This window comes from Mesorhizobium sp. P2_E9, assembly GCF_056403815.1.
On record NZ_JBFUET010000002.1, the window covers coordinates 114,043 to 171,713 of the forward strand.

The following is a 57,671-nucleotide window of genomic DNA, read 5'->3' on the forward strand; positions in this document are numbered from 1 at the left end:
CACCGCTGATCGAATGCAGCGTGATGAAGGTGTCGCCGAACTCATCGTTGAAATAGGGGCCGAGCAGGCCTTGCGGCAGGTCACCTGAGATGTCGCCGACCTTCTTGCGCACCTGATAGAAGGCGTCCGTCACCTCGGCGGCATTGGTGTCGCCCTTGATCTGCACGGTGATGATGGCGCTGCCGGCGCGGGTGAAGGAGCGCACGAAGTCGAGATGCGGCGTTTCCTGCAGCTTGCGCTCGATCTTGTTGACGACCTGGTCTTCCATCTCCTTGATCGAGGAGCCCGGCCAGATCGCCTGCACGACCATGACCCGGAAGGTGAAGTCGGGGTCTTCCTTCTGGCCCATGCGCATCAGGCCGAGCGCACCGGCGATGATGATCAGCCCGAACAGGAAGCGCGCGATGGAGGGGTGGCCGATCGCCCAGCGCGACAGATTGAAAGGCCGCTTTTCTTCAGTGGAGGTCGTCATCGGTGCTGATCCACTTTGCTTGGTTGCCGGCGCCTGGTGCTTCGAAGAAGCGCGGCGCGCGAAACGAAATCATCTGCGTTCGATCTGGCTTCCGGGCGGCGAGGCCTTCCAAGTGGAGAGACACTCATCGCGGTGGGACGCGAAGATCGATGCGGGGGGACATCGGCCTTGACGTCTCGACCTTCGGGCGCACGCCGCCCGGAAACCTGCGGCCGCGGGAACGCGCGGCCAACCTGTCTGTCGTCAGCGCAGCTGGCTGGCGTCCTGGCCCTCGGCGGAGGCGGATTGCTGCGCCACGCCGCCGGCAAGCTTAACCTTCAGATTCTCGGTCATGAACTGCGTGCCGGCGGCGACCACGATGTCACCGGGCTTCAATCCTTCAGTGACACGCACGCCATCGGCGGCGAACTCGGCGACCTTGACCGGGCGGGCATGAACGGTGTCGGCGCCACGATCGACGGTCCAGACGATCGACTGGCTGTCTTTCTCGGCCAACGCGCTCAGCGGGATCGATACGAGCTGCTTTTCATTGGCCGCCGAAGCTTCGATATTGGCGGTCATGCCGAGCAGCACGCGCGGATCGTTGGGCAGGCTGACGCGGACGGCGAAAGTGCGCGACTGCGTATCCGCGCTGCCGGCGACTTCGCGGACCTTGCCGTCTAGCGCCAGCGTGTTGTCGGACCAGAATCCTGCCTTGACTGACTTGCCCGGCTTGAATTCGGCGATTTCCATTTCCGGCACCGCGATCAGCACTTCCTTTTCACCGTCGACCGCGACGGTGACCACCGGCGTGCCGGAGCCAACCACCTGGCCGACATCGGCATTGACCGCCGTGACGATGCCGTCCTTGTCGGCCTTGAGGTCGGTATAGCCAACCTGGTTCTTGGCCTGGTCAAGTGACGAACGGGCGGAGTCGCGTGTGGCAACCGCCTGGTCATAGGTCAACGTCGCCTGTTCGAGCTGCGATTTTGGTGAAAAATTCTTGGCGAAAAGCTGCTCGGCGCGCTTGCGGGCAAGCTCTGTCGTCTCGACCTGACGCTCGGCGGCATCGAGTGTAGCCTGCGCGCTCTTGACCGAGAGGTCGTAGTCGGTGGGATCGATGCGGGCGAGCACATCGCCCGGCGCCACATGCTGCCCGATGTCGACCAGGCGCTCGGTGATCTTGCCGTTGACCCGGAACGCCAGGGCGCTTTCGGTACGGGCCCGCACCGAACCGGAATAGGAAAGCATGCGGGTGTCATGCGCCTGGGCGATCTCGACGACCTTGACCGGGCGGATGATATCCTTGACTTCGGCTTTTTCCTGGCTGCAGCCGGCGAGAGCGAGCGCCGCGACGAACAAGCCCGCGACCGGCAACCGGCTGATGATGGAATGGGACAAAGACACCTTGGCACTCCCGAACTGGAGATGAACTGTCGACCGGCGCCCGGCGGGCGGCGGCTATTTCTTCAGGGCCTTGATCGCATAGTCGATCAGGTCGTCGGGCATCGCCCGGTTGGTCTTGGCGAGGCACTGCGCCACCATCTGCGGATGGCACAGGATGACGGTGGCGGCGCCGAAGCAGCGTGAAGCGATCACCGGATCCTGCTCGACGAACTCGCCGGTCTCGATGCCGTCGCGGATCACCTCAGCGAACAGATCGTGAATGCTGTCGACATGCTTGTCGATGACGCCCCAGTCGCGTTCGAGCGCGACGATGACCATCTCATGGACCTTCTGCTCGTCGAGCATGGTCTCCAGCGTCATCTTGTATTGCGCATGAATGTAGCGACGAAGCCGCTCCTCGGCGCCGATCGGCAGGTGCATGATCTCGTAGGCCATCTTGTAGCTGGCGCCGAGCATGCGGCCGCAGACCGCCTGGTGGATTTCGACCTTGGAGGCGAAGAAACGGTAAATGTTGGCCGGCGACATGCCGAGTTCGCGGGCAATGTCGGCGACATTGGTCTTGCCGTAGCCATAGTGCCGGAACAGCCGCTCGGCACAGTCGAGAATGCGTGTCACATTCTCCTGCCTGGCGGCATCGACGACTATGTTGGCGGCTTCGGACATGGCTCTTTCATTTGACAAGTGACGAATTTCAATTTTCGTCAGTCGTAAATTGAAGAAAGCAGGATGTCAACGCGAAATCGGCGTACGCGTACAAGATAGTGACAGATGGTGACATCCAACAGACGTCACCAAGCGGCCGAAGGATGTGGGCAACTCAGAATTTTTTTTGCAAGGGGCCGTCGTCGCTTCAAGCGAGTTTGGCCATTTCCCGCAGCCGGAACTTCTGGATCTTTCCGGTCGAGGTCTTCGGTATCTCCGCGAAAATCACCGCTTTCGGCACTTTGAAGCGGGCAAGCAGCGCGCGGCAGTGCTCGATGATCTCGGCCTCGGTCGCGACCTTGCCGGGCTTCAACTCGACATAGGCGACCGGCACCTCGCCCCATTTGTCATCCGCGCGGGCAACCACACCGCATGACGCCACAGCCGGGTGCTTGTAGAGCGCATCCTCGACCTCGATCGACGAAATGTTCTCGCCGCCGGATATGATGATGTCCTTGGAGCGGTCCTTGAGCTGGATATAGCCATCGGGATGCATGACGCCGAGATCGCCGGAATGGAACCAGCCGCCAGCGAAGGCTTCGTCGCTGGCCTTGCGATTCTTGAGATAGCCCTTCATGACGATGTTGCCGCGGAACATGACCTCTCCTATGGTCTGGCCGTCGGCCGGTGTCGTCCGCATCGTCTCGGGGTCCATGATGGTAAGCCCTTCGAGCGCGGCATAGCGCACGCCCTGCCGCGCCTTCTTGGCGCTGCGCTCGCCCTTTGCGAGACCGTCCCATTCGCTGTGCCATTCGTTGACCACCGCCGGACCATAGGTCTCGGTCAGGCCGTAGAGATGGGTGACGGCAAAGCCGGCATCGGCCATGCCCGACAGCACGGCTTCGGGCGGTGGGGCGGCCGCGGTGTTGAAGGTCACGGTCTGGGCGAACGTTCGCTTGTCCTCGTCCTTCGCGTTGATCAGCACCGACATGACGACCGGAGCGCCGCAGAGATGGGTGACGCCATGATCGGCGATGGCGTCGTAGATCGGCTTCGGCCGCACCCAGCGCAGGCAGACATGGGTGCCGGCCTGGACGGCGAGCGTCCAGGGAAAACACCAGCCATTGCAGTGGAACATCGGCAGCGTCCAGAGATAGACGGCGTGCTTGGCCATGCCGGCATGGATGGTGTTGGTGTAGGCCATCAGGGCGGCACCGCGATGATGGTAGACGACGCCCTTCGGATTGCCTGTCGTGCCTGATGTGTAGTTGAGCGAGATGGCGTCCCATTCATCGTCGGGCATCGACCAGGCGAAATCCTCGTCACCGCCAGTGACAAAATCATCGTAGTCGAGCGCGCCGATGCGCTCGCCCTTCGGATAGGGCGCGTCGGTGGCGTAGTCGGGATCGTCATAGTCGATGACCAGCGGCTTGACCTTTGCCAGATCGAGCGCTTGCCGGACGACGCCTGAGAATTCGCGGTCGACGATCAGCACCTTGGCTTCGGCGTGGTCGAGCTGGAAGGCGATGACCGCGGCATCGAGGCGGGTGTTGAGCGAGTGCAGCACCGCCTTGGTCATCGGCACGCCGAAATGCGCCTCCAGCATCGGCGGCGTGTTGGACAGCATGACGGTGACCGTGTCGCCCTTGCCGATGCCGCGCTTTTGCAGCGCCGAGGCGAGCTTCAAGGAGCGGCGCCAGAAGTCACGATAGGAGATGCGCTGGCGGCCATGGATGATGGCGATGTGGTCAGGATAGGTTTTGGCCGCGCGCTCCAGATAGGTGAGCGGCGTCAGCGGCTGGTGGTTCGCCGCATTCCTGTCGAGATCCTGTTCGTAGGAATTGCCCATCCCGTCCTCCCCAAAGTCCTTTTCGAGCTTTCTAACCTTAGGGCTCTCATCAGGCCATCCCCCTGAATGGCCGAAAATGCTATGCTATCCAGGCTTTATAGAATGGCGATCCCATATGCGCCTGGCAGCTAGGCGATTGCGCTTAGCCATCCTAATTTGACTTTTGTCGAGAGCCGTGACTAATGTCAGCCGAGGAGACGGCATGGCGATCCGACCGGCAGAACAGCTCATTCACAAAGCCGCCTGGCTCTATTATGCGCATGGCCTGCGGCAGGACCAGGTTGCAAGCCAGCTTAACATTTCCCGTGCCTCGGTGGCCATGTATCTGCGCAAGGCGCGCGAGACCGGCATCGTCAACATCTCGACCTCGACCCAGTTGTTCACCGACGATGTGATGGCGCGCAAGCTCGAGGATGCGTTGGGCCTCGACGCGGTCTGGATCGCGCCGGAGAACGGCCATATCCCGGATCCGTCGACCGACATTGCCGTGCTGGCGGCGAGCGTCTTCCTCGAACTGGTCAAGAAGGGCGACCGCATCGGCGTCGCCTGGGGCCGCACCGTCTACACGATCGCCGACATCATGTCCTATGCCGACCTGCAGGATGTGACGGTGGTGCAGCTCTGCGGCAATCTCGGCGCGCCCTATTCCTACCGGCCCGACCAGTGCACGATGGAAATCGCGCGCCGGCTCAACGCCAAGGGCCTAAACTTCTACGCGCCGCTGGTGCTGTCGACGGAAGAGTTGGCGCGCGCGCTGCGCGCCGAGCCGGTGATCCGTGAGCAGTTGTCGGGAATCAGGGATTGCGATCTGGCGCTCTACTCGGTCGGCGCGGTCGATGCCGACAGCCATCTGGTCAAATGCGGCGCGCTGACATCAGAAGAGATGGCGGAGCTGCGCAGCCGGGGTGCCGCCGGCGTCATTGCCGGGCAGATCATCGACGCCGAAGGCAAGGTGCTCGACTGCAGCTACAACCGCCGGGTGATCTCCGCCGAGCTTGCCTCGCTGCGCGCCATCGCCAGGCGGCTGATGGTGGTGCAGGAGGACAGCAAGTTCGAACCGCTGCTGGCGGCGATCGCCGGCGGGCTTTGCACGCATCTGGTGGTCGGCGCACATATGGCGCAACGGCTGCTCGATCATGCCGGAGCGGCGCCACAAAAAGCATCCTGAAAAGCAACCTTACGCCGGCGCATTGTCATCAAGGCGTCGCGGCATTCCTGTTTCACCACCCAAGACAGCAACTGGACGAAGCGAACATGAAGAATTTGTGGAACGACGACGCGGCCGAGAAACTCGTTGCCGACTATGCGAAGAAGGGCGTCGGCCGCGACCTCGCGCTGCGCGTCTACACGACGCGGCTGCTGGGTGGCGTGCCGCAGCTGGTCCTGCATGGCGGCGGCAACACCTCCTGCAAGATCAAGGCGACCGACCTCGTCGGTGACGAATGGGACGTGCTGTGCGTCAAGGGCAGCGGCTGGGACATGGCCGTCATCGAGCCGCAAGGCCTGCCGGCGGTCAAGATGGGCGCCCTGCTCAAGGCGCGCGCGCTGGACAAGCTGGCCGACGAGGACATGGTGGCGCTGCAGCGGGCGAACCTCATCGACCCCTCCTCGCCCAATCCCTCGGTCGAGACATTGCTGCACGCCTTCCTGCCGCACAAATTCGTCGACCACACGCACTCGACCGCCATCCTGGCCATCGTCGACCAGGAAGACTCGAAGCCGCTGGTGAAAACGGTTTTCGGCGAGAAGATGGGCTACGTGCCCTACATCATGCCCGGCTTCGACCTCGCCAAGGCGGCGGCCGACGTTTTCGATGCCGACCCGACCGTGGAAGGCCTGATCCTCGACAAGCACGGCATCTTCACCTTCGGCGATGATGCCAAACAGGCCTATGACCGGATGATCCACTATGTGAACGTCGCCGAGGACTATGTGGCCAAGCATGCCAAGCCGCAGGCGGCAAAGGCGGCACTGCCGGCAAAGCTGGCGACACCGGCGTCCATCGCGCCGATGCTGCGCGGCGCCGTCGCGGTGGCACGCGGCGAAGGCCGCTTCGACCGCATGATCTCCGATTTCCGCACCTCCGACGCGATCGTCGATTTCATCAATTCGGCGGGGATTGCCGACTATGCCGGACGTGGCGTGTCGACGCCGGATCTGTCGATCCGCATCAAGACCGGCCCGATGGCGGTGCCAGCGCCCGATGCCGACAAGGCCGGCGACTACAAGGCCGTCATCAAGAGCCATGTCGACGCCTTCTCCAAGGAGTACCGCGCCTATTTCGAGACCAATGATGCGCTCGACGACGTCAAGCGCACCATGCTCGACCCGATGCCACGGCTGACGCTGGTGCCGGGGCTAGGCATGTTCGGCCATGGCCGCACGCTGAAGGATGCCAGGATCGCGTCGGATGTCGGCGAAATGTGGATCGAGGCGGTGCGCGGCGCCGAGGCGGTCGGCCGTTTTCATCCGCTGTCCAAGGCCGATTTGTTCCCGCTCGAATACTGGTCGCTGGAGCAGGCCAAGCTTGCCTCCAACAAGCCGAAGCCGCTGACCGGCCAGGTGGTGCTGATCACCGGCGGTGCCGGCGCGATCGGCGCGGCAACGGCAAAACTGTTCGCCGACAATGGCGCCCATGCTGTCGTCGTCGATCTCGATGCCGAAAAGGCTGCTGACGCCGCCAAGAAGGCTGGCAACAATTCGATCGGCGTCGGCGCCGACATCACCGACCCGGCCCAGGTACGCGCCGCTTTCGACAAAGCGGTCGCCGTGTTCGGCGGCGTCGACATTCTCGTCTCCAATGCGGGTGCCGCCTGGGAAGGCCGCATCGGCGAGCTCGACGATGCGCTGCTGCGCAAAAGTTTCGAGCTCAATTTCTTCGCCCACCAGTCGGTGGCGCAGAACGCCGTGCGCATCATGCTCGAACAGGGCACCGGCGGCGTACTCCTGTTCAACACCTCCAAGCAGGCGGTCAATCCGGGTCCGAAATTCGGCGCCTATGGCGTGCCGAAGGCGGCGACTTTGTTCCTGTCCAGGCAATATGCGCTCGACTACGGCGCCCACGGCATCCGCTCAAACGCCGTCAACGCCGACCGCATCCGCTCGGGCATTTTGACCGACGCCATGATCGCCAGCCGCTCCGGCGCGCGCGGCGTCTCCGAGAAGGAATACATGTCCGGCAATTTGCTCGGCCAGGAAGTAACGGCGCAGGACGTGGCGCAGGCCTTCCTGCATCATGCGCTGGCCGAACGCACCACCGCCGACGTGACGACGGTCGACGGCGGCAACATCGCGGCGGCGCTGCGGTAGGCATTCCGGTAGACAACAAAAAGGGCGGTTCATGGGCCGCCCTTTTCATATGTGTCGTGACGAACCTTACTTCGCGTTCGGGTTTGGCATCCATGCCGGCATCGCGACATCGGCATGGGCGAACTGCGGCAGCTTGGCCGACAGGTCTTCCATGTTCTTGATGTCCTTGTCGATCAGCTCCTTCTGGGTGATCAGCGTCGGCGGCACGATGACGTTGTGGCCGGGATCTTCACCGGCCAGCAGCTGCGCCAGCGCACGCACCGAGACCTGACCGACGACGGCCGGGTTGGTTGCGGCGGTTGCCGCCCAGGCGCTGTCGGGCTCGCGCATCGCCGCGATATCCGATGTCGAGATATCGGCCGAATAGATCTTGATGCCCTTGTTCAAGCCGGCCTCGTCGACAGCGATCTTCACGCCCTTGGCGAATTCGTCATAGGGGGCGAACATCACCTTGATATCGGGATGAGCCGACAGCACCGAACGCGCCTGGTTGGCGACGGAATTGGCGATCGGATTGTCGAGCGTGCCGAACATGGCGACTTCCTTGATGCCGGCATATTTTTTCTTCACGTCGACCCAGGTCTCGTTGCGGCGGTCGAGCGGCGCGATGCCGGCGACATAGACGTAGCCGGCGTTCCAGCTCTCACCATTGTCCTTGACCGCCTGCTCGAGCGCGAGACGGGCAAGGTCTTTGTCGGACTGTTCGATCTGCGGGATCTTGGGGTTTTCGACATTGACGTCGAAAGCGACCACCTTGATGCCGGCGTCGACCGCACGCTGGGCAGCGTCCTTCATCGATTCCGTCAGGCCGTGCTGGATGATGATGCCCTGCACGCCGAGCGCGATGGCCTGGTCGACCATGTCCGACTGAAGGGCGGCATCCTGGCGGCTGTCGAGCACGCGCAGGTCGATGCCGAGCGCCTTCGACTGCGCCTCGACGCCCGAGAGATAGGCCTGGAAGAAGTCGCCGGTCGAGAGATAGCGCACCAGCGCGATCTTGACGCCAGGCTTGTCGAACGGCGCCGGCTTGTCGGCGGCCAGCGCCGGGAACTGCATCAGCATGGTTGCGCCGGCCAATCCGAGCGCCGCCTTCCCCAGAAGTCTTCTTGTGATGTTCACCTTGTTTTCCTCCACTCTTGTTGAACCCAAAATCCTGTGGTCGAGACCTACCCCCTGCCCCTGCCCGAAAGGGCAAAGGTAAAGACAAGGGCGACGACCAGAACCACGCCCTTGACGAAATCCTGCGTGTAGTAAGGCGCGTTCATCATCGTCAGGCCTTGCAGCAAGATGCCGACGAACAGCGCGCCGACGGCCGTGCCGAAGGCGTTCGGCTTGGCGGCGCCCAGGACCGCGTAGCCGATCAGCGCCGCGGCAACCGCATCGAGCAACAGATTACTACCCGAGGCGATGTCGCCGCGTCCAAGCCTGGCGGCGAGCAAAATGCCGCCGATCGAGGCAAAAACTCCTGAAATAACATAGGCCCAGATCTTGTATGCCTTGACAGGCGCGCCGGCGAGTTCGGCGGCGCGCTCATTGCTGCCGACCGCGTACATCATCCGTCCGAAACGGGTGTATTCGAGGAAGAACCAGATCAGCACCGCGAGCACCAGCAGCACGACGACCGACACCGGAATGAGGTTCGGGATGAAGAAGTCGAAGCGGTGGCGGCCAAGCGCCAGGAAAGCGTCGGAGAATTTGCCATTGGCGACCGAGCCGTCGGGCATGGTCATGCCGGTGGCGATCGAGCGGCCCTCGGTCGGGATGCGCTGCAGGCCGACGAGCAGGAACATCATGCCGAGCGTCGCCAGGAGATCGGGCACGCGCATATAGACGATCAGCCAGCCATTGATCAGGCCGACAATGGCGCCGATGAGCAGGCAGACGACGACCGCGACGACCGCGTTCTGCTCCAGCACCACCATGACATAGGCAGCCGCCATCATGGCCGAGGTGGCGACCGAGCCGATCGACAGGTCGAACCCGCCAACGACCAGCGTGGCGGTGACGCCGAGCGCCAGCACGCCGGTGATGGCGACCGACTGGAAGATGAAAACGGCACTTTGCGGTGAGACGAAACCGTCGGCGGCGATCGCGAAATAGGCGACCAGCCCGAACAACAAGATGATGAAGCCGTAGCGGATGGCGTAGTCGCGCAACGTCATTCGGCGCACCCCGGCGCCGCTGCCCGCTTTACCCAACTCGAACCCATGCTCTCTCCATTCCAATTCTATCCGCCGCCACGCTCAGGCAGCGCTGTGCAGCGGTCCGCCGGCGACCTCGGCCAGCAGGCGATCGAGATCGACTTCGGCATTGCGGTGTTCGCCGACGATTGTGTGTTCCGACATCACCAGGATGCGGTCGGCCGTCTCCAGCGCCTCGTCGAGTTCGGTGACGAACAAAAGCGTGGCGCGGCCATGGGCGCTCGCCCTCAGCTTGGCAGCGATGTCGCGCCTGGCCGAGATGTCGACACCCTGAAACGGCTCGTCGAGGATGAACAGCACGGCATCCTGCGCCATCCAGCGGGCGACCATCACCTTTTGCTGGTTGCCGCCGGACAGTGCGGACATCTCGTCCTTCTCGGAGCGGCAGACGATGCTGAGTTCCTCGATCTGCCGGCGCGCGGTTGCGCGTTCGAGGCGGCGCTTGAGAACGCTCAGATTCGACATCCGCTTCAGGAACGGCAGGCTGACATTGCGCTCGATGTTGAAGCCGCCGACGATGCCGCTTGTCGCACGATCCTTGGCGACGAGGAACACGCCGGCGGCGATCGCATCCCCGGCCGAGCGCGGCGCATAGGGCTTGCCGTTCATCGTCATGGTGCCGGCGAGCGGCTTGCGCACACCGAACAGCGTTTCGGCAAGTGCCGTCTTGCCGACGCCGACGAGGCCAGTGATGGCGACGACCTCGCCATCGCCAAGCGTCAGTGAAATCGGCTTGGCGCTTTGCCCGATGCGCAGGCCTTCGACGGTCAGGACCGGTTTGAACGAGTCCCTGGCAACGATCTGGTCGAGATGGATCTTGCGGCCAAGCATGGCGTTGACCGCGCCTTCATAGTCGAGCGGCTTCTGATCGAAAACGCCCGAAATGATGCCGTCACGCATCGAGACGATGCGATCGGCAAGCCGCCTGATGTCCGACATGCGATGCGAGATGTAGAGGATCGCCACGCCTTGCTCGCGCAGCCGGTCGATCAGCGCAAACAGCCGATCGGCCTCGGCGCTGGAGAGCGAGGAGGTCGGCTCGTCGAGGATCAGCACCTTCGGCTGATGCGCCAGCGCACGCGCGATCGCCACCATCTGGCGGTCAGCCAGCGAAAGGTCGTTGACGCGGGCCTTGAGATCGATGGCCAGACCCATGCGGTCGGCGACCGCCTTGGCCTCGCGGCGCACACGGACCGGATTGAACAGGGTCGGTACGCCCCGGCCGCTCAGCCTGTCGAGGGTCAGATTGGTGGCGACATCGAGGTCGGCGACGACACCGTCATTGATGTTCTGGTGCACGGTGACGACGCCGGCGCGGATCGCCTCCGCCGGCGTGTTCGGCGCAAAGTCCTGCCCGGCGAGGCTCATCGTGCCGCCGCCGCGCTCGTAGACGCCGCTGATGATCTTGACGAGTGTGGATTTGCCGGCGCCATTGGCGCCCATCAGCACGGTGACTTCGCCGGAATGCAGCTCGAGCGAGATGCCGCCAAGCACCTCGTTACGGCCAAAGGATTTCCTCAGTCCCTCTACGCGGAACACGGCATTGCCGACCATGCGTTCCTCCCTGACCACGACGCTATGGTCAATATCGGCAATTGTCAACACGATTGACAATTGCCAAATCGCTTCCTAGCTTGGCCCGGCCGCCATGCCTCCGTTATGTTGGGAGTGCATATGCGAGGGGATGACGATGACTGGGAAATTGCCGTTCGAAGCACTGTCGGTCGAGACGCTTGCAGCGCGCCTCGGCGCCAACGAGGCGCTGTGCGCCAAGATCGGCAAGGACACGTCACACTGGAAAGTCCGCGAGGTCGGCGACGGTAATCTCAACCTGGTGTTCATCGTCGAGGGCGCCAGCGGTGCCGCCGTGGTCAAGCAGGCCCTGCCCTATGTCCGCCTGGTCGGCGACAGCTGGCCGCTGCCGCTGAAGCGCTCCTTCTTCGAGTACCACGCGTTGACAAGGCAAGAGGCGCGCGCACCCGGCTCGGTGCCGGCGATATATTATTTCGATGAAGGCCAGGCGCTGATCATCATGGAGTATCTGGCGCCGCCGCACATTATTCTCAGGCGCGCCCTGATCGACGGGCGCCAGCTTCCGAACATCGCCCGGGATATCGGCCTGTTCATGGCCCGCACGCTGTTTCGCGGTTCCGACCTGTCGATGGTGACCAGGGACCGCAAGGCCGATCTGGCGCTGTTCGCCGACAATGTCGACCTCTGCGACATCACCGAGAACCTGGTGTTCTCCGACCCGTATTTCGACGCCAAGATGAACCGGCATACGTCGCCGCAGCTCGACGGCCTCGTTGCCGAACTGCGCGCCGATCGCGACCTAAAGGTCGAGGCGCAGCGGCTGAAGCACATTTTCGCCGCCAATGCCGAAACGCTGCTGCATGGCGACCTGCATTCCGGCTCGATCATGGTCACCGACCAGGAGACCCGGATGATCGATCCGGAGTTCGCCTTCTACGGTCCGATGGCGTTTGATGTCGGCATGCTGCTCGCCAATTTCTGGATGTCGTTCTTCTCGCAACGCGGGCATGAGCAGAAGGGCAAGCGCGATGCCATGCGTTCCTATCTGCTCGGGGTCACCGCGGAGACTTGGACGGTGTTCCGCGCCGAGTTCTCGCATCTGTGGCGCGGCGAGCGCACCGGCATGCTCTATCAAAAGAGCCTGTTCGAGGATCAGGGCGACATGCTGGCCGCGGAACAGGCGCTCGACCATGTGCTGCACCAGATATGGACCGACCTGCTCGGCTTTGCCGGCATCGAGGTGCACAGGCGCATCCTCGGCCTCGCCCACAATGCCGATTTCGAGACCATCGCCGACGAGGACCTGCGCGCCTCCTGCGAGGCGAAGGCGCTCAAATTCGGCCGTCACATCGCCGTCAACCGGCGCCAGATACACAGCATCGACGAGGTCAACACTCTGGCCACGCTGATCGAACAGGAGAACAGCATTTGAACGTCGGCGACCGCCACTATCGCACCATCTGGTTGAGCGACGATGGACGTTCGGTTGACATTATCGACCAGCGCTGGCTGCCGCATGATTTCCGCGTCGAGACGATCGGCACGGTCACCGGCATCGCCACCGCGATCCGCGACATGTGGGTGCGCGGCGCGCCGCTGATCGGCGTCACCGCGGCCTATGGCGTCGCCATGCAGATGGCGAATGATCCGTCCGACGAAGCGCTCGATGCCGTGTGGGAGACGCTGCACGAGACACGCCCGACGGCGATCAATCTGCGTTGGGCGCTGGACGAAATGCGGCGCTTCCTCCGCCCGTTGCCGACAGAACAACGCGCCGCAGCCGCCTATCGGCGCGCCGGTGAGATCGCCGACGAGGATGTCGGACTGAACCGCGCCATCGGCGAGAATGGTCTCGCCATCATCAAGGCGATCGCCGCACGCAAGCAGCCGGGCGAGACGGTCAATATCCTGACTCATTGCAATGCCGGCTGGCTGGCCACCGTCGACTACGGCACCGCCACCGCACCGATCTATCTGGCAACGGAAGCCGGTATCCCGGTCCACGTCTATGTCGATGAGACGCGGCCACGCAACCAGGGTGCCCAGCTGACCGCCTGGGAGATGGCCGGCCACGGCGTGCCGCACACGCTGATCGTCGACAATGCCGGTGGCCATCTGATGCAACGCGGCGCCATCGACATGGTCATCGTCGGCACCGACCGCACCACCGCCGATGGCGATGTCTGTAACAAGATCGGCACCTATCTCAAGGCGCTCGCCGCCGCCGATAATGACGTGCCGTTCTATGTCGCGCTGCCGTCGCCGACCATCGACTGGACGGTGCATGACGGATTGAACGAGATCCCGATCGAGCAGCGTTCGGCCGACGAGGTCTCACTGGTCTGGGGCAAGACCGCTGCCGGCGAAATCGCCCAGGTGCGCATCTCGCCCGAGGCGACGCCGGCGGCGAACCCGGCCTTCGATGTGACCCCGGCGCGGCTGGTGACCGGCTTGATCACCGAACGCGGCATCGCCAAGGCCTCGCGTGAGGGCCTGAAGGCGATGTTCCCCGAACGCGGATAGGCCTTTATACGCCGGGCTCGCGAGCGCAGGGCCAATTCGGAGTTCAGAAAGCGCTGCTCTTTGCGGTCTCCAGCACGTTGACGAAATGCAATGAGCGCTGCAGCGCGCGACGAATGGTTGCGATATCGACAGGTGTGTTTCGCCGTTGGGGATCGCGGCGCTGCGGGCGCTCCAGTCGCAACGGCAGTTCGATGCTGACCGGCAGCGTCGGGGGAAGGACTGCCCAGTACGCTTCGTAATCGATCGAGCCGTCACCGACGGCGCAGAATCCCCATCCGGCATCGGTGCTGATGACGTCCTTCAGATGAGCATGACCAAGCGCATCGAGGGCTGTCGCAATATCCTGCGCCGGCTGTGTTGCCTCTTCGCTATAGGTGAAGACGTTTCCGGCGTCGTGGTTCAGGCAGACATGCCGCGATCCGATTTCACGGATGAAGCTCGCCCCCGATCGAGCGTTGCCAAGCAAATCGCCTTTGCCCTGCCCAGGGTTCTCGAGCGCGAGCACGATGCCGGCCTGTTCCAGTCTCGGCAGGACGGCATCGATCGTTCCGCGGATGTCAGCCCGATTTGTCATCGGGCCGGCATTGGTGATCAGGAACTTTGCGCCAAGCCCGGCTGCAAAAGTCAGTCGTCGCGATAATGCATCCAGCGCATCCGGGCCTGACAGGTCGAGATGACCCGATACGGCATTGATCCCAAGCCCGGCATTGTCTGCTGTCTGACGCAGCTTCGAAGCCTTACTGTCGGCAAACATGCTTTCATCGAAATCGACATAGCCGCGAATGAAGGCGGGTTCGACATAGCCGCCGCCAGCCGCCGCTATCTCCTCGATGGCCAATTCCATGGAATAGCCGTCGAAGAGGGCGGTCGATACCGATATGGTCCGTGGCGGCGACAACGGCGCTCAGGCTCCCTTGCCGTAGACGATCAGTTCGGAGGCTTCCTTCACCTTGGCCGGCGACAAGGCCTCACGCCAATCGTCGCGGACGACGACGCCCTTGGCAAATCGCATCAGCCGCAACGCGGCATCGGACGGCACTTTTGGAGAGAAGCCGAACCACATGGCGATCTCGACATTGAGGTGGCCAATCAGAAAGTCGAGGGCGGCCTTTCTGGGAATGCCGTATTTGCGCTCGCATTCCTCGACGGCCTCGACCATGGTGTCGACGAAGGGCATGGCAACCATCTCGGACAGGCCCGGCTCGAGGATCGCCAGCTGTTCGACCGTCACGCGGTGGCTATCGATGATCGGCGACCACATCGCCTTGCACACGTCTTCACCAAGCGCGTAATGCTCTTCCGGGCCCTGCATCAGGGCGCAGACGATCGACTGCCTAGCGATGCCGCCATGATAATCGCGGCGCGCCGCCCACTCCGTCTCCTCGCCGAACAAAGGCGGATGGCAGGGATGGCCGACAAAATAGGTCAGATCCGGGCGATCCTTGGGCAGGTCGCCGGCATAAGGTGCGGCGGCATCGAGAATGAGAAGCATTGTGCCTTCGGCGAGCATCGGCGAGATCTGCCGTGCGATCTGGCCAATGATGTTGTCCGGCAAGGCCATAACCACAACCTTGGCGCCGGGAACGCCCTCTTCCATGGAGACGGCGCTGATGCCGGCCTCGGACAGCCGCTTGCGGCCGGCCTCGCCGACTTCCACGGCGCGGACATCGTAACCCGCTTCGATCAGCTTGCGAGCCACGCGGAAGCCCATCTTCCCGCCAGCTCCCAGCAACGCCACGGATGTTGTCATTCGTTTCTCTCCCAATTGCCTTGACGGTGCGCGAGCGTTAGCACCAAAAAGATATCATGTCATCACATGAGTTTTGGTGTTCAAAAATTTTTGAGCGATCTGAATACTCAGCCGGCCTCGCCGCCGATCAGTTTCGAATAGAGCTCATTGGCGCGGCCGATATGCTCGGCCATGGCAAGGCTCGCGCCTTCCGGATCCCCGCTGGCGATCGCCTTGTAGATGCGTTCGTGCTCCTCGACCGTCAGGCGCTCAGCACCTTTCACCGCCACAAGGTCGCGCTTGAAGCGGGACAGCCATTCGAGCATTCCCTTCGCAACCGCCGCTATCATTGAATTGCCGCTCATTTCCGCGATGACCGCGTGGAATTCCATGTCGGCGGCCACAAATCGCGCCTGGTCGCCCCTGGCATCCCGCAGCTGACGCAGGGTCTCGGCAAGCCGCTCCAGGCTCTTGGCGGTAGCGCGCCGTGTGGCAATCCGCACCAGGCCGGTTTCCAGCAACAGCCTGACTTCCTTGAGCTCTTCGAGGCCACGGGAGTTTGTCGCCAGCATCATGACCATGGCCGCGGAAACCTGATCGACGATCACCTCGGGTGTCGGATTGATGACGCGCGCACGTTCTCCATGGGAAATCTTGATAAGCCCCATCTGCTGCAGCGTCAGCATGGCTTCACGGATCGACGGCCGCCCCACGCCGATCATCGTCATCAGTTCCTTTTCCGATGGCAATTGAGAGCCGGGGGGAAATTCGGATGTCGAGATCGCGGCCATCAGCCGGTCCAGCACTTCCACATACAGTTTCTTCTTCTGGACCGGTTCCATCCATCCCTCCGCCATTCACTCTCCGGCATATCGACCTCAAGTCGCAGGGACAGGCAAGGCCCCATGATCGATTGACATTACATATATGATGACATAATTTCTGCCTGCGGTCGATGCCGATAGGCGACGCGACCGGCAAACGGGTTTGCCGGCGCGAACCGGCCCGACTGGCCAAGACAGAAAGACGAAACGATCGGCCGCGTTTCGCTCTCGTCAATGCATCAAGTGAGTTCCGGTACCGGCTTGCCTATTTGGTATGCTGGTATAACATGTAGATGGTATGGTGTCCGTCGCGGGACGCCATAATGGGATGGCATGCAAGCCGACCATGCTGGTCGGTGTTTTTTGGGAGGAAGTATCATGAAGTTTGCAATCGTGGCGGCGCTTGCCAGCGCCGCGCTGGGGAGTGTGTTTGTGCTGCCGGCAGCGGCGTCATCGGATGCACCGGTGATCGCGCTGACCAACGCCTATTACGGCAACACCTGGCGACATCAGATGGTCGAAGCCTTCGAAGCCTCGGCCAAGGAAGCAAAGGCGGCTGGACAGATCGCCGACTACATCGTCATGAACGGCGATGGCTCGGTGGCGCAGCAGAACAGCCAGATCGCCGAGCTGATCCTCAAGAAGGTCGACGTGCTCGCCGTCGACGCCGCCTCGGAAACCGCGGTCAACGGCATTATCGAAAAAGCCTGCAAGGCCGGCATCATCGTCGTCTCCTTCGATTCGGTCGCGTCGGCGCCCTGCAACTACCAGCTCAATTTCGACTTCAAGGGTTACAAGGCGACCCAGGCCGAAGCCGTATTCAAGATGATCGGCGGCAAGGGCAACGTCATCCAGGTGCGCGGCGTCAAGGGCTCGGCCCCGGACAACGACATGTTCAATGCGCAGCAGTCGGTGCTGGCGAAATATCCCGACATCAAGGTTGTCGCCACCGTCTATGGCCAGGCGACCGCTTCGGTGGCGCAGGCCGCCATCGCCAATGTCCTGCCCTCTCTGCCGCATGTCGATGCCGTGCTCGGCCAGGGCGGCAGCGACGATGTCGGCATCGCCCAGGCCTTTGTCCAATATGGCGGCGACTATGCCGGCAAGATGCCGATCATCGAGGGCGGCGGCGGCACCGATTTCGTCAAATGGTGGGCCGAAGAAAACGCCAAGAATGGCTACCAGACGGTCTCGATGAACACGACGCCCGGCATTGGCGGCGCTGCTTTCTGGCTCGGCCTGTCTCTGCTCAAGGGCGCCAAGGCGCCCAAGATGATGATCATGCCTGTCGCAACCGTCGATGCCAGCAACCTCAAGGAATACGCGAAGCTGCCGGGCGGCCAGATCATCAGCCCCAGCTATTCGCTCGACTGGGTCAAGCAGAACCTGCTGAGCAAGTAACGCGACCAGCACAATGGATCGGACGCCGGATGGCGCCCGATCCCTGGCCGTGAAGAAACGGAGGACGAATGTCCCACCTTGCCGTTGCCGATCAGAGGGGTGCAGCCGCCACGGCGCCCGCAGTTCGGCAGGAAATCGTCTCGCTTTCACAGATCACCAAGAGTTTCGGGCCGACGCTGGCGAACGCCGAGATCGATCTCGCGGTTTCGGCCGGCGAGATCATCGGCCTCGTCGGCGGCAACGGCGCCGGCAAGTCGACGCTGATGCGCATTCTCTGCGGCACGATGTGGCCGACGCTGGGCTCGATCTCCTTCGCCGGCCAGGCGCTTGATTTCACCGACTACAACACGGCGGAAGCGCAGCGGCGCGGCATCCGCATGGTGCATCAGGAACTGTCGCTGTGCGCCAACCTCTCCGTGGCCGAAAACTTCTTTCTGGAGACGCCGCAAGACGCGGCAAGCAGGCCAGGCTGGCGGGCGCTTTACAGAAGCCGCGCGCGCTCGGCGTTGGACGCGGTCTTCCCCGGCATCGGCATCGATGTGGATGCCGATGTCGGCCATCTCTCCATCGCCGAACGGCAGATGGTCGAGATTGCGCGCGCCGCCGCGACACCCGGCGTCAGGCTCATCGTTCTCGACGAGCCGACCTCCTCGCTCGATCTCGATCGCTCCAGGCAGTTGCGGGCCTTCATCCGTGAGCGGGCAAAGGCAGGCCTCGCCTTCATCTTCATCAGCCACAAGCTGCAGGAAATCATCGACATCGCCGCGCAAGTGGTCGTGCTGCGCAACGGACGCTCTGCCTGGCGCGGCGACGTGGCGGACACGTCGATCGGCAAGCTGGTGCAGTTGATGGGCGGTGACGCCAATCCAGTCCACCAGCATGGCGCCACCGTCGCCAGCACCGGAGGCGCATTGGTGCGGCTGTCCGGGGCCCTGACATCCGAATTGGGCCGTGACATCGAGATCGCGCGCGGTGAGATCGTCGGACTGGCCGGGCTCGAGGGCAGCGGCCAGAAGGACCTGCTGCATGCCATCTTCAAGCCCGGAAAGGATGCCGCCGTCACCCGGACCGGTGAAGCCGGATTCATTGCCGGCGACCGGCAGAAGGAAGGCGTGTTCCCGCAATGGAGTGTGCTGGGCAACATCTCCATCGGCAGCCTCGCACGCCGCCCAGCACTGGGCCTGGTCTCGGAACGGGTCAACCGCGAGGCCGCTTCCGACGCCGCCGGCCGGCTGCGGCTCGACGAAAACCGCTTCGGGTCCAACATTCTGGAACTGAGCGGCGGCAACCAGCAGAAGGCGCTGGTTGCCCGCGCGCTCGTTGCCGATACGCCGATCATCCTGCTTGACGATCCGACGCGCGGCGTCGACATCGCCACCAAGCAGGATTTCTACCGGCTCTGCAACGACATCGCGCGCAGCGGACGGACACTTGTCTGGCACACGACCGAGGACGCCGAACTGCTGGCCTGCGACCGCGTGCTGGTCTTTGCCGGCGGGCGGATCGTCAAGGAACTGACCGGCGCGGCGATCACCGAAGCGGCGATCGTCGGGGCATCCTTCGTCCAGCAGGCGGACAAGCGCGCCGACGCAGCGCACGGCCAGGCCGGTGCTGCCGGGCTTGCCCGCAGACTGGTGAACGCGGCGCCTTTCATCGGCCTCGCCGCCGTGCTGGCAGTGATGATCTCGGCCAATCCGGCGGTCGCCTCGATCTTCGGGCTCGACCTGCTGCTGATGCCGGCACTGTCGCTGGTGCTGGTGACGGCGGCGCAGATGTTCATCGTCGGCGGCAGCGAAATCGATCTCGGCGTCGGCGCCTTTGCCGGCCTGGTCAGCGTGCTCAGCGCTACGCTGCTCTACGATCAGCCATGGCTCGGCGCGCTGGCGCTTTTGGCTGCGGTCGTTGCCTATGCCGGTCTTGGCGGGTTGATCCAGGCGCGCAAGATCCCGGCCATCGTCGTCACGCTCGGTGCCTCCTTCATCTGGGTGGGGTTGGGCTATGCGCTGCAGCCAACGCCGGGCGGCGCCAGTCCTGAATGGCTGACGGCGCTGTTCGGCTGGTCGCTCGACTTCCTGCCGACATCGATCATCCTCATCGCGGCGGTCGCCCTGGTGGTGTTGGTGATCGACAGGCTGCCGCTCGGCGTGGTGCTGCGCGGCTTCGGCAACAATCCGACGGCGATGGTCCGCTCGGGCTGGTCGCCGACACGCTACGCACTGGTGCGCTATCTCATCGCCGGGCTGTTCGCGGCGGCCGCCGGCCTGTCGCTGACGGCGATCAACACGGCGAGCGACATCAATTCCGGCAATTCGTTCACGCTGCTCAGCGTCGCCGCCGTGGTGATGGGCGGCTGCTCGCTGCTTGGCGGCATCGTCTCGCCGGTCGGCGCCATCGCCGGCGCGGTGACGCTGTCGCTGATCGGCGCGCTGCTCGGCACGCTCAATGTCAGCAGTGACTACAACGCCGCCACGCAAGGGCTGATCCTGATCGCGCTGCTGACGCTGCGTGGCCTGACGGCGGACCGCGGGAGCGAACAATGAACGCGCTATCCGCCTTCACTTTCTGGGCGCAGAAAAACCGCTGGATCTGGGCGGCGATCGGGGTGCTTCTGCTCTGGCTGGTGCTCTCCGTGGTCACCAACCGCTTCAGCCTGTCCAGCCTGTCGGGCATCATCCTGTCGGCCTCGTTCCTGACGGTCGTCGGCATCGGCCAGATGTTCGTCGTCACCACCGGGCGCGGCAACATCGACCTCTCCGTCGCCTCGGTGATCACGCTCAGCGCCTTCGTCGCGCTGCTGACCATCAAGGGCCAGGATGCCAACCTCGCCATCGGTGTCGCCGCCGCCGTCCTGCTCGGCCTCGCGGTCGGGCTGCTCAATTCGCTGCTCGTCGTCGGCCTCGGCATTCCAGCCATCATCGCGACGCTCGCCACAGGCTATGTGCTGGCGACCGCGACGCTGCTGTCGAACAAGGCAATTCCCGGCTTTGCCGTCAGCCCGGCACTGAAGAATCTGGCGACGGCCCGCATTTCGGGTGTTCCGATCATGGCCATCATCGCCATTCTCGGCGTGGCGATCGCCTCCTTCGTGCTGCGCTACACCGTGTTCGGGCAGCTGCTGTCGGCGGTCGGCCAGAACCGAACCGCTGCCCGGCTCGCCGCCATCAACAACGGCCGGGTGATCGCTGCGGCCTTCATCATCTCGTCGGTGCTGGCCTCGCTCGACGGCCTACTGCTCGGTGCTTATATCGGCGGCGCCTTCCTCGAAATGGGACAGCCCTATCTGCTGCAGTCGATCGCCGCCGTGGTGCTCGGCGGCACGCTGATCTTCGGCGGCTCGGCGACCGCGCTCGGCACCCTGTTCGCCAGCATCCTGCTTATCCTGATCGTCACCACCATGCAGATCATCGGGCTGCCCCCCGGCGCCCAGGACATCGTCCAGGGCATCGTTGTCATCTTCGTGCTGGCACTTGCCGGACGACAGGCATTGGCGCGCCGCGCCGCTGTCGATCCCACGGATGCCGCGGCGGCGAAGACAGAGCCAGGCGCTACCGCGCCCCTGCCGAAGTGACGAACACAGAACCAATGATTCCTCTTGCCAAATTCTGGTAGAGTGATCATACCAGTATATAAGATGACGATCGCGAGACGATCGCCTATGGATTAGGAGCAAGGTCAGATGACAACGATTGCGCTGTTCGGTGCGGGCGGGAAAATGGGCTATCGCCTGTCGACCAATTTTCGCGGATCGGACTACACGATCCGCCATGTCGAGATCAGCGAAGCGGGCAAGGAGCGGCTGAAAACCGGTCTGGGCTTCGATGCGGTCGGCGTCGATGAGGCGCTCAAGGGCGCCGAGGTGGTGATCCTGGCGGTGCCGGACACACATATCGGCAAGGTCGCCGCCAGCATCGAAAGCAAGCTTGCCTCAGGCACGATGGTGATCGTGCTCGATGCTGCCGCCCCATTCGCCGGTCATCTGCCTGATCGTCCCGACCTGACCTATTTCGTCACCCATCCCTGCCATCCGCCGATCTTCAATGACGAGACCGACATGGCCGCCAAGAAGGACTTTTTCGGCGGCGTCAAAGCCAAGCAGCATTTCGTCAGCGCGCTGATGCAGGGGCCGGAGGAAGACTACGCCAAGGGCGAGAAGATCGCCCAGATCATCTGGGCGCCGGTGATGCGCTCGCACCGCGTCACGGTCGAACACATGGCGCTGCTCGAGCCTGGCCTCTCGGAGACGGTGTGCGCTTCGCTGCTCGTCGTCATGAAGGAAGCCCTCGACGAGGTCGTGGCGCGCGGCGTCGACCGGCAGGCCGCACTCGATTTCCTGCTCGGCCACATGAACGTGCTCGGCGCCGTCATCTTCGGCGAGACCAAGGGCGTGTTCTCCGATGCCTGCAACAAGGCCATCGAATTCGGCAAACCGGTGCTGATGCGCGACGACTGGAAGCGCGTCTTCGAGCCGGAAGAAATCGCCGCCAGCATCCAGCGCATTACCTGACAGGGGTGGGCTCGGTTTTCCTTCTCCCCTTGTGGGAGAAGGAAAAAACGCCGACAGCTCAGATACAGATCACCTTAATTAGTGGTTGACTCATCATACCAGTTAGCTAAGCTACTCCTGCGCTCGGATTGAAGCCGGGACGAGCGGAGGATGGCGAGGAACGGGGAGCGAAAATCGATTCGGTTGGAAAGTCGGCAAACGGCTTTGCCTGACCGAGTGTCTGCTGCCCGCACTGCCTGATGAATTCAAATGCAGACAATGGCCTCGGTTGGTCGAGGCGATGTCTTTTCAACGGGAGGACTTCATGAAACTCACTCGCAGAATGACGCTTGCGGCTTTCGCCGGCGTACTGGCACTTGGCACGGCGGGGCCGGCCTTCGCGGCCGATCTGATCGCCATCATCACCCCCTCGCACGACAACCCGTTCTTCAAGGCGGAAGCTGTCGGCGCCGAGGCAAAGGCCAAGGAGCTCGGCTACGAGGCGCTGGTGCTGGTGCATGATGACGACGCCAACAAGCAGTCCGAACTGATCGACACCGCGATCGGCCGTGGCGCCAAGGCGATCATCCTTGACAATGCCGGCGCCGACGCCACCGTCGCCGCGGTGCAGAAGGCCAAGGACGCCGGCATCCCCTCCTTCCTGATCGACCGCGAGATCAACGCCACCGGCGTCGCCGTGGCGCAGATCGTCTCCAACAACTACCAGGGCGCCCAGCTCGGCGCGCAGGAGTTCGTCAAGCTGATGGGCGAAAAGGGCAATTATGTCGAGCTGGTCGGCAAGGAATCCGACACCAATGCCGGCATCCGCTCCAAGGGTTATCATGACGTCATCGACGACTATCCGGACCTGAAGAAGGTCGCGCAGCAGTCGGCCAACTGGAGCCAGACCGAAGCCTACTCCAAGATGGAATCGATCCTGCAGGCCAATCCCGACATCAAGGGCGTGATCTCCGGCAATGACACGATGGCGATGGGAGCCTATGCGGCGCTCGCCGCGGCGAACCGCAAGGATGTTATCGTCGTCGGCTTCGACGGCTCCAACGACGTGCGCGACTCCATCACCTCCGGCGGCATCAAGGCCACGGTGCTGCAGCCGGCCTATGCCCAGGCGCAGATGGCGGTGGAACAGGCCAACGACTTCATCAAGAACAAGAAGTCGCCGGAGAAGGAAAAGCAGCTGATGGATTGCGTTCTCGTCAATGGCGACAATGCCGCCAAGCTGGAAACCTTCGCGCTGAAGAACTGAGCCGGCGCAACGCAAACAGCAAGGGACGAACCCAGGGTTCGTCCCTCGCCTCCTTTTTCACCGGGATGCTTTGACCTTCATGCTGAACAAGCCGGTATGGCCCACCAAAGTAACCGGGCCGATTAAAGCGACTTGGCCGATCCTTGCGCTGGCCGCCGGCCTTAGCCTCAGCGCCTGCAAGATTCTGCCGACGCCCTCCGCGCAAGGCGGCGCCAATGCGTCCGGCTTCAACCCGGACAAGATGGTCGAGGAGATCTGGGTGGCGAAGGTCATCCCGTACCTGCAGCAGAAGGCCGGGCCGTTCGCCGAGGTCCATGCGCTGGCGAAGACCGACCAGGCGGCCGCTGGCGCCAAATACGGCAACCCCAAGAAGCAGGCGAATTCACCGTGGACCTTCGCGGTCCGCGTCGAGGGCAAGATCGTCGCCGCCAACACGCAGTCGCGCGCGGCAACGATGGATATCGACGTCGACGGCGACGGCAAGGCGGATGCGCGGGTGCAGATCGGGCCGGCGATGCGCGGAACCGCACTGCGCGACAGCCTCGACTTCGTCCAGTTCAACGATTTCACCAACCAAATCGATTTCGCCCAGTTCGGCAAGGCGTTCAATGCCTATGCCGACAAGACCGTGCTGTCGAAGCTGCCGCGCGAGGCGCTGGAGGGCCGCACCGCCAAGGTGCTCGGCGCCTATACGATCGAAGGCGGCCAGGACCTGCCGCTGGTGACGCCGGCGGAGGCCGAGATCGGGCCGAAACCATGAGCTCGGCAACCGGTCACGACATCATCCTGAAGCTGGAAGACGTCTCGAAAGTCTATGCTGGCACCGTCGCGGTCAAGCAGGCCAATTTCGAGGTGCGCAAGGGCGCGGTCAATGTGCTGGTCGGCGAAAACGGCGCCGGCAAATCGACGCTGATGAAGATCATCGCCGGCGTCGAGCAGCCGACGGCCGGCCGCATCCTGCTCGACGGCAAGGAGGTCTCCTTCTCCTCGTCGGGTGACGCGGTGAACCGCGGCATCGGCATGGTGTTCCAGGAGCTGAACCTGTTCGGCAACATGACGGTTGCCGAGAACATTTTCGCCACGCGCGAGATCACCAACCGGTTTCGCAAGATCGACCGCAAGGAGCAGGAGCGGCGGGCCGGCGAATTCCTCGATCGGCTCGAAGCCGGTATCCGGCCGGACATGCTGGTCGAGGATCTGCGCATCGGCCAGCAGCAGCTCGTCGAGATCGCCAAGGCCGTCTCGCTCGACGCGCGCATCCTGATCATGGATGAGCCAACTTCGGCACTGAGTGCGTCCGAAGTCGAGATCCTGTTCAAGGTGATCGCCGACCTCAAGGCGCGCGGCGTGGCGATCGTCTATATCTCGCACCGGTTGGAGGAGCTGATCCGCATCGGCGACTACATCACCGTGCTGCGCGACGGCCGCATCACCGGCCAGGAGGACGTGAAAAACGTCGACACGCAATGGATCGTGCGGCAGATGATCGGCTCGGACGCCAAGGATTTCGCCAAGGCCGACGGCCATGTGCCGGGCGAAGAGATCTTCCGCGCCGAGGACATCTGCCTGCCGCGCGCCACCGGCGGGCTGGCGGTCGACCACGTCTCGCTGTCGCTGCGCGCCGGCGAGATTTTGGGCATTTACGGCCTGATGGGCGCGGGGCGCAGCGAGCTGTTCGACTGCATCATGGGCCGCCACGGCCATGCCAGCGGCAAAATCTTCATCGAGGGAAACCATATCAGGGAACGCGACACGACGCGGCGGATCCGGCGCGGGTTGGCGCTGATCCCGGAGGACCGCCAGCGCGAGGGCCTGGTGTCGATCCTCTCCGTCGCCAGCAATCTGACGCTGGCAAGCCTGTCGCGTTTCGTCACCCTGTTCCACATCCGAGGCAGTGCCGAGCGGCAGGCCGTGGTGCAGATGGTGCGCGAGCTTTCGATCAAGGTCGCCGACCCGGCGCAGGAAGTCTCGTCGCTCTCCGGCGGCAACCAGCAGAAGGTGGTGATCGGCAAGGCGCTGCTCACCGGACCGAAGGTGCTGTTGATGGACGAGCCGAGCCGCGGCATCGATGTCGGTGCCAAGGCCGATGTCTTCCGCACCATGCGCAAGCTGTCGCGCGATGGGCTCGGCATCCTTTTCGCCACGTCCGACCTCGACGAGGTGATGGCCCTGTCCGACCGGATCGCGGTGATGAGCAATGGCAAACTGACCGGCATGTTCGACCGCGCCGAGGCGACCGAGGCCGCGATCGTCGCCGCATCGGCGCTCGGCCACGGACCTGCCCATCTTGCCCCCGCACATGGAAAGCAAAGCTGATGACTGACATTCCGGCCAGGGCGGCGCACTCTTCGGCCCCCAGCGGCTCCGCGCTGCTGACGCTGATGAAGCTCAGGACCTTCATCGCGCTGATCGCCGTGCTGGTGTTCTTCTCCATCGCGGCGCCGAACTTCCTGTCGGCGGCGAACCTGATCCTGATGGCCAAGCATGTTGCGCTCAACGCCTTCCTCGCCATGGGCATGACCTTCGTCATCATCACCGGCGGCATCGACCTTTCGGTCGGCTCGATCGTCGGCCTGTGCGGCATGGTGGCCGGCTATCTCGTGCTCAACGGCATCGACCTGCAGATCGGCTACACCATCTATTTCAACGTGGTGGAGATCGCCTTGATCACGCTGGTGGTCGGCATAGCAATCGGCGCTGCCAACGGATTGCTGATCACCAGGCTCAACGTCGCGCCGTTCATCGCCACGCTCGGCGTGCTCTACGTGGCACGCGGCCTGGCGCTGCTGTCTTCGGACGGGCGCACCTTCCCCAACCTGGTCGGCAAGCCGGAACTCGGCACCACCGGCTTCGGCTTCCTCGGCGCCGGCCGGCTACTAGGCTTGCCGGTCTCGATCTGGATCCTGATCGTTGTGGCGCTGGGTGCCGCCTATCTTGCCCGGTACACGCCGCTCGGCCGCCATATCTTCGCCGTTGGCGGCAACGAGCGCGCGGCACGCATCTCGGGCGTGCGCGTCAACATGGTCAAGATGTTCGTCTACATGTTCTCCGGCTTCTGCGCGGCGATCGTCGGCCTGATCATCTCGTCGGAGCTGATGGCCTCGCATCCGGCGACTGGCGAAAGCTTCGAACTGAACGCCATTGCCGCCGCGGTGCTTGGCGGCACCTCGATGTCGGGCGGCCGCGGCACGATCGGCGGCACCATCGTCGGCGCCTTCGTCATCGGCATCCTGTCGGACGGGCTGGTGATGATGGGCGTCAGCTCCTTCTGGCAAATGGTGATCAAGGGTCTGGTCATCATCGTCGCCGTGGTCGTCGACCAGGCGCAGCGTCGGCTTCAGCAGCGTGTTACTCTGATGCAAATGGCAAAGGCTGGTTGATCATGGCGAGCTTGAGTGGAGCGCTGATCGGCTGCGGCTTCTTCGCCGTCAACCAGATGCATGCCTGGCGCGACATCGACGGCGCCTCCATCGTCGCCATCTGCGACCGCGATCCGGAGCGGCTGCGGATCGTCGGCGACCAGTTCGGCGTGGCGAAGCGCTACACCGACGCCGAGGCACTGTTTTCGGCCGAGACGCTCGACTTCGTCGACATCGCCACCACCGTCGGCAGCCATCGGCCGCTGGTCGAGATGGCGGCCGCCCACCGCGTTCCGGTGATCTGCCAGAAGCCGTTCGCGCCGGCGCTGGCCGACGCCAAGGCGATGGTCGCGGCCTGCGCCAAGGCCGGCGTGCCGCTGATGGTGCATGAGAATTTCCGCTGGCAGTCGCCAATCCAGGCGGTGCGCGCCGTCCTCGACAGCGGCGAGATCGGCACGCCCTTCTTCGGGCGTATCTCTTTCCGGTCCGCCTATGACGTGTTTTCCGGCCAGCCCTACCTGGCGACGGGAAAGCGCTTCATCATCGAGGATCTCGGCATCCACATCCTCGACATCGCGCGCTTTCTCCTCGGCGACGTCTCGAGCCTCACCGCCCGCACGGCGCGCGTCAACCCGGCCATCGCCGGCGAGGATGTCGCCACGATGCTGATGGATCACAGGAGCGGCGCCACTTCGGTGGTCGATTGCAGCTATGCGACCAGGCTTGCCGTCGAGCCGTTTCCCGAAACGCTGATCGAGATCGACGGCAGCGACGGCACCGTGCGGCTGGCGCAGGGCTACCAGCTCACCGTCACCGGCAAGAGCGGCACAACGGTCAGGGATATCTCGCCGCCACTGCTGCCCTGGGCCTCGCGGCCATGGCACAACATCCAGGAGAGCGTGCTGGCGATCCAGCGGCACTGGGTCGACTGCCTTGCATCAGGCAAGGAGCCGGCGACCTCGGGGGCCGACAACCTCAAGACATTCGCGCTGGTCGAGGCCGCCTATGCCGGCGCCGCAAGCCGGCAACCGGTGCCGATCGACGACCTGCTGAAATGACGGCGGATCGCTTCCTCCTGTGCGGCACACGCGCGGCGGAGACCCAACCGGTCCGGCTGACTGCCGGGCCGCTCAGCGCCGATTTCGTCAACGGCAATCTGCGCACCATCGGCCATGGCGAAACTGAAGTATTGCGCGCCATCGCCTATATCGTGCGCGACCGCGACTGGGGCACCTACGAGCCAGTGCTGGCGGACCTGGTCATCGACCAGGGCGCCGAGGCGTTCTCCGTCGGCTATACGGCAAGCTGCACCGGGCCGGGCGGAAGCCGGCTCGTCTTCCGCGCCACCATCAAGGGTTCCTCCGATGGCCGGCTGGTGTTCGACGTCAGCGCGCTGCCCGAAAGCGATTTCGAGACGAACCGCTGCGGTTTCTGCATCCTGCATCCGATCGCCGGCCTCGCCGGCAGCCCGGTGACGGTCGAGCATACGGATGGCAGCGTGGTGGCGACGAAACTGCCTGACCTGATCGACCCCTGGCAGCCTTTCAAGGATTTGCGCGCCATCATGCATGCGGTGCGTCCCGGCGTCACCGCCGAATGCCGCATGGAAGGCGACGTTTTCGAGATGGAGGACCAGCGCAACTGGTCCGATGCCTCCTACAAGACCTATGTGCGGCCACTCGCGCTGCCATGGCCCTATGTGTTGCCGGCCGGCGAGGCCAACCGCCAGACGATCACCCTGCGCATTGCCAGCGACAGCAGGACGCCCACCGTCGCCAAGGCATCCGGCCCGGTACGCGTGACGCTCGGCGAGCCCGGTCCGGCGCTGCCGGATGTCGGCGTGATCATCTATCCCGGCGATGTCGAGACGGTGCTGGCGAACCTCGCCACCTTGTCCGTGCTCCGTCCGCAACAACTGCTGTTTCACTACGATCCGACGCGCGGTCACGGGCTCGACGCCTTGCGCGCTTTCGCCCGGCTCGCCGACGCCTATCGCGCCCGGACAACGCTCGAATGCGTTGCCGCCTGCAGCGGCGATCTCGACGCCGAACTCACAGAGGTCGCCGGTCTGGTGCACCGGGCAGGTCTGCGGCTCGACGCCATCGCGGTGTCGCCTTCGGTCGACCGGCAGTCGACGCCGCCGGGCAGTGCCTGGCCACCCTGCCCGCCGCTCGAAGATGTCTATGCCGCGGCGCGCCGCGCCTTTCCCGACATCCGTCTCGGGGGCGGCATGTTCAGCTATTTCACCGAACTCAACCGCAAGCGCGTCCCGGCCGGGTTGCTCGATTTCGTCACCCATTGCACCTGCCCGATCGTGCACGCAGCCGACGATCTCAGCGTCATGCAATCGCTCGAGGCGTTGCCGTTCATCACCCGGTCGGCGCGGGCGATCTTCGGCGACCGGCCCTACCGGATCGGACCTTCGACCATTGCCATGCGGCAGAATCCCTATGGTGGCGCGACCAAGGACAATCCGCAGGGACAGCGCATTGCCATGGCGAACCGCGATCCGCGCCACAACGGCTTGTTCGCCGCCGCCTGGACCATCGGCTATGCCGCCCGCGTCGCACCGGCCGGGCTGGAGATGCTGACGCTGTCCGGCTTCACCGGGCCGTTCGGTCTGCTGGCGGCAGGTGGCGAACCCGCCGCCGAGGGGTCACCGCGACCGATCTTCAGGGCTATCAAGGGGCTTTGCGAGTTGGCTGGCCTCGCGCATGTGTCCGCCAAGACGAGCGACGAAACGCGGATTGCCGCCCTGGCCGGGCGCTCCACCTCGGGCGAGACCATCGTATGGCTGGCAAACCTGACGGCGGACGATATCGCGGTCGACGCTTCCGCGCTTGGCCATGGCAATCTGCTAATGTCGCCCTACGCGATTAGCCGGATCGGTTAAGAACTTACTTCTCGGAGTTCATCACGTAGAGCGCGCGCGAGCGTTCGAGGTGCTTGATCATCGATTTCTCGGCACCGTCGGCATCCCTCTGCTCGATGCGGTCGACGATCTCTTCGTGCTCGGTCAGCGTGAACTTTTCCTTGCCGGTCCAGATCAGCATCTCGGTGTGATATTCCTTCAGCCAGCCGAGCATTGCCTCGCTGACGGCGACATAGATCGGATTGCCGGATATCGCCGCGATCTGGGTGTGGAACTTCATGTCGGCGGAAATGAAGGCGTCGGAATCGCCGCGCGCGGCACGCTGCTCGGCGACCGTTGCCTTGAGCCGCTGCACGTCCTCGACGGTGGCTTTTTCGGCGGCTTCCCTGACCATGCCGCGCTCGAAGAAGATGCGCGCGGTCTTGAGGTGCTCGAGCGTGTCCTTCGACGACGACAGGATGATCTTGGCCGCGCCGTCGACCTGTTTGATGATCGACTTGGCGGTGAGCTGCAGCACCTTGGCCCGCTCGCCATGCGAAATGGCGACAAGGCCCATATTGCTCAGCGCCTGCATCGCCTCGCGGATCGCCGGCCGGCCAACCTCGAAGCGCTCCATCAATTCGCGCTCCGACGGCATGTCGTCCCCCGGCTGCAGCTCGCCGCTGGTGATCAGCCGCTGCAGCCTTGCAAAGACTTCGTCGGAAAGTTTGCGCCGGACGATCGGCTCCGAACGGTTCATCGTGACGAATCACTCCCTGGCCCGGTTCCTGTCTAGCATTGCCGGCGCGATTCCCGGAATGCCTGCGCCTTGCTCGCCGCGCAGCACAAGACCGGGATATTTGCTTGCAATACTTATGTACTCATTATACCAGATTTCGGACGCGACGAAACTTTTTTCGGACCCTTTTCGACCGGCCGGCTCCCCATGATCACCTTCACCTACCGCATCGAAACACCTGATAGCATCGAGGCGCTGGCGGCCAAGATCGCCAGCGACCAGTCGACCGGCACTTTCGTTGCCCTGCCCGGCGAGACCGAAGAACTGAAGGCACGCGTGGCGGCGCGTGTGCTGGCGATCCGGCATCTGCCCGATGCCGAGCAGCCGTCCATTCCCGAGGCCGGCAGCGGGCCCTTCAAGCGCGCCGATGTCGACATCGCCTTCCCGTTCGATGCGATCGGGACCGATCTTTCGGCGCTGATGACCATCGCCATCGGCGGCACCTATTCGATCAAGGGCCTGTCGGGCATCCGCGTCGTCGACATGAAGCTGCCGCAGGAATTCAAGGGCGCCCATCCAGGCCCGCAATTCGGCGTCGCCGGCAGCCGTCGGCTGACCGGCGTCGAGGGCCGGCCCATCATCGGCACCATCGTCAAGCCGGCGTTGGGCTTGCGGCCACCTGAGACGGCCGCGATGGTGGGCGAACTGATCGAGGCCGGCGTCGACTTCATCAAGGACGATGAAAAGCTGATGAGCCCGGCCTATTCGCCGCTGGCGGAGCGGGTTAAGGCGATCATGCCGCTGATCCTCGACCACGAGCAGAAGACCGGCAAGAAGGTGATGTATGCCTTCGGCATCTCGCATGCCGATCCGGACGAGATGATGCGCAACCACGATCTGGTGCTTGCGGCCGGCGGCAATTGCGCCGTGGTCAACATCAACTCCATTGGCTTCGGCGGCATGGCTTATCTCAGAAAGCGCTCCGGCCTGGTGCTGCACGCCCACCGCAATGGCTGGGACATCCTCACCCGCCACCCCGGCCTCGGCATGGATTTCAAGGTGTGGCAGCAGTTCTGGCGGCTGCTTGGCGTCGACCAGTTCCAGATCAACGGCATCGCCTCGAAATACTGGGAGCCGGACGAGTCGTTCGTCCGCTCCTTCGAGGCGGTGACGACGCCGCTGTTTTCGCCTGACGATTGCGCCCTGCCGGTCGCCGGCTCCGGCCAGTGGGGCGGACAGGCACCGGAGACCTATGAGCGCACCGGGCGGACGGTCGATCTGCTCTATCTCTGCGGCGGCGGCATCGTCAGCCATCCCGACGGCCCGGGTGCCGGCGTGCGCGCCGTCCAGCAGGCCTGGCAGGCCGCCGTCGCGGGCATTGCGCTGGCGGATTATGCCCGCGACCACGCCGAGCTGGCGCGCTCGATCGAAAAGTTCGGCGACGGCAAGGCGGCGTGAGCGCGGCCATGCAGAACCTGCTGCTCAGCTACTATGGCGACGACCTCACCGGTTCGACCGACGTCATGGAGGCGCTCGAGCTCGGCGGCGTGCCGACCGTGCTGTTCATGCGCCAACCCGACCAGCAACTGCTGGCGCGGTTTTCGCAGTGCCGTGCCGTCGGACTGGCGGGTACGAGCCGCAGCGAAACGCCGCAATGGATGGACGACAATCTGGCCCCGGCCTTCGAATGGCTAAGAAGCCTCGAAGCGGCGGTTTGCCACTACAAGATATGCTCGACCTTCGATTCGAGCCCGACAATCGGCAGCATCGGCCGGGCGATCGAGATCGGACGCGCCGTCTTCGACCAGAAGAGCGTGCCGGTGGTTGTCGGAGCGCCCCAGCTCAAGCGCTACACGGCGTTCGGCAACCTCTTCGCGGCATTTCGCGGCACCTATTTCCGCATCGACCGGCATCCTGTCATGAGCCGGCATCCGGTGACGCCGATGAACGAGGCCGACCTGCTCGTCCACCTCTCGCGCCAGACCGATCTCGGCTCCGGCCTTGTCGACCTGGCGGCGCTGCAGGCGGATGATCGTTCGCAGACCGTCGACCAGGCCTTGCAGGACAAGGCGATCGTCCTGTTCGACGTCGAAAGCCGCCAGACGCAGGCACGCGTCGGCGAACAGCTCTGGCGGGTTTGCGAACAAGGCCATGGTTTCGTCGTTGGATCCTCGGGCGTCGAATATGCGCTGCTTGCCGAATGGGCCGGCACAGGCATCGCCGCTGGGCACGCATCCTTCGCGCCGCCCGGTCCGGTGGACCGGCTCGCCGTGGTCTCGGGCAGTGTGTCGCCAACCACCGAGAAGCAGATCCGCTTCGCCCTCGCCCATGGGTTCGACGGCATCCAGATGGATGCCATGCGGCTGGTCTCGGACGGCGCCGGCGAGGCGATCGAGCGCGCCGTCGCCAGCGGCCTGGCGAGCCTCGCGGCAGGGCGCAGCGTCATCCTCTACACCGCCCTTGGTCCTCAGGCCGACCGCAGTGCCGAGATCGACCATATCGAAGGCGCACGAAACAGGCTCGGCAGGGCGCTGGGGGACATTTTGCGCCGGCTGGTTGTCGACCAGAAACTCAAGCGTGCGGTGATCGCCGGCGGCGATACCTCCAGCCACGCGCTGGGACAGCTCTCCATCGATGCGCTGACCGTGCGCATGCCGCTGCCGCAATCCCCGGGTTCGCCGCTTTGCCTCGCGCATGGCGGCGGCGAAATCGACGGTCTCGAAATCGCGCTTAAGGGCGGCCAGGTCGGTACCGACGCCTATTTCGAGACGATCCGAATTGGCGGTTAATACAGCGGCTTGCTCATATGGTTGGGCGTTGGCCACGTCTCGGTGATGCCAGGCTGTACCGGCCGCTCGAGATAGGTCGACAGCACGACATAGCTGCGTGTCGAGGTGACGCCGGGCGTTTCGTAGAGGCGCGCGAGCAGGCCTTCGAGCGCCCTCGTGTCTTCCGTGCGGACCTTCAACAGCATGCAGGTGTCGCCGGCGACGGTGTGGATTTCCTCGACCTCCGGATATTGCGAAACCGCCATCAGTTCCGGGGTCTTGCCCCAGCCCCTGGTGTCGATATGCACGAAAGCCAGCAGCGGCTTCTTCACCGCCTTGGGGTCGATGATGACAGCGGTGCCGCGAATGGCGCCACTGCGCCGAAGGCGCTTGACTCGTTCATGGGCAGCAGGTGGTGAAAGACCGACCCGATCGCCGAGTTCAGCATAACTGACCGTGGCGTCGTCGACGAGGACGCCTAATATTTTTCGGTCAATCGCGTCGACATCACGGGGCGGCGGCCTGTTCTGCTGAATGCCATCTGTTTCTTCATCCATATCGACAATCTCCGTTGCCACGGAATTTAATACGGACATTATGGTGATATGTCGAACAGCAATCAAGCCACAGTCCTGCCAGTCGATGCCAGGCCACCGATCCCGGCCCTCGCCTATCTGCTGACCGGCTGCATTGCCGTCATCGGCTCGAATTCGCTGGTCCTGGGGCCGATAGCCCCGGCGGTGGCTTTGTCGTTCGGAACAAGCGTACCGATGGTGATGATCGCGGCGGCCGCCTTCGGGCTCGGCACCTCGGCAAGCGCGCTGTTCCTGGCCCGCTACATCGACCGGCTCGGCGCCCGCCGGATGCTACAGGGTGCACTGCTGTTGCTGGCCATTGCTCTCGTCGCCAGCGCCGCCGCACCGATACTGATCATGCTGGTCGCGGCCCAGCTGGTCGCCGGCATCGCCGCCGGCGTCGCCATGCCGGCGATCTATGCCAGTTCGGCGGCGATCGCGCCGCCCGGCCGCGAAAGCGGGACCATCGGCGTCGTGCTGACCGGATGGACGCTCAGCATGGTGGCCGGCGTTTCGCTCTCGGCCGTGATTGCCGATCTGGTGCATTGGCGCGCCGTTTTCGCAGCCGTCGCGGTGCTGGCACTGCTTGCGCTGGCCAGTCTCACCATGACGTCGCTGAGCGACATCAGGAAAAGCGGCCCGGCACCAACGCCGCTGGCGGCGCTGAGCATTCCCGGCATCGTGCCGCTTCTCGTCGCCTGCGCGGCCTTCATGACCGCCTTCTACGGGGTCTATGGCTATCTCGGCGACCACCTGCACAGCGGCCTGGGCAAGCCGGTGAGCGCCAATGGCTGGGCAGCCCTTGCCTATGGCATCGGTTTCGGCACGGCTGCTCTCCTCGACGGCGTGATCGATCGCCTGGGCGCGCGACGCGTCATGCCGTTCGCCTATCTTCTTGTCGCCATCGTCTATGTCGCCATTGCCGCGACGAGCGACAGTTTCGGGCTGACGCTCGCCATGGTGGCTATCTGGGGACTTGCCAATCATTTCGGGCTGAATGTCCTGGTGATGCGCCTCTCCGCGCTCGATCCCTCACGGCGCGGCACGATCATGGGCCTGAACAGCGCGGTGACCTATCTGGCGGTCTTTATTGGCACCACCGGCTTCGGACCGCTCTATTCCAGCTTCGGCTTTGCCTTCTGCGCGATCGTTGCGGCGCTGCTGATGCTGGTTGCCGCTTCGGCCGCAGCATGGCGCACGCGATGAAGCGCTTCGTTCACGCCATTGCTCCAGTCGACAGAACGTGATTGGCCACCAGCCGGTCGCCCGGTTGACAGCTCAGCCCTGCCCTTCCATACAAACGGCGTTAAAGTTCTCAGGGCGGGGTGAAAGTCCCCACCGGCGGTGAGGATCTCGATCCAAGCCCGCGAGCGCTTTCCAACAGAGTTGGAAAGGTCAGCAGATCCGGTGTGATTCCGGAGCCGACGGTATAGTCCGGATGAAAGAGAACGAAACGGAAAACGGACCACCTCGGCGGGCCGGATTCCGTATCGTGCGTCCTGATTCTGGTTCGAAACGGAAGGATGGACCCATGAATCAGCATTCCCACAAAGACTATGAAACTGTTCGCATCGCCGTTATCCGCGCGCGCTGGCATGCGGATATCGTCGACCAGTGCGTAAAAGCCTTCGAGGCGGAACTGGCCGCCATCGGCGGCGACCGCTTCGCCGTCGATGTCTTCGACGTCCCCGGCGCCTACGAAATCCCGCTGCACGCCAAGACCGTGGCCGGGACCGGCCGCTACGCGACGATCCTCGGCACGGCGTTCGTCGTCAATGGCGGCATCTACCGGCATGAGTTCGTCGCCAGCGCCGTCATCGACGGCATGATGAACGTGCAGCTGTCGACCGGCGTGCCGGTGCTTTCGGCGGTGCTGACGCCGCACAATTACCACGACAGCGCCGAGCACCATCGCTTCTTCTTCGAGCACTTCACCGTCAAGGGCAAGGAGGCGGCCAAGGCCTGCGTGGAAATTCTCGCCGCACGGGAAAAGATCGCGGCATGAAATCTTCCCGGCCGGGTGGAAATCGCGATAACACCCGGTAGTATTTGCTAAAAGTCGGGAGGATGCCGGTGCAGACCAAGAAGATCATTAATGACGGCAACCGCGCCGTCGACGAGATGCTCGAAGGGATCCTCGCCGCGCATCCTCGCCATCTCAAAAGCGCGGACGGCAGCCCGCGCTCGATCATCGCCCGTGACGGGCCGCGACCCGGCAAGGTCGGGCTGGTGATCGGCGGTGGCTCGGGCCATGAGCCGACCTTTCTCGGCTTTGTCGGCAAGGGGCTGGCGGACGCGGCGGCCATCGGGAATGTCTTTGCCTCGCCGCCGCCCGATCCGATCCTCGAATGCGCCAAGGTGGTCAGCGGCGGCGCCGGCGTCCTGTTCATGTATGGCAACTACGCCGGCGACGTGATGAATTTCGACATGGCGGCCGAGATGGCCGCGATGGACGACATAGAGGTGCGCACGGTGCTGACCACCGACGACGTCGCCTCGGCACCGCGCGACCAGCGGCAGAAGCGCCGCGGAGTCGCCGGCAATTTCTTCATCTTCAAGGCGGCTGGTGCCGCCTGCGACCTCATGCTCTCCTTCGACGAGGTCGAGCGCATCGCCCGCAAGGCCAACGACCACACTTTCACCATGGGCGTGGCGCTGTCGCCCTGCTCGCTGCCGCAGACAAGGCGGCCGAATTTCGAGATCGGCGCCGACGAAATGGAGATCGGCATGGGCATCCATGGCGAGCCCGGCATCGCGCGCGGCAAGCTCGGCACCGCCGACGCGATCACCGACGATATGCTGGACAAGATTTTCGCCGAGATGGCGCCGTCGCGCGGCGACAAGGTCGCGGTGCTGGTCAACTCGCTCGGCTCGACGCCGCTGATGGAACTCTACATCATGAACCGGAGGGTCAAGCAGCGGCTCGACGCACTCGGCGTTTCCATCCACGCGACCTGGGTCGGCAATTATTGCACGTCGCTCGAAATGGCCGGCGCCTCGGTGACGCTTTTTCATCTCGACGAGGAACTGCAGACCATGCTCGACCACCCCTGCGACTGTGCCATGTTCCGTGCCGGCTGACGAAAGAGCGTTCTCGTGACCATCGATGCCGCCGACCTGAAAAGAATGTTCGATACGATCGCGGTGGCGATCGCGGCCGACCGGGACCGGCTCTGCCAGCTCGATGGCGTCATCGGCGACGCCGATCATGGCATCGCCATGGAGCTCGGCTTCAATGCCGTGCGCGATGCGCTGGCGCCGCTCGACCTTGCAACGACCGAGCCGACAGCGCTGCTCAACACGGCTGCGAAATCGTTCCTCAATGCTGTCGGCGCCTCGTCAGGCCCGCTCTACGCAACGGCCTTCATGCGCGCGGCTTCCGCCGTCAAAGGCAAGGCGACGCTGGCCGACGCGGATTTCATCGCCCTGTTCCAGGCCATGGCGCAAGGCATCAAGGATCGCGGCAAGGCGGAACCTGGCGAAAAGACGATGGTCGATGCCTGGCAACCGGCGGCTGAAGCCGCCGCAGCAGCCAATCTCGCCGGCAAGACCCTGGCTCAGAGCCTCGAGGCGGCCCTTGCCGCCGCCGAGTCTGGCGCTGAAGCGACCAAGGACATGATCGCCGCCAAGGGCCGCTCGTCGCGGCTCGGCGAGCGGTCGCTTGGCCACATCGATCCAGGCGCCGCATCGGCCGTCACCGTCATCGGCGCGATACGCAAGAGCCTGGGTTAAACCTTCGCCGCGTCGAGCCTGTCGATCGCCTGGACATTGCCGGCCGACGGCCCCTTCTCGTCGAACTCCGAGGCAAGCCATGTATCGACGATCGCCTTTGCCAGTTCCGGGCCGATGACACGGGCGCCCATGGTGATGATCTGGGCGTTGTTGGATTTCGCCGCGCGCTCAGCCGAATAGGTGTCATGGGTGAGTGCGGCACGAATGCCCGGCACCTTGTTGGCCGAGATCGAGACGCCGATGCCGGTGCCGCAGAACAGGATGCCGCGCTCGTTCTCACCGTCGATGATGGTCTGGGCGAGCTTTTGCGAGAGGTCGGCATAGTAGCCGGCCTGGCTGAGGTCGCTGACGGTGAGGCCCGGCTTGGTGGCAAGGTGCGCGGCGATGACGTCGAGCAGCGGCTTGCCGGCGCTGTCGGCTCCAATGGCTATTTTCATGTCTTTCCCTTTCGTGTTTGGATGACTTCAGATCGCCGCCGAAGCGCGGCCGAGAATGTCGATGTAGCCATCCGCCTGCCAGGCGGAGCGGCCGATGAAGAGGCCGTCAATATTGGGCTGGCCGATCAGCTCGGCGGCATTGCCGGGATTGACGCTGCCGCCATAGAGCACCGGCGGCACGGACGGCAGCAGGCCCCCGGCCACCGTCTTGATCAGTGCCTGCTGCTTGTCGGCATAATCGGAACTCGCCGGAATGCCCTTGTCGCCAATCGCCCAGACCGGCTCGTAGGCGAACAGGATTTTTGCGCTCTTCGCCTCGCCTTCGAGGAATTGCAGCGCCCCCTCGACCTGAGCGGTCAGCACGGCATCGGCCTTGCCACTTTCGCGCTCGGCCAGCGTCTCGCCGACGCAGATCAATGGGATCAGGCCGTGCTTCACCGCAGCCGCCGTCTTCAGGCCAACGGTGCGGTCGGTCTCACCGAAATGCTCGCGCCGTTCGCTGTGGCCGAGTTCGACCAGATCGAGCCCACAGTCGGTCAGCATCACGGGTGAAATCTCGCCGGTCCAGGCGCCAGCGTCGGCCCAATGCATGTTCTGGGCACCGACCTTGATACGCGTCGACGACAGTGCCCGTTTGACCTCGCGCGCCGCAGTGAAAGGCGGGATGACGAAGGGCTGGATGCGGCCATCGAAACCGGGAATGAAGCCGGCCAGGCGTTCGGCGAAATCCAGCGCCTCGGCGAGCGTCTTGTTCATCTTCCAGCTTGTACCGACCCAATACACCACGCGTACTCCTTACTCCGTGCCGAACTCAGTTGCCGACCAGGGCCACCGAGACACCGGCGGCATCCAGCGCCTCGTACAACCCCGGCTCCAGCTCACGGCCAGTGAAGACCGTGTCAAACGCCATGAGGTCGGTGAGAAAATGCAGCGCCGTGCGGCCGAACTTGCCGTGATCGACCAGCAGATATTTGCGGGTTGCCGCCGCCATCATCAGCCGCTTGGCCTGCACCACCTCCTGGTCCTGGTGGAAGGCGGAGGCGCCATGGATGGCGGATGAGGACAGGAAAGCGACGTCGGCGCGCAGCGATTTGAGCATGTCCTCGGCGAGCAGGCCGAAGAAGCCGTGAAACTTCTTGCTGTATTGGCCACCAAGCGCGATCAGGTTGATCCCTCCCGCGCCGGCCAGTTCCTGGATGACGGCCAGATTGTTGGAGATCACCGTCAGCGGCCGCAAATCGGCGAGATGGCGCGCAATGCCGCCCGCCGTCGAGCCGTCGTCGATGATCACCGTCTGGCCGGGTTCGATCATGGCCACGGCGGCTGCCGCAAGGCGCTGCTTTTCCTCGGTCGCCTGCTTCTGCCGGTAGCGAAAATCGCTTTCGAACAGGCTGCTTGGCTGGATCGAGGCGCCCCCACGTACCTTGCGCAGGAAACCGCTTTCCTCGAGTTCGTCGAGGTCACGGTGCACGGTCATCTTGGAAACGCCAAAGCGCACAGCAAGGTCATCGACGCCGGCCTGACCAGCGTCCATCAGAAAGTCCATGATGCCTTGCCGCCTGATGTCGCTCTTCATTGCCGCCGACCGCCAACGCCGAACCTCGGCTCCTTGCTCAAGCTTCAAGACATAACACCTATCGTCGCAAAAGTATCAGAAATTTTGTGATAATGGGACAATTCTTTGAGATATTCCGCTTGCTCTCATCGCGTCGCTGTAACAAGAATTGCGGCCGGGACGGTCTGTCACGGTTGCGGTTGCGCCGAAATCCGGCCAGAAGCATCGGTGGGCTGGACGATGCGCGGACAGTCCGCAACCACCAGGTTTGAAACCAGATACGGGAGACTATTCGTTGGCTCGCATCACACTGAGACAATTGCTCGATCACGCCGCCGAATACGGTTATGGCGTGCCGGCCTTCAACATGAACAACATGGAACAGGGCCTCGCCATCATGGAGGCGGCGGAAGAGACCAAATCGCCTGTCATCCTGCAGGCAAGCCGCGGTGCGCGCGCCTATGCAAATGACGTGGTGCTGGCCAAGCTGATCGACGCGCTGGTCGAAATCCACCCCGACATCCCGGTCTGCATGCATCTCGACCATGGCAACAACGAAGCCACCTGCGTCACCGCGATCCAGTACGGCTTCACCTCGGTGATGATGGACGGCTCGCTCAAGGAAGACGGCAAGTCGCCGGCCGACTACGCCTATAATTCCGGCATCACCAAGCGCGTCGTCGACATGGCGCATTGGGGCGGCGTGTCGGTCGAAGGCGAGATCGGCGTGCTCGGCTCGCTGGAGAGCGGCGGCGGCGAGCAGGAAGACGGCCACGGCGTCGAAGGCGCGATCAGCCACGACCAGCTCTTGACCGATCCGGAACAGGCGGTCGAGTTCGTCAAGGACACGCATGTCGATGCGCTGGCGGTGGCCATGGGCACCAGCCACGGCGCCTACAAATTCTCGCGCAAGCCCGATGGCGCCGTGCTGGCCATGAACGTCATCGAGGAGATCCATCGCCGCCTGCCGAACATGCACCTGGTCATGCACGGCTCGTCCTCCGTGCCCGAAGACCTGCAGGAGATCATCAACAAATATGGCGGCCAGATGAAGCCGACCTGGGGCGTGCCGGTGGAAGAAATCCAGCGCGGCATCAAGCATGGCGTGCGCAAGATCAACATCGACACCGACAACCGCATGGCGCTGACCGGCGCGATCCGCAAAGTGCTGACCGAGAACCCGAGCGAGTTCGACCCGCGCAAATACCTCACCCCGGCAATGGCTGCCATGCGCAAGCTCTGCAAGGAGCGCTTCGAGCAGTTCGGCACCGCCGGCAACGCGCCGAAGATCAAGCCGCTGCCGGTCTCGGAGATGGCCAAGCGCTACAAGTCGGGCAGCCTCGATCCGAAATTCGGATAGAGCGGCGAACCGCTCTATCTCTTTGTTTTGACGCAATTCCGGGCGGAAAACCGCTGCACACTTTTCCTGGAATTGCTCCGAACTCGGCCGATTTGAAATCTGCTTTCATCGGGCAGGAGCCGTATCGGCTCCTGCCCGATTTCTATTCGGCCTTTGGCAGAAGACCGGACCTGCCGGCGTCGATGAACGGAGCCCAGTAGTCGACGGATTCGCGGATCATGGCGACAACCTGATGGTCGACCGGCTCACGCTCGCGGAACGACAGTTCGAGGCAGATCTCGTTGTCGGTGCCGCCGCCGCGCCGCACCGTCTCCAGCAGTTTTTCCGGCGTGATGCGGCCATCCCTGTTGTAGGTCGCGGTGAACGGCCAATGGCCGCCCTTGTTCATCGACGACTGCTTGATGTGGATGATCGGCGATTTCCGGGGAAAGGCTTCCGCCCAGGCATAGGGATCGATGTCGGCGGGATTGCTTGATGTGACGTCGCCATGGTCGATGTCGACCATCATCTCCAGCGGAATGGCCATACTGGCGGCGTCGATCGCGCCCTGCAACTGGCGGCAGTTCTCGATGGTGTGGCCGAACTCGCGGCCGACCGACATCGGTTCCCAGAACAGGTAGGTCAGGCCTGCCGCCTTGGCATGCTCGGCGACCTCGCGCCAGCAGTCCAGCGCGATGTCGAACAGCCGCGCGCGACGCTCGAGGTCGTCAAAGTCGCGGTGGGTGAAGATGGCGAATTGCGTGCCCATGCCGCTGGCGCCGAGCTCGGCCGAAATGTCGGCGAAGGTCTTGAACCAGTCGACATAATAGCGGCGCACATCGGCGTCGGGATGGCCGAAATGATTGAGCCGGCCGTAAGGGCCGGTCATGCCGGAGGTGACGCGCACGCCGGTGCGGGCGAGTGCATCGCGGAACAGGCGAACGAATTTGACGATCGTCGCCGCCGGCCAGCCCGGATTGACGAACTCATGCGTGAGCTGCACGTCCCTTATGCCGATGTCATAGGCAATGGTGTCGATCAAATCGTCCGGATCAGCAAAACGGTTGACCAGCGGATTGGTGTTGAGGGAAAGCGTGAAGGCCAAGGCCGCTATCCCTCCCCGAGCAACGACACAATGGTGGAGCGGAATGCCGTCATTGCAGCGTCGCCCCCTCGCGGTTGAGTTGCTGGCGGTATTTTTCAGCGTCCCAGTTCAGCAGCTCGGCATTCTCCTTTGGGCTGAGATAGTTGACGCGCGCCGTTCCATCGACGCGCGCGACGACGTCGGCCAGGCAGCGCGCCATCGCCTCGGCGCCGGCATTGGCATTCCGGCGCATCAGCACGCCCTTGCCGGGAAAGAGAATGGACGTCGGCGCGGCCGCAGTGCGGGCAACGACCGCCGCCGCGTTCTCGGCGGGGCCGGCGATCACCGAGCCGACGCCGAGGAAGATGACATGATCCGGATAGAGGCTGCCGGAAGCGGCGATGCGGCAACTGGCGAGATCGGTCGCGACAGCATGCGCGGCCGCCGAGGCCGGCAGCCGATAGTCACTGCCGGTAGCGAGCCGCAGCAGCGCGTCGAGATCGGGCGGCGGAGCCGGTCGCGGCGGCCGCGCGAGCAGGCCGGTCACCCGTTGCAGCAGCAAGGCTGCTTCGCCGACCGTGTCGGCGGCGACCACCAGCCCGTGATTGCCAAGCACAAGCACGTTGGTCGCCGGCTTCAGCCGCTCGGCGATCCCCTGCGCCAGCGGCAGACCGGGCCGGCGATACGGCACGAACGCCCAATCGAGCCCACGCAGGCGCTCCTCCAGCAGCGTTTCGGCATTGGCCTGGACGGCGATCGAAATCGTCTCGACGCAATGGACATGGACGACGATCTTCTGGGGCAGCAGCGCATGCACCGTCGTCTCAATGGAGGGCCGCAGCTGGCGAGGGTTGAGATCCGCCAGCGTGAACTGCCCGGCCGTCTCGGCCGCCGGGCTCCGCTGCGCCACGGCATCCAGCAACGGCGCCAGCGCCACCGGCACCATGATCTCATCGTCGCGCGCATTCTTCAGCCAGGTGCCGGAGGCTTTGATCCACAGCACCCCCGCCTGCTTGATGGAGGTGTTGCCGCCGGCGCCCTGGACCAGCAGCGGGTCGGCGCCGATGCTGGCCGACAAGGAGCGCAGCATGCAGAATTCGCTGGAGTGGTTGTCGCCCGGATGCGCCATCAGCCTGCCCTCGCCAGCCGGTTCGCGGACCAGTGCTCGAAGGCCGCCCTCTCCTCGGCGGACAGATGCAGGCCATGCTTGGTGCGCCGCTCGAGGATGTCGGCTGACGTCACTGCCCACTCCTGATCGAAGAGATAGTTGGCCTCGCGCTCGAAGAAATCCTTGCCGAAGCAGCGCCCGAGGTCATCGAGCGAACGCGCCGCGCCAACCAAAGCCCTCGTCCTGGTGCCGTAGAGCCGGCCGTAATGCTTGAGCAGCGATGCCGGCATCCATGGATATTCGCGTCCGAGGTCGCCGAGAAACTGTTCGAAATCGGCATTGGCGATGTCGCCGCCGGGCAGATGCGCCTTCGCCGTCCAGGGCTTGCCCATATGGGGAAAGAACGGCGCGATCCTGTCCAGCGCATGTTCGGCCAGCTTGCGGAAGGTGGTGATCTTGCCGCCGAAGACGGAAAGCAGCGGCGCCTGCGCATCCGGCGCGTCGAGCTCGAAAATATAGTCGCGGGTCACCGCACTTGGGTTGTCGGCATTGTCGTCATAGAGCGGCCTGACGCCGGAGAACGAATACACGACATCGCCGCGCGCCAGGCCGCGCTTGAAATAGCGGTTGACCACCTTGATCAGGTAATCGATCTCGCTCTCATCCGCGGCCACATCCTCGGGCCGGCCCTCATAGGGAATGTCGGTGGTGCCGATCAGAGCGAGATCGTTCTGATAGGGGTTGATGAAGATCACGCGCTTGTCGCTGTTCTGGATGAGATAGGCCTGCCGCCCCTCCCAGAATTTGGGCACGACGATGTGGCTGCCCTTGACCAGGCGGACATTGCGCCTGGAGTTCTGGCCGGCAACACGGTTGACGATGTCGTTGACCCAGGGGCCGCCGGCATTGATCAACGCGCGCGCCCGAACCACCGTCCTGGTACCCGTCCTGCCATCCTGCATCTCGACAACCCACACGCCGTTCTCGCGGCGGGCGGCGGTGCAGGCGGTGCGGGTGAAAACCCTGGCGCCGCGCTCGGCGGCGTCGAGCGCATTGATCACAACGAGGCGGGCATCGTCGACCCAGCAGTCGGAATATTCGAAACCGCGCCGGAAGGCGTCCTTGATCGGCGCGCCCTCGGGCGCGGTGTGCAGGTTCAGCGTGCGGGTCGCCGGCAGCCGCTTGCGGCCGCCGAGATGGTCGTAGAGGAACAGGCCGAGCCGCACCAGCCAGGCCGGCCGGTCGTCCGGGCTGTGCGGCAGCACGAAGCGCATCGGCCAGATGATGTGGGGTGCCGATTCCAGCAGCACCTCGCGCTCGATCAGCGCTTCGCGCACCAGGCGGAACTCGTAATATTCGAGGTAGCGCAGGCCGCCATGGACAAGCTTGCCCGAGCGCGAACTGGTGCCTTCGGCGAGATCGTCCTTTTCGCACAGGATGACCGAAAGGCCGCGGCCGGCGGCATCGCGCGCGATGCCGGCGCCGTTGACGCCGCCGCCGATGACAAAGAGGTCGACGATTTCAGGACCGCCGTTCATGTCGCCGTGGCCTCGATGCCGGTTTGATGCGTCATGGCGGCTGCCTCAGCACGGATTGACCGGGGGCAGACCGGCGAGGTAGCGGCGCACCTCTTCGGCGGCCTGTTCGGCGGCATAGGTGACGGTGCGCACCGAAGCGCCGGCAATGTGCGGCGTCAGTGTGACGTTGGGAAGCTGCAGCAGTGGCCAGTCCGATGGCACCGGCTCAACCGCGAACGTCTCCAGCATGGCGCTGGCGATCTGGCCTGAAACCAGCGCCTCGTAGAGCGCGTCATAGTCGACCAGCGGCCCGCGTGCGGTGTTGATGAGGATCACGCCCGGCTTCATCCGTGCGATGGTGTCCATGCCGATCATGCCGCGCGTCTCCTCGGTCACCCGGGGATGCAGCGTGACGACATCGGAGCGGGACAGCAGATCGTCCAGCGCGACGAGTTCGACGCCGGCATTGCGATCGTCGGCACTCAATTGCACATAAGGGTCGCAAACGAGGACGTGGCAGCCGAAGGCGCGCAGCAGGCGCACCACCTTGGTGCCGATATTGCCGTAGCCGATGACGCCGACGGTCATTTCGTTGAGCTCGCGGCCGGTGCGGTCTGCGCGGTAGAGATCGCCGCGCCACTCGCCCTTGCGCAAGGCCTCGTGGCCGACCCGGATCAGCCGCGTCTCGGCCAGGATGGCGCCGATGGTGAACTCGGCGACGGCGGTCGCGTTGCGGCCGGGCACGTTGACCACAGTGACCCCGTGCGCCCTTGCGGCAGCCATGTCGATGTTGATCGGCCCGCCGCGCGAAACCGCGACCAGCTTGAGATCAGGCAGACGCCGCATCATGCCCTCCGAAAGCGGAGCCAGCTGGGTGACGAGAATCTCGGCATCGCCGATGAAGTCGACGACGTCGTCGGGGTGGCCGAAATATTCCTTGACCTTGTCGAGGCCGAGCGCCGGATTGCCGAACTCCATCGGCTCGTCGGGCCAGGCCGTCTGCAATGTCCTGATGTCGAGATCGCCAGTCGCGACCTTCTCGATTTTGGCGCGAAACACCTCCGGCAGCATGAAGTTGTCGCCAATGATCGCTATTCTCTTACGCATACTCGACTTCTCAATTTGCCTGCACTGAAGCCATCGCGCGCCAGACCGGCCGCAACGCCTGGTGCGCCAACATGTAGGACGGGGTCATCTTGTCGTAGATCGCGGCGAGGTTGCGGTCGCTCGGCTCGGCTTCGCCAAGCAGCGGCGTCACCCATTCGCCGACGCACGCGTCCATGGACGGGTAGAGACCGACGCAGACCGCGGCGATCATCGCAGCACCCGCTGCGCCCGCCTCCTCGCGCGCGCTGGTGCGGATGTCTGCGCCCACCGCGGCACCCAGGATCTTGCGCAGCGCCGGGCTCCTGGCGGCGCCACCGGTCAGGCGGACTTCGCGCGGCAGCGGCCCCATCGCGGCGTAGCAATCGCGCGCCGCAAAGGCCAATCCCTCGAAGACGGCGCGGACGAGGTCGGCATAGCCGTGCCGCGAGGAAATGCCGACGAAACCGGCCCTGGCATTGGCATCGACGAACGGCCCTCGCTCACCCGCCTCCGACACATAAGGCTGATACAGCAGCGACGCCGGCTGAGCGGCCGCGATCCAGGTGTCGACCAGCGCGATCATCTCGCCATTGCTGCGGGTAATGCCTTGCGAGGCGAGAATGCCGGAGGCCAGCCCAAGCACCCAGTCGATGTTGAGCGTCGCCGCCATGTTCGACTGCATCTGTGCGAACACGCCGGGCGCCGGCATCGCCATTGTGTAGCCGGTCGCCGCGTCGTTCAGCTGCACATCGTCGGGAGTCTCGGCCAACCGCATATGCATGCCGGTGGAGCCGATGATCGAGCAGCCCGGCCTGCGCTCGCGATCGAGCAGGCCCGCGCCGAGCGCTGTGCAGACGACATCGACATAACCGAGCACGACGGGCGTACCGGCCAGCATTCCGGTGGCGTCGGCCGCTGCCTGCGACAGCCCGGTGCTGTGCCTTGTGCCGTCGACGATCGGCGGCAGCAGATGCCTCAGATCGGCGACGCCAAGCACGTCGAGTACCTCGTCGCTGTAGTCGCGGGTGTGGAAATCGCCGAAGGTGAATGTTCCCTCCGACGGATCGGTGGCGCGTTCGCCGGTCAGCCTGAAATAGAGCCAGTCCTTGCAGTGGAACGCGGTTGCCGCCTTGCCGAGCATTTCGGGCATGGTGCGCTTCATGAACACGAACTGCGAACCCTGCTGGCAGGCGGCGAGACCGCTGCCGGTCTTTTCGAAGCGGAGCCGGTCCTCGGGCCGCGCGCGGATCTCTTCCACGACGGCGGCGGCGCGCGCGTCGAGCCAGAGCCAGCCCTTGGCCACCGGCTCGCCCTTGTCGTCGATCAGCCAGGTGCCGTCGCCTTGCCCGGTGACCGCGATGGCGACGGTCCGATTGGCGAGATTGGGCACCTTGTCGGCGAGCTGGCGCAGGGTTGTGGCGGCATCGCTCCATGTTCGCGCCAAATCCTGTTCGGCGCCGCCGCCCGGCAGCGTTTCATAGTGGTTGGGGAGTGCTGCGGCGGCGATCTGCCGGCCCGCTATGTCGAAGGCGATGGATTTGATGACGGAGGTGCCGGCATCGATGCCGATCAGTATGTCACGCATCAGGCAAGCTCCATGCCGTGCGAAATCGCCTCGCCGCTCGTTTGGTCGAAGACGTGTAGGTTCTTCGGATCGATGCTGACATTGATCGGCGCACCCAGATCGAGACGCGTGCGGTCATGCTCGACCAGGACCAGAGAACCGCCGGCGAAGTCGGCCGCTATATGGGTCTGGTCGCCGAGCCATTGGTTGGCCGATACCCTGGCGGGAACGCCTTCCTTCGAGCGCCGGACCGCGTAAGGCCTGATGCCGATGACGACCCGCTCGCGGCTGAGCAACTGATCGCGAACCGGAGCGCTGAAGGCGTCCTTGTCGTAATCGAGCGACAGGCCATCTGGCAGCCTGAGATTGATGCGGCCTGCGGACGTGCCAACATAGGCCTCGAAGACGTTCATCGGCGGTTCGCCGACGAAAGTTCCGGTGAACAGGTTCGCCGGGCGCTCCTTGATCTGGTCTGGCGTGTCGAACTGCTGCAGCACGCCGCCTTCCATCACCGCGATGCGGTCGGCAAGCGCATTGGCCTCGGTCTGGTCGTGGGTGACCAGGATCGCGGTCAGGCCGCGCTCCTTGATAAAGTGCTTGATGCGGCCGCGCAGCACGGCGCGCAGCTGCGGTTCGAGCTGCCCCATCGGCTCGTCCAGCAGATGCAGGTCGGCCTCGCGGATCAGCGCGCGGCCGAGGCTGGCGCGCTGCTGTTGGCCGCCGGAGATCGAGCTGGGGTAGCGCTCCAATATGTCCTCGATCTCGAGCAGCTTGGCGATGCTGGCGACCTTGGCGTCGACCTCGCTCTTCGGCAGCCGCGCCGCCTTGAGCGCGAAGGCCATGTTCTCGCGCACGGTCAGCGGCGGGTAGAGCGAGTAACCTTCGAAGGCCATCGCCACATTGCGCTTGACCGGCGCCAGAGTGTGCACCTTGCGGCCGGCAACCGTGATCTCGCCGCGCGACACGTCCTCGAAGCCGGCGATCATGCGCAGCGTCGAGGTCTTGCCGCAGCCGGAAGAGCCGAGCAGGGCCACGATCTCGCCCTTGGCGATTTCCATCGTCAGGTTCTTGACGGCGTGGACACCGCGATCGATCGGGCCATAGAACTTGTCGACACCTGAAATGGTGAGTGCGCTCTGGCTCATGCCGCTTCTCCATTGCGCAAGGCGACGACGTTTTTCGAACCGATGCGGTCACCGTTGGCGTGATCGAACAGCAAGGCACTCTTGCCGTCGACGGCGATGTGGGCCTTGCCCTCGCTGCGCCCCGGCATTCCGGCCGGGCGCGAAACCAGGATCTCGCGGCCGCGCACGGTGCGCACCAGCGTGACGATCTTTTCGTTGAGCGGCGTCTCGGCCTCGACCGTCACCGGAATGGCGCCGGGAGTGCTTTCCTCGACGAAGCTTAACGCTTCCGGCCGCAGGCCGATCACGCAGTCGCGGCCGACCGCCGTGTCGTAAGCGCCGGCGAGATGGACCTGGACATTGGACAGGCCGACATAAATCCCCCTGCTATCCCGCGCGGGCTTGACGTCGAGCAGGTTGATGGTCGGGTCGCCGAACAGCCGGGCGATCTCGATATTGGCCGGCTCGCGATAGATCTGCTCGGGCGTGCCGAGCTGTCTGATGACGCCTTGCGACATGACAGCGATGCGGTCGCCAAGCGCCATGGCTTCTTTATAGTCCTGGGTGACGTAGACGACGGTGGCGCCGCGGTCGGCAAGCAGCCTGGGCAGTTCGAGCCGCATCTCGAAGCGCAGCTTGGCGTCGACATTGCGCAAGGGATCGTCGAGCAGCAGAAGCGGCGGCGAGCCGACCAGCGCGCGGGCCAGTGCCGTGCGCTGCTTCTGTCCATTGGAGAGCGCGCGCGGCTTGTGGCTAAGCACATGGGCGATCTTCAACAGCTTGGCGACGCTCTCGACGCCGGCCTTGATCGCGCCCTGCGAGGACCGCTTGGCCTCCAGCGGCGTGGCGATGTTGTCGAACGCGGTCATATGCGGAAACAGCGCGAAATTCTGGAACGCCATGCCAATGCCGCGGAACTCCGCATCGACGTCGGTCATGTCGTCGCCACCGATGAAGATCTTGCCCTCATCCGGGTCGATGACGCCGGCAACCAGCCGTAGCAGCACCGTCTTGCCGGCACCTGACGGACCGAACAGCACAAGGGTTTCGCCATCAGCGACGGTCAGCGACAGATTGTCGAGGACGGTCTGGCTCTTGTAGCGCTTGACGATGTTTCTGAGTTCGAGGCTGGCCATGTCTATCCTTTCACCGCGCCAAGCGAGAGGCCTTCGACCAGATAGCGCTGTGCATAGAGGGCGAGCGCCAGCGTCGGCGTGATCGAGAGCACGATGGCCGCCGAAATCTGGCCGTACTGGATGCCCGAGGAGGTGATGAAGGCGAGCGCGCCGACCGTCACCGGCTGCTTGTCGGCCGAGGCCAGCACCAGCGCGAAGACGAAATTGTTCCAGGCGAAGATGAAGGCGAGCAGGCCGGCGGCGGCGATGCCGGGGCCGGCGAGCGGCAGCGCGATCTTGCGGAAGGTGGCGAACCAGGAATGGCCGCCGATACGGTAGGCATATTCGATGTCGGCCGGAATATCCTCGAAATAGCCGCGCACGATCCACAGGATCAGCGGCAGGCAGATCAGCTGGTAGACCCAGATCAGCCCGATATAGGTGTTGGCCAGCCCGAGCTTCTGGAAATAGAGGGTGAGCGGCAGGAGCACCAGCAGTGCCGGCGCGAACTTGAAAGACAGCAGCGTGAAGGCGATGTCCTCCGAGCCGCGGAACTTGTGCCGCGCGAAGGCGTATGCCGCCGGCACGCCGAGCAGCAGCGAGACCGCCACCGAGGTCACCGACAGGAACACCGAATTCCAGAGGTTGCGCATGAAGGCGATATCGAGTGTGCCGGCGGCGGTGATCAGCTTGCCGGTGATCAGCGCCGTGTAATTGGCGAGCGTCGGCTCGAAGATCAGCTGCGGGGGAATCCGCAAAATGGTCTCGTTGGTCTGGAACGACATCATGAAGATCCAGACGATCGGGAACATGAAGAAGATCACGACCAGCGTCAGTGCTATGCCGCGCAGGATGCGTTCGAGCAAGGATGTGTGTTCCATCCCGGCCTCCTATGCCTGACCACGGGCGCGTTCGCGCAGCCGCAGCCAGTTCTTAATGAAGATGTTGGAGAGGAAATAGGTGATCGCCCACAGGATGATCATCAGCGCCGCCGAGCGGCCGACATTGGTCGACTGGAAAAAGTTGAGATAGGCCTCGACCTGGAAGACGGTCAGCGTATCGCCCGGCCCGCCTTGCGTCATGGCGTAGATGATGTCGAACTGCTGAATGGAATCGAGCAGGCGGAACAAAGTCGCCGTCAGGATATAGGGCGTCAGCATCGGCAGCGTGATGCGGAAGAACACGAAACTCCTCGGCACGCCATCAAGGGCGGCGGCCTCAAAAGGCTGCGTCGGCAGGCTGCGAAGGCCGGCAAGCAGCAGGATCATGATGAAGGGCGTGTAGACCCAGATGTCGACCAGAACCACGGTGAACAGCGCCGTCGACGGCGATGATGCCCAGCGGAAATCCTGCAATCCGATCAGGCTGGCGAGATAGCTCAGCACGCCGAAGCCGGGATTGGTCATCAGCTTCCACATCAGGGCGGCAAGTGCAGGCGCAGTCATCAGCGGCATCAACAGCATGATCGAGATGAAATTGTTCAGCGTCGAGCGCTTCTGCAACAAGAGGGCGATAGCGAGGCCGAGAAGCAGCTCCAGCACGACGGTGGTGCCGGCATAGAGCAGCGACACTTTCAGCGTGTTCCAGAATTTTGGATCGGTGAAGAAGGAGATGTAGTTGTCGCCCCAGTTGAACTGCCGCGCCCAGGGCTGGCTCAGCCGATAGCGCTGGAACGAATAGACGACCGAGGTCAGGAACGGGATCAGAATGCCGATGCAGACCAGCAAGGCCGGCAGGCTGAGCACATAGGGCAGCACCCGCTTGCTGATCCTGAAGCCGGAGGGCTTGGGCCTTTGCGATACCACCGCAGTCATCGAGCTGCTCCGTTGTTGCTGTCGCTTCGCCCTGCCGGCCGCCCAAGGGAGCAAGGCGACCGGTCGGGCGAAATAGCGGCCACCTTCCGGCACCGCATCGCAAACGTCAAAAGGTGTGATGAGGGCCGGTCCGCCAAGCAGGCCGGCCCTCGTTGCGACTTAGCCGAGGCCGGCTTCCTTGAGCTGGCCGTTGATGCTTTCGGCGAGCTTGTCGAGACCCTCGTCGACCGGCACTTCCTTGGCCACCATCTTCTGCAGCGTCGCCGCCCATTCGGTGGTGAGGTCGAAGAACAGCGGCTGCGCCGTGAACTTGATCGAGGCGCCCGGCGCCGAGGCGTCGAACATCTCGACATAGCCGGGATAGCTCTTGTTCAGCTTTTCGCGGAACATCTCGTCCTTCCAGACCGACTGGCGGACCGGATTGACGAAGTCCATCTTGGTTGCGCCGAACAGCCCATGCTCCGGTCCGGAGGCCCATTGCATGAAGTACCAGGTGGCATCCTTGTCCTTCGAGAAATTGGACATCGCCAGCGACCATATCCAGATGTTGGGTGTCGCCGCCTTGGCTGCCGGGTTGGCCTTGAAGCTTGCGAAGGCGAGCTTGCCGGCCATCTTGTTGTCGCCGCCATTCATGAAGTAGCCAAGGATATCGGCGTCGAAGATCATCGCCGAAGCGCCGGCGCCGAGATCGGTGCCGACCTGATACCAGGTGTAGGTCGACCAGTCCTTGGGGCCGCTCTCCTGGATCATCTGCACCCACTGCTTGTGGAAGGCCTTGGATTCGGCGGTGTTCATGGCGGCCGACAATTTGCCGTCGGCCGACACGTTCAAATCCTTCTGGTCGAAATTGGCATAGGCCGACAGGAAGCCGGGATGGATCGTCGCCCAGGAGCGCGAGCCACGCACGCCGATGCCGTAGACGCCGCCACCGACATCCTTTGTGAGCTTGGCCGCCGCGGCGACCATCTCGTCCATGTTGCCGGGAATGGTGACGCCGGCCTTGTCGAACATCGCCTTGTTGTAGGTGATGTTGTTCTGTTCGAAGCCCCACGGAATGCACCACTGCTTGGCATCATCCGAACCCAGCGCGCCGCCCGGCTTGCCGTTCCAGGCGCAGGAGTTCTTCACCCCAGGCAAGAAGTCGTCCCAGGCATAGTTCGGGTTGGTCTTGGCCGGATCCTTGATCCATTCGTTGAGGTCGGTGATCCAGCCGGCCGGGCCATAGGTCCAGGTCATGTAGGCGCCGGTCATGAAGGCATCGTATTCGGGCGAGCTTGCCGAAAGTGCTGCCGTGACCTTGTCGAAATAGACGTCTTCCGGGAACACGTCATAGACGACGTTCATGCCGGTCAGCTTCTTGAAGTTTTCCAGATCGGCGATCATCGCATCGGCATAGGGATGCTTGTTGAGCAGGAGCTTGATGGTCTTGCCCTTATGCGCCTGCCAGTCGAAATCCGCTGCCAGCGCCCGGGTCTGTCCCAGGTTGAGCAGCGTGCCGGCGGTGCCGGCGGCAAGGCCCATCGCACCCAAGCCCTTGATCAGCCCGCGACGGTCGACTTGTCCGCGCAGGAAGGCGTCGATGAGGTCTTTCTCTTTCTCATGCATTTCGTTTTCTCCTCCACAGGGTAGTTTCAACCAAACTGATACCGGCTACCCGACCGGCGTCTCTTCCACGAGCGATCGCGCCGTCCGCTCGTCTGTTATCAGGCCCTTGAGATAGCGGCCTTCGAGCACCGACTTGATGGCGCGAACCTTGATCTTGCCGCCGGCGACGGCGACGATCCGGCGGCTGGCAATGTCCTCACGCGTCAAGGCCAGCGCCCGGTTGGAAACGGTCGTCGCCACCGCCTTGCCGGCCTCGTCGAAGAAATGGCCGAGCAATTCGCCGACGCCGCCGTTGCGGCGGATCTCCTCCATCTCGCCCTTTTCGATCATGCCGGTGGCAACCAGCGACGCCTCACGTTCGGCGGTGCCGACACCGGCAAACAACAGGTCGGCGGATTTCGCGAGATCGAAGACCTCGCTGATGCCTTTCTGCCCGAGCAGGACGGTCCGGTCCTCCGCCGTGTTGGCGAACATCGGCACCGGCATGACATAGGCTTCGGCGCCGGTGCGTTCGGCGAGCCGATGAATGACATCATGCGGATTGGCCGAGAATTTGCGCGTCAGGCCGCCCAGCAGCGAGACGAAGCGGATCTTGTCGGTCGAGGTGCGCGGCAGATATTCCACGCAGGCTGCCAGCGTGCGGCCATGGCCGACGCCGATCAACGCCTCCTCGCCACGCTCGATCTCGCGCTTGAGGAACTGCGCGCCGGCAATGCCGAGCGCTTTGAGCGGCAGATCCTCGGAATCGAAGTCCGGAACCACCTCGCAATAGTCGAGGCCGTAGCGGCGGGACAGTTCGTCCTCGAGCTCGACGCATTCCGACACTTCGCCGTCGATATAGACCTTCACCAGCCCTTCCTGGTTGGCCTTGGTGATGAGGCGATGGGCCTTGAGGCTGGTCAGCCCCAGCCGCTTGGCGACCTCGGACTGGGTCAGGCCGCCGGCATAGTGAAGCCACGCGGCACGTGTCGCCATGCTGGTTTCATCGTCGCGCAGGAGACCGTTGCCGAACCCTACCATTTCCACCCTTTGATATTTTTATCAGTTGCTGCAAAATTTTTCACAAGGCGCGATCAGAGTCAAGCGATCGATTGGCGCAAATCACGAGATGACGGCCGAAGCAGGCTTCGGCCGGTCGTCTGGCGATGTCAGTGAATGAATGATGCGAAGGAGGCTCTTCCGGCGTGCAGGTCAGCACCGCCGGCTTTTTCAAGCATGGTTTTGGATTGCCGCTTTTGATGACACCGAGTTGAGCGCGCCTTACGCGTCGGCCGCCGGGCTGTCGTCCTCGGCGCGAATCAACTTGATGTCGGCGCCTGCCGCCCATGCGCCGACATCTTCCCGCCGCAAGGCCGCCGCCATCATGTCGGGAAACAGGTCCGGCGTGCAGGCAAAGACGGGAATGCCGAGCGCGGCCACCGAACCCGCCATCTTCGGGTCATAACCCGGCCTGCCCTGATCGGTCAGCGCCAGAAGCACTACGACATTGACGCCGGAGCGAACGAGTGCCGCCAGCCGCTGCAGCAATTCCTGGCCGTTGCCGCCTTCATACAGGTCGGTGATCAGCACCATATGCGACTTGGTCGGCCGCTCGATGCGATCGGCGCAATAGGCGACGGCCTGGTTGATGTCGGTGCCGCCGCCAAGCTGCACGCCGAACAGGACCTCGACGGGATCGCTGAGTTCCTCGGTCAGGTCGACGATGGCCGTATCGAAGCAGACGAGCTTGGTGCGCACCACCGGCAAGGAGGCCATCACCGCGGCGAAGATCGAGGCGTAGATCACCGAGCTTGCCATCGAACCCGACTGGTCGACGCACAGCACCACCTCATCCAGATCGACCAGCCTCCGCTGCTTGCGCATGAAGCCGACCAGCTTCTCCGGGACGATGGTTTTGTGCTCGGGCTGATAATGGCGAAGGTTGGCCGAGATGGTCCGCGGCCAGTCGATGTCGCGCTGGCGTGGGCGGTTGGTGCGCTGCGACCGGTCGAGCGCGCCACGGATCGCCTCGGCGGTCTTCTGCTCCAGCCGCTGCATCAGCTTGGCAACGATTTCGGCGATGATCGTGCGCGCAATGTCCTTGGTTTTGGCCGGCATGACCGAGCGCAGCGAGATCAGGTCGGCGACGAGATTGACGTCGGCCTCGATCGCCTTGAGGAATTCCGGCTCCATCAGCATCTGCTTCAGATTGAGCCGCTCGAAGGCATCCTTCTGGACGATCTGCACGACCTGCGCAGGAAAGAATGATCTTATATCGCCCATCCACTGCGCCACCTTCGGCGCCGAGCGACCAAGCCCGCCGCGCCGCTTGCGCGGATCGGCAGCCGCATCGCCGGCGCCATCGCCGTAAAGCGCATCGAGCGCGGCGGAAAGCCGCTTGTCGGTGTCGGACAGCGCTGACGAGGTTTCGTCATCGGCACCTATCGCCAGGCGCCAGCGGCGCTCCCGTCCGTCGCCGGCCGGCCCGGTTTCGTTGATGTCGGCCTCGTCATCCATTGCCGTTCTCGCTCATCAGCAGAGGTGCAAGCCGTTCCAGGTGCCGGCGCCAGGCTTCGTCGCCGTTGGGCGTCGGCGTCAGCCCCGCCGGCAGGCGCCTGGCGCGGCCGAGGACTGCCTCGATCAGCCGCCGCCGCTCCATCGAATCCAGATGCGAAAACACCCGGCGCAGCAGCGGCAGATGCGCGATGAAGGCATCCTCGTCGAGCGATTTGAGCCAGGCATCGACGGCGCCGCGCAGGCCCTCGTCATAGATCAGCCGCTGACCGGCGGTACTGAAAAAACCCTCGAAAAACCCGGCGGCCTCTGCGACCGGCGTTCCCGGCGACAGGCGCCGCGCGATCAGACCCGCCGCGGCGTCGGCGGACAGGTGCCCGGCCTCGTAAAGCAGATGCGCGGCACAGCCGGCCACCAGCGCCGTCGATCGCGATCCATCGAGCACCGCCGCCAGCCCATTGCGCCAGGCGTCCAGAACATCCTGTTCCGATTCGACCAGCTTGATCGCCTCGTCGGCCTTGCGCATGGCGCCGACCAGCGCCGTCGAAGCCTGGGCATCGAGATCGCGGGCGGCGTAGGGGAGCGCGATGCCGCCTTCGACGATCAGCCGCTCCAGCAGGCCGGACAGGCGCGCGGTTTCCGTCTTGCGGGCTTCGCCATAGCGGATGATGTCGGCGAGCGGCGGCACCGATGCCAGGATTTCCAGGCATTCGCTGCTGCGCGCCGCCCGTTCCTCCAAGGTCGCCAAACCTGCAGTCGACGCCTCCGACAGGTTGGCCGTGATGGCGCCCTGGACCAGCGCCGCCAGCGCATCGAGCGAGGTCGCGGCGCCGATCATCTGGATCAGCCGGCCATTGGCCGCCTTTTCGATGGTTGGCCCATGGACCAGATTCTCGACCAGGCGAACCGCATATTCCGGTTCCCACGCCAGCGTCCAGCGCTCGCGAAACGTGCCGCGGCTGCGGCCGCTGTCAGTCAGCCTGCCCCAATGCACGCCAAGCACGTTCAAGCGGTGCAGCAAGGTCGACCGGAACAGCCCGCTTTCGCTGCGCAGGTCGACCGACAATTCGCGCTCCAGCGCCTCGGGCTTCAGCCGCGCCGCCTTCTGGTTGCGTTGCAGATCCTCGATCAGCGGCGCCAGCGGGGTGTCGGGCGGAATCTCACCGACGTCGGCGCCGAGCAGCAGTTCGGCTTCGACCAGCGCCCACAATACCGCTTCGCCGTTGAACAAAGCGGCGATCGCGGCATCACGCAATTCCTCGAAACCGGGCTTTGGCCGCTCTCGGATCACGGCGAGCGTACGCGCCAGCCGTTCGGCTTCGATCAGCGAGGCGGTCGAGACCACGTGCCCCTTCGCCCGCAGCACCGTGGCGATGCGCGCGAGCCACAGGACCGAAGCATCGCCTTGCCCACGCGTCTGCCACAGATGCTTGCACCAGCCGGGCGCGACGACACCGGCGCCATAGCCGAAGCCGAGCGCCAGGCGCGGGCCTGTCCATGGCGCCCAGGTCATCGTGCTCTTGCGCCGGGCGAGGCCCTTGAGCAGCGCCTGATCCTCCTTTTGCGGTCGTGTCACCTGCAGAGCCGGCACATGGAAGGCGCCGCAGACGACAGCGACCGGCCCGTCAAATTCCTTGCGTGCGGCAGCGATCTCCAGCCGCATATGCGCTTCGCGTTTTGCCTCCAACTCGGCAAGCGGGCCTTCGCCTTCGCGCAGCGTCGTCATAGCATCGGCGATTGCCGCAAAGATCGGGCCGGGTTCAGGATTCTGCTCGATAATATCGGCCCACCAGCTCTCGCCATCCTCATAGCCAGCGGCCTGCGCCAGCGTGCCGATCGGATCGCGCAGATGTGGTGCCAACTCAGCCTCGACGGTGACTTCCGTTCCGTCGGCATCGGCTTCTTCCGTGGCCTCAGCCGTTGCGACCCGGGCCGAAGACGGCAGGTCGATGAAGCGCACTGCGGCGTTGTTGGCGACGGCCCACAGCGTCGCCTGATACTCCGGCGAGAACTCGGCAAAGGGCCAGAAGCTGGTCGAGGCCGGATCGTCTTCGGGATAGCAGAGCAGCGCCACCGGCGGCTGCATTTCGGGACGGGCGAGCAATGGCAACAGCGCGGAGGCGTCGGCCGGCCCCTCGATCAGCACGGCGACGGGTTTCAACTCCTGCAACGCCTGCACCAGGCTGG

General features: G+C 64.0%; 49 protein-coding genes and 1 riboswitch (2 of these 50 only partly in view). Of the genes, 21 read left to right on the forward strand and 28 right to left on the reverse strand.

Annotated elements, in window-relative coordinates; translation table 11 throughout:
• From AC1D05_RS03810 to AC1D05_RS03825, 4 genes are all read right to left on the reverse strand, one after another.
• Positions 1 to 472 carry the 5' portion of an efflux RND transporter permease subunit gene (locus tag AC1D05_RS03810; protein WP_477438345.1) on the reverse strand. Its footprint begins 2,669 nt before the window's first position, so 472 of the gene's 3,141 nt are visible here — the first part of the coding sequence; it begins with the start codon at positions 470 to 472; its stop codon lies beyond the left edge, outside the window.
• Positions 473 to 715: 243 nt separating this feature from the next.
• On the reverse strand, positions 716 to 1,840 hold the full coding sequence (locus tag AC1D05_RS03815; RefSeq protein WP_477439097.1) for an efflux RND transporter periplasmic adaptor subunit: 1,125 nt from the start codon (positions 1,838 to 1,840) through the stop codon (positions 716 to 718).
• A 72-nt stretch (positions 1,841 to 1,912) separates the two neighbouring features.
• Entirely contained in the window at positions 1,913 to 2,521 is a 609-nt protein-coding gene (locus tag AC1D05_RS03820) for a TetR/AcrR family transcriptional regulator (RefSeq protein WP_477438347.1), read from the reverse strand.
• A 187-nt stretch (positions 2,522 to 2,708) separates the two neighbouring features.
• Positions 2,709 to 4,349 carry an acyl-CoA synthetase gene (locus AC1D05_RS03825; protein WP_477438349.1) on the reverse strand — a complete coding sequence of 547 codons (1,641 nt, stop codon included), beginning with the start codon at positions 4,347 to 4,349 and terminating at the stop codon, positions 2,709 to 2,711.
• A gap of 202 nt (positions 4,350 to 4,551) precedes the next feature.
• Here AC1D05_RS03825 and AC1D05_RS03830 point away from each other — a divergent pair, with 202 nt between their 5' ends.
• The gene (locus tag AC1D05_RS03830) at positions 4,552 to 5,517 is read left to right on the forward strand and encodes a sugar-binding transcriptional regulator (RefSeq protein ID WP_477438351.1); all 966 of its coding nucleotides are present in this window, start codon (positions 4,552 to 4,554) and stop codon (positions 5,515 to 5,517) included.
• 86 nt (positions 5,518 to 5,603) lie between these two features.
• The gene (locus AC1D05_RS03835) at positions 5,604 to 7,658 is read left to right on the forward strand and encodes a bifunctional aldolase/short-chain dehydrogenase (RefSeq protein WP_477438353.1); all 2,055 of its coding nucleotides are present in this window, start codon (positions 5,604 to 5,606) and stop codon (positions 7,656 to 7,658) included.
• Between the two features lie 66 nt (positions 7,659 to 7,724).
• Here the strand turns inward: AC1D05_RS03835 and AC1D05_RS03840 are convergent, their stop codons facing one another.
• The 3 genes from AC1D05_RS03840 to AC1D05_RS03850 form a co-directional block, all read right to left on the reverse strand.
• Positions 7,725 to 8,777: a substrate-binding domain-containing protein gene (locus tag AC1D05_RS03840; RefSeq protein ID WP_477438355.1), complete on the reverse strand. Its 1,053-nt coding sequence runs from the start codon at positions 8,775 to 8,777 to the stop codon at positions 7,725 to 7,727.
• Between the two features lie 47 nt (positions 8,778 to 8,824).
• Entirely contained in the window at positions 8,825 to 9,820 is a 996-nt protein-coding gene (locus AC1D05_RS03845) for an ABC transporter permease (protein WP_477438357.1), read from the reverse strand.
• Positions 9,821 to 9,901: 81 nt separating this feature from the next.
• Positions 9,902 to 11,413, reverse strand: a complete 1,512-nt coding sequence (locus tag AC1D05_RS03850; RefSeq protein ID WP_477438359.1) for a sugar ABC transporter ATP-binding protein — start codon at positions 11,411 to 11,413, stop codon at positions 9,902 to 9,904.
• 136 nt (positions 11,414 to 11,549) lie between these two features.
• On the opposite strand from AC1D05_RS03850, the gene mtnK reads away from it, so the two are divergent.
• A complete protein-coding gene (mtnK, locus tag AC1D05_RS03855; RefSeq protein ID WP_477438361.1) occupies positions 11,550 to 12,824 on the forward strand; it encodes an S-methyl-5-thioribose kinase in 1,275 nt (424 codons plus the stop codon).
• Complete coding sequence (gene mtnA / locus AC1D05_RS03860) at positions 12,821 to 13,915, forward strand: S-methyl-5-thioribose-1-phosphate isomerase (protein WP_477438363.1); 1,095 nt, start codon at positions 12,821 to 12,823, stop codon at positions 13,913 to 13,915. The genes mtnK and mtnA overlap by 4 nt, the downstream gene beginning before the upstream one ends.
• Before the next feature lie 43 nt (positions 13,916 to 13,958).
• Here mtnA and AC1D05_RS03865 read toward each other — a convergent pair whose 3' ends face one another.
• The 3 genes from AC1D05_RS03865 to nanR form a co-directional block, all read right to left on the reverse strand.
• Positions 13,959 to 14,813 carry a sugar phosphate isomerase/epimerase family protein gene (locus AC1D05_RS03865; RefSeq protein ID WP_477438365.1) on the reverse strand — a complete coding sequence of 285 codons (855 nt, stop codon included), beginning with the start codon at positions 14,811 to 14,813 and terminating at the stop codon, positions 13,959 to 13,961.
• A gap of 6 nt (positions 14,814 to 14,819) precedes the next feature.
• Positions 14,820 to 15,665 (reverse strand): phosphogluconate dehydrogenase C-terminal domain-containing protein, encoded by an 846-nt coding sequence (locus AC1D05_RS03870; RefSeq protein ID WP_477438367.1) that lies wholly within the window; start codon positions 15,663 to 15,665, stop codon positions 14,820 to 14,822.
• Between the two features lie 107 nt (positions 15,666 to 15,772).
• A complete protein-coding gene (nanR, locus tag AC1D05_RS03875; RefSeq protein ID WP_027041306.1) occupies positions 15,773 to 16,486 on the reverse strand; it encodes a transcriptional regulator NanR in 714 nt (237 codons plus the stop codon).
• A 360-nt stretch (positions 16,487 to 16,846) separates the two neighbouring features.
• Between nanR and AC1D05_RS03880 the strand changes: the two genes are divergently transcribed.
• The 10 genes from AC1D05_RS03880 (at position 16,847) to apnL (ending at position 29,871) form a co-directional block, all read left to right on the forward strand.
• On the forward strand, positions 16,847 to 17,869 hold the full coding sequence (locus AC1D05_RS03880) for a substrate-binding domain-containing protein (protein WP_477438369.1): 1,023 nt from the start codon (positions 16,847 to 16,849) through the stop codon (positions 17,867 to 17,869).
• Between the two features lie 68 nt (positions 17,870 to 17,937).
• Positions 17,938 to 20,409: an ATP-binding cassette domain-containing protein gene (locus tag AC1D05_RS03885; protein ID WP_477438371.1), complete on the forward strand. Its 2,472-nt coding sequence runs from the start codon at positions 17,938 to 17,940 to the stop codon at positions 20,407 to 20,409.
• On the forward strand, positions 20,406 to 21,437 hold the full coding sequence (locus AC1D05_RS03890) for an ABC transporter permease (RefSeq protein ID WP_477438373.1): 1,032 nt from the start codon (positions 20,406 to 20,408) through the stop codon (positions 21,435 to 21,437). The genes AC1D05_RS03885 and AC1D05_RS03890 overlap by 4 nt, the downstream gene beginning before the upstream one ends.
• Positions 21,438 to 21,545: 108 nt before the next feature.
• Complete coding sequence (locus AC1D05_RS03895; RefSeq protein WP_477438375.1) at positions 21,546 to 22,373, forward strand: phosphogluconate dehydrogenase C-terminal domain-containing protein; 828 nt, start codon at positions 21,546 to 21,548, stop codon at positions 22,371 to 22,373.
• A gap of 304 nt (positions 22,374 to 22,677) precedes the next feature.
• Complete coding sequence (locus tag AC1D05_RS03900; RefSeq protein WP_477438377.1) at positions 22,678 to 23,619, forward strand: substrate-binding domain-containing protein; 942 nt, start codon at positions 22,678 to 22,680, stop codon at positions 23,617 to 23,619.
• Positions 23,620 to 23,698: 79 nt separating this feature from the next.
• Positions 23,699 to 24,379, forward strand: coding sequence for a DUF2291 family protein (locus AC1D05_RS03905; protein WP_477438379.1), 681 nt, complete (start codon positions 23,699 to 23,701; stop codon positions 24,377 to 24,379).
• Entirely contained in the window at positions 24,376 to 25,935 is a 1,560-nt protein-coding gene (locus tag AC1D05_RS03910) for a sugar ABC transporter ATP-binding protein (RefSeq protein WP_477438381.1), read from the forward strand. Before AC1D05_RS03905 ends, AC1D05_RS03910 begins: the two co-directional genes overlap by 4 nt.
• A complete protein-coding gene (locus tag AC1D05_RS03915) occupies positions 25,935 to 26,999 on the forward strand; it encodes an ABC transporter permease (RefSeq protein WP_477438383.1) in 1,065 nt (354 codons plus the stop codon). The genes AC1D05_RS03910 and AC1D05_RS03915 overlap by 1 nt, the downstream gene beginning before the upstream one ends.
• 2 nt (positions 27,000 to 27,001) lie before the next feature.
• On the forward strand, positions 27,002 to 28,036 hold the full coding sequence (locus AC1D05_RS03920; RefSeq protein ID WP_477438385.1) for a Gfo/Idh/MocA family protein: 1,035 nt from the start codon (positions 27,002 to 27,004) through the stop codon (positions 28,034 to 28,036).
• Positions 28,033 to 29,871 (forward strand): D-apionate lactonase, encoded by a 1,839-nt coding sequence (gene apnL / locus AC1D05_RS03925; protein ID WP_477438387.1) that lies wholly within the window; start codon positions 28,033 to 28,035, stop codon positions 29,869 to 29,871. The genes AC1D05_RS03920 and apnL overlap by 4 nt, the downstream gene beginning before the upstream one ends.
• 4 nt (positions 29,872 to 29,875) lie before the next feature.
• Here the strand turns inward: apnL and AC1D05_RS03930 are convergent, their stop codons facing one another.
• Positions 29,876 to 30,589, reverse strand: coding sequence for a transcriptional regulator NanR (locus AC1D05_RS03930; RefSeq protein WP_477438389.1), 714 nt, complete (start codon positions 30,587 to 30,589; stop codon positions 29,876 to 29,878).
• Between the two features lie 186 nt (positions 30,590 to 30,775).
• Here AC1D05_RS03930 and oiaX point away from each other — a divergent pair, with 186 nt between their 5' ends.
• Together oiaX and AC1D05_RS03940 are read left to right on the forward strand one after the other, a co-directional pair.
• The gene (gene oiaX, locus AC1D05_RS03935; RefSeq protein ID WP_477438391.1) at positions 30,776 to 32,026 is read left to right on the forward strand and encodes a 3-oxo-isoapionate-4-phosphate decarboxylase OiaX; all 1,251 of its coding nucleotides are present in this window, start codon (positions 30,776 to 30,778) and stop codon (positions 32,024 to 32,026) included.
• 8 nt (positions 32,027 to 32,034) lie between these two features.
• A complete protein-coding gene (locus tag AC1D05_RS03940) occupies positions 32,035 to 33,357 on the forward strand; it encodes a four-carbon acid sugar kinase family protein (RefSeq protein WP_477439099.1) in 1,323 nt (440 codons plus the stop codon).
• On the opposite strand, the gene AC1D05_RS03945 is transcribed toward AC1D05_RS03940, so the two are convergent.
• Positions 33,354 to 33,893: an Lrp/AsnC family transcriptional regulator gene (locus AC1D05_RS03945; protein WP_477438393.1), complete on the reverse strand. Its 540-nt coding sequence runs from the start codon at positions 33,891 to 33,893 to the stop codon at positions 33,354 to 33,356. The two genes, AC1D05_RS03940 and AC1D05_RS03945, sit on opposite strands and share 4 nt — an antisense overlap.
• A gap of 48 nt (positions 33,894 to 33,941) precedes the next feature.
• On the opposite strand from AC1D05_RS03945, the gene AC1D05_RS03950 reads away from it, so the two are divergent.
• The 4 genes from AC1D05_RS03950 to dhaL all read left to right on the forward strand — a co-directional run bounded on the left by AC1D05_RS03950 (position 33,942) and on the right by dhaL (position 37,643).
• Positions 33,942 to 35,117 (forward strand): MFS transporter, encoded by a 1,176-nt coding sequence (locus AC1D05_RS03950; protein ID WP_477438395.1) that lies wholly within the window; start codon positions 33,942 to 33,944, stop codon positions 35,115 to 35,117.
• A gap of 101 nt (positions 35,118 to 35,218) precedes the next feature.
• Positions 35,219 to 35,365, forward strand: a riboswitch (FMN riboswitch).
• Positions 35,366 to 35,442: 77 nt separating this feature from the next.
• Positions 35,443 to 35,916, forward strand: coding sequence for a 6,7-dimethyl-8-ribityllumazine synthase (locus tag AC1D05_RS03955; RefSeq protein ID WP_477438397.1), 474 nt, complete (start codon positions 35,443 to 35,445; stop codon positions 35,914 to 35,916).
• Positions 35,917 to 35,978: 62 nt separating this feature from the next.
• A complete protein-coding gene (locus tag AC1D05_RS03960) occupies positions 35,979 to 36,992 on the forward strand; it encodes a dihydroxyacetone kinase subunit DhaK (protein ID WP_477438399.1) in 1,014 nt (337 codons plus the stop codon).
• Positions 36,993 to 37,007: 15 nt separating this feature from the next.
• The gene (dhaL, locus tag AC1D05_RS03965; protein WP_477438401.1) at positions 37,008 to 37,643 is read left to right on the forward strand and encodes a dihydroxyacetone kinase subunit DhaL; all 636 of its coding nucleotides are present in this window, start codon (positions 37,008 to 37,010) and stop codon (positions 37,641 to 37,643) included.
• On the opposite strand, the gene derI is transcribed toward dhaL, so the two are convergent.
• From derI to AC1D05_RS03980, 3 genes are read right to left on the reverse strand one after another with little or no spacing between them, the layout of a single operon-like run.
• Positions 37,640 to 38,080, reverse strand: coding sequence for a D-erythrulose-4-phosphate isomerase (gene derI, locus AC1D05_RS03970; protein ID WP_027034077.1), 441 nt, complete (start codon positions 38,078 to 38,080; stop codon positions 37,640 to 37,642). The genes dhaL and derI overlap by 4 nt on opposite strands.
• Before the next feature lie 27 nt (positions 38,081 to 38,107).
• Positions 38,108 to 38,866, reverse strand: coding sequence for a triose-phosphate isomerase (locus AC1D05_RS03975; protein WP_477438403.1), 759 nt, complete (start codon positions 38,864 to 38,866; stop codon positions 38,108 to 38,110).
• Between the two features lie 25 nt (positions 38,867 to 38,891).
• Entirely contained in the window at positions 38,892 to 39,656 is a 765-nt protein-coding gene (locus AC1D05_RS03980) for a DeoR/GlpR family DNA-binding transcription regulator (protein WP_477438405.1), read from the reverse strand.
• A gap of 274 nt (positions 39,657 to 39,930) precedes the next feature.
• On the opposite strand from AC1D05_RS03980, the gene fba reads away from it, so the two are divergent.
• Positions 39,931 to 40,995, forward strand: coding sequence for a class II fructose-bisphosphate aldolase (fba, locus tag AC1D05_RS03985; protein WP_010914722.1), 1,065 nt, complete (start codon positions 39,931 to 39,933; stop codon positions 40,993 to 40,995).
• A gap of 142 nt (positions 40,996 to 41,137) precedes the next feature.
• Here fba and AC1D05_RS03990 read toward each other — a convergent pair whose 3' ends face one another.
• The 13 genes from AC1D05_RS03990 to AC1D05_RS04050 all read right to left on the reverse strand — a co-directional run.
• Entirely contained in the window at positions 41,138 to 42,079 is a 942-nt protein-coding gene (locus AC1D05_RS03990) for a sugar phosphate isomerase/epimerase family protein (protein WP_477438407.1), read from the reverse strand.
• Positions 42,080 to 42,128: 49 nt separating this feature from the next.
• Positions 42,129 to 43,187: a class II aldolase/adducin family protein gene (locus tag AC1D05_RS03995; RefSeq protein WP_477438409.1), complete on the reverse strand. Its 1,059-nt coding sequence runs from the start codon at positions 43,185 to 43,187 to the stop codon at positions 42,129 to 42,131.
• Positions 43,187 to 44,704, reverse strand: coding sequence for a glycerol-3-phosphate dehydrogenase (locus AC1D05_RS04000; protein WP_477438411.1), 1,518 nt, complete (start codon positions 44,702 to 44,704; stop codon positions 43,187 to 43,189). The genes AC1D05_RS03995 and AC1D05_RS04000 overlap by 1 nt, the downstream gene beginning before the upstream one ends.
• A 45-nt stretch (positions 44,705 to 44,749) precedes the next feature.
• Positions 44,750 to 45,790 carry a 2-hydroxyacid dehydrogenase gene (locus AC1D05_RS04005; RefSeq protein WP_477438413.1) on the reverse strand — a complete coding sequence of 347 codons (1,041 nt, stop codon included), beginning with the start codon at positions 45,788 to 45,790 and terminating at the stop codon, positions 44,750 to 44,752.
• Positions 45,791 to 45,800: 10 nt separating this feature from the next.
• The gene (locus tag AC1D05_RS04010) at positions 45,801 to 47,354 is read right to left on the reverse strand and encodes an FGGY family carbohydrate kinase (RefSeq protein WP_477438415.1); all 1,554 of its coding nucleotides are present in this window, start codon (positions 47,352 to 47,354) and stop codon (positions 45,801 to 45,803) included.
• Entirely contained in the window at positions 47,354 to 48,478 is a 1,125-nt protein-coding gene (locus AC1D05_RS04015; protein WP_477438416.1) for an ABC transporter ATP-binding protein, read from the reverse strand. The genes AC1D05_RS04010 and AC1D05_RS04015 overlap by 1 nt, the downstream gene beginning before the upstream one ends.
• Positions 48,475 to 49,593 carry an ABC transporter ATP-binding protein gene (locus AC1D05_RS04020; RefSeq protein ID WP_477438418.1) on the reverse strand — a complete coding sequence of 373 codons (1,119 nt, stop codon included), beginning with the start codon at positions 49,591 to 49,593 and terminating at the stop codon, positions 48,475 to 48,477. The genes AC1D05_RS04015 and AC1D05_RS04020 overlap by 4 nt, the downstream gene beginning before the upstream one ends.
• Before the next feature lie 2 nt (positions 49,594 to 49,595).
• Positions 49,596 to 50,453, reverse strand: coding sequence for a carbohydrate ABC transporter permease (locus AC1D05_RS04025; RefSeq protein WP_172351524.1), 858 nt, complete (start codon positions 50,451 to 50,453; stop codon positions 49,596 to 49,598).
• Between the two features lie 9 nt (positions 50,454 to 50,462).
• Positions 50,463 to 51,386, reverse strand: coding sequence for a carbohydrate ABC transporter permease (locus AC1D05_RS04030; protein ID WP_023777019.1), 924 nt, complete (start codon positions 51,384 to 51,386; stop codon positions 50,463 to 50,465).
• 159 nt (positions 51,387 to 51,545) lie between these two features.
• Positions 51,546 to 52,991 (reverse strand): ABC transporter substrate-binding protein, encoded by a 1,446-nt coding sequence (locus tag AC1D05_RS04035; RefSeq protein WP_477438420.1) that lies wholly within the window; start codon positions 52,989 to 52,991, stop codon positions 51,546 to 51,548.
• A 45-nt stretch (positions 52,992 to 53,036) separates the two neighbouring features.
• A complete protein-coding gene (locus tag AC1D05_RS04040; RefSeq protein ID WP_477438422.1) occupies positions 53,037 to 54,011 on the reverse strand; it encodes a sugar-binding transcriptional regulator in 975 nt (324 codons plus the stop codon).
• A 240-nt stretch (positions 54,012 to 54,251) separates the two neighbouring features.
• Complete coding sequence (locus AC1D05_RS04045; protein ID WP_477438424.1) at positions 54,252 to 55,487, reverse strand: VWA domain-containing protein; 1,236 nt, start codon at positions 55,485 to 55,487, stop codon at positions 54,252 to 54,254.
• On the reverse strand, positions 55,480 to 57,671 hold the 3' portion of the coding sequence (locus AC1D05_RS04050; protein ID WP_477438426.1) for a DUF5682 family protein. It continues 58 nt past the right edge of the window; 2,192 of the gene's 2,250 nt are visible here — the last part of the coding sequence; its start codon lies off the right edge, out of view; the stop codon is at positions 55,480 to 55,482. The genes AC1D05_RS04045 and AC1D05_RS04050 overlap by 8 nt, the downstream gene beginning before the upstream one ends.

Coding starts and splice junctions, on each gene's coding strand:
- AC1D05_RS03820 (WP_477438347.1), bottom strand. CDS start 2,521: ATGTCCGAAGCCGCCAACATAGTCGTCGATGCCGCCAGGCAGGAGAAT.
- AC1D05_RS03825 (WP_477438349.1), bottom strand. CDS start 4,349: ATGGGCAATTCCTACGAACAGGATCTCGACAGGAATGCGGCGAACCAC.
- AC1D05_RS03830 (WP_477438351.1), top strand. CDS start 4,552: ATGGCGATCCGACCGGCAGAACAGCTCATTCACAAAGCCGCCTGGCTC.
- AC1D05_RS03835 (WP_477438353.1), top strand. CDS start 5,604: ATGAAGAATTTGTGGAACGACGACGCGGCCGAGAAACTCGTTGCCGAC.
- AC1D05_RS03845 (WP_477438357.1), bottom strand. CDS start 9,820: ATGACGTTGCGCGACTACGCCATCCGCTACGGCTTCATCATCTTGTTG.
- AC1D05_RS03850 (WP_477438359.1), bottom strand. CDS start 11,413: ATGGTCGGCAATGCCGTGTTCCGCGTAGAGGGACTGAGGAAATCCTTT.
- mtnK (WP_477438361.1), top strand. CDS start 11,550: ATGACTGGGAAATTGCCGTTCGAAGCACTGTCGGTCGAGACGCTTGCA.
- AC1D05_RS03870 (WP_477438367.1), bottom strand. CDS start 15,665: ATGACAACATCCGTGGCGTTGCTGGGAGCTGGCGGGAAGATGGGCTTC.
- nanR (WP_027041306.1), bottom strand. CDS start 16,486: ATGGAACCGGTCCAGAAGAAGAAACTGTATGTGGAAGTGCTGGACCGG.
- AC1D05_RS03880 (WP_477438369.1), top strand. CDS start 16,847: ATGAAGTTTGCAATCGTGGCGGCGCTTGCCAGCGCCGCGCTGGGGAGT.
- AC1D05_RS03885 (WP_477438371.1), top strand. CDS start 17,938: ATGTCCCACCTTGCCGTTGCCGATCAGAGGGGTGCAGCCGCCACGGCG.
- AC1D05_RS03890 (WP_477438373.1), top strand. CDS start 20,406: ATGAACGCGCTATCCGCCTTCACTTTCTGGGCGCAGAAAAACCGCTGG.
- AC1D05_RS03895 (WP_477438375.1), top strand. CDS start 21,546: ATGACAACGATTGCGCTGTTCGGTGCGGGCGGGAAAATGGGCTATCGC.
- AC1D05_RS03900 (WP_477438377.1), top strand. CDS start 22,678: ATGAAACTCACTCGCAGAATGACGCTTGCGGCTTTCGCCGGCGTACTG.
- AC1D05_RS03905 (WP_477438379.1), top strand. CDS start 23,699: ATGCTGAACAAGCCGGTATGGCCCACCAAAGTAACCGGGCCGATTAAA.
- AC1D05_RS03910 (WP_477438381.1), top strand. CDS start 24,376: ATGAGCTCGGCAACCGGTCACGACATCATCCTGAAGCTGGAAGACGTC.
- AC1D05_RS03915 (WP_477438383.1), top strand. CDS start 25,935: ATGACTGACATTCCGGCCAGGGCGGCGCACTCTTCGGCCCCCAGCGGC.
- AC1D05_RS03920 (WP_477438385.1), top strand. CDS start 27,002: ATGGCGAGCTTGAGTGGAGCGCTGATCGGCTGCGGCTTCTTCGCCGTC.
- apnL (WP_477438387.1), top strand. CDS start 28,033: ATGACGGCGGATCGCTTCCTCCTGTGCGGCACACGCGCGGCGGAGACC.
- AC1D05_RS03930 (WP_477438389.1), bottom strand. CDS start 30,589: ATGAACCGTTCGGAGCCGATCGTCCGGCGCAAACTTTCCGACGAAGTC.
- oiaX (WP_477438391.1), top strand. CDS start 30,776: ATGATCACCTTCACCTACCGCATCGAAACACCTGATAGCATCGAGGCG.
- AC1D05_RS03940 (WP_477439099.1), top strand. CDS start 32,035: ATGCAGAACCTGCTGCTCAGCTACTATGGCGACGACCTCACCGGTTCG.
- AC1D05_RS03945 (WP_477438393.1), bottom strand. CDS start 33,893: ATGGATGAAGAAACAGATGGCATTCAGCAGAACAGGCCGCCGCCCCGT.
- AC1D05_RS03950 (WP_477438395.1), top strand. CDS start 33,942: ATGTCGAACAGCAATCAAGCCACAGTCCTGCCAGTCGATGCCAGGCCA.
- AC1D05_RS03955 (WP_477438397.1), top strand. CDS start 35,443: ATGAATCAGCATTCCCACAAAGACTATGAAACTGTTCGCATCGCCGTT.
- AC1D05_RS03960 (WP_477438399.1), top strand. CDS start 35,979: ATGCCGGTGCAGACCAAGAAGATCATTAATGACGGCAACCGCGCCGTC.
- derI (WP_027034077.1), bottom strand. CDS start 38,080: ATGAAAATAGCCATTGGAGCCGACAGCGCCGGCAAGCCGCTGCTCGAC.
- AC1D05_RS03980 (WP_477438405.1), bottom strand. CDS start 39,656: ATGAAGAGCGACATCAGGCGGCAAGGCATCATGGACTTTCTGATGGAC.
- AC1D05_RS03995 (WP_477438409.1), bottom strand. CDS start 43,187: ATGGCGCATCCGGGCGACAACCACTCCAGCGAATTCTGCATGCTGCGC.
- AC1D05_RS04000 (WP_477438411.1), bottom strand. CDS start 44,704: ATGAACGGCGGTCCTGAAATCGTCGACCTCTTTGTCATCGGCGGCGGC.
- AC1D05_RS04005 (WP_477438413.1), bottom strand. CDS start 45,790: ATGCGTAAGAGAATAGCGATCATTGGCGACAACTTCATGCTGCCGGAG.
- AC1D05_RS04010 (WP_477438415.1), bottom strand. CDS start 47,354: ATGCGTGACATACTGATCGGCATCGATGCCGGCACCTCCGTCATCAAA.
- AC1D05_RS04015 (WP_477438416.1), bottom strand. CDS start 48,478: ATGAGCCAGAGCGCACTCACCATTTCAGGTGTCGACAAGTTCTATGGC.
- AC1D05_RS04020 (WP_477438418.1), bottom strand. CDS start 49,593: ATGGCCAGCCTCGAACTCAGAAACATCGTCAAGCGCTACAAGAGCCAG.
- AC1D05_RS04025 (WP_172351524.1), bottom strand. CDS start 50,453: ATGGAACACACATCCTTGCTCGAACGCATCCTGCGCGGCATAGCACTG.
- AC1D05_RS04030 (WP_023777019.1), bottom strand. CDS start 51,386: ATGACTGCGGTGGTATCGCAAAGGCCCAAGCCCTCCGGCTTCAGGATC.
- AC1D05_RS04035 (WP_477438420.1), bottom strand. CDS start 52,991: ATGCATGAGAAAGAGAAAGACCTCATCGACGCCTTCCTGCGCGGACAA.
- AC1D05_RS04040 (WP_477438422.1), bottom strand. CDS start 54,011: ATGGTAGGGTTCGGCAACGGTCTCCTGCGCGACGATGAAACCAGCATG.
- AC1D05_RS04045 (WP_477438424.1), bottom strand. CDS start 55,487: ATGGATGACGAGGCCGACATCAACGAAACCGGGCCGGCCGGCGACGGA.